Genomic DNA, 57,671 nt, shown 5'->3' with positions numbered 1-57,671 from the left:
AGAATACTGGATGATTTTGGCTATGGATCTACTGATAAAAGAGATATCATGAGCCAGCTGGCCAACGGATATGGCAATATGGTAGATGACAATTCGAAAGCCATATTAAAAGATAAATACAGAAATCATAGAGGTGAAGTACTTGATCTCCTAAGTGAAGAAAATAATGACATCACCAAAATACTGAACATCAGGACCAGAAAAACAGCAGGCTATATTGCCGACATCAGGCAACTTCAGTCTGAACAAATGGTTAAATCATTAGTGGTAAGCTATATACATATGTTTATCAACCGGATTTTTGCCTCAAAGCCCAACATATATGAGTCTATTTTATATTATTTTTTACATAAAAGCTATGACTCATTATTGAATATTAAAAAACTGACATAGAATGACCAGAATTGCTTTAATAAACTGTTATTTTGGGAAAAGCTGGCCTTCCTATTTCAGTCATTTTTTATTCAGCTGTAAATATAATCCGGATGTTGATTTTTTAATTTTCACCAATCTGGAAGCCCCTTTTCAGATTGCTAATGTCCATTTTATAAAAATCAGTAATCTTACTGAATTCAGCAAAATTGCCAGTGAAAAACTGAACTTATCAATCCATATTCTGGATGGTTACAAATTATGTGATTTCAAACCGACCTATGGACTCATTTTTCAGGATTACCTGAAAGGCTATGACTTTTGGGGCTATTGTGATATTGATATTGTTTTTGGCAATATACGGTACTTTATTACTGAGAAAATGTTGAAAAAATACGATGTCATTTCGCCTCACAAAAACTATCCCGCCGGATTCTTTACCTTATTGAAAAACAATGAGCAATGCATTAATCTTTTCAGACAGAGTAAAGACTACGCTCATATTTTACAAAACACAAGACATTTCTGCTTTGACGAATGTAACTTTGAATTTAATCTTGTTCATACCACAGATATTACCGAGATTAATACTGAAATCGAAAGCTTTACACTGGTTCTAAGAAAGCTGGAACTTCAAAAGGAAATTAAATATTATCATAAAAATATAGTACAGGAGTTTACCTATTCAAACGTAGTTCATCACTGGGTAGAAGGTAATATTTTCAATAGCATAACTGAAAAGCAGTATTTACTGATTCATCTTATCAATTTGAAAGACAATCTATATTTTTTTATTGACCCAATTGAATTTAAAACCAGTTTTTCAATTTCCCCCAAAGGCATCCATTATAACTTTAATAAGTTCTCCTATTCTTCAAAGAAATTAAAAAAGAAAATAAAGGAAAATATCCGGAATACCAGATATAGATTCTTATTTTTGAAATCAAAGCTTCTTTCTTACACCCAAAAGCAACATATTAATTTTCTGGAAGAGCAATCCTATAAAATTGGAAAAACATATCTTACTTTTTATCCACAAGACAAAAACAAGCTGATCATCATTAATGAAGCCGATCAGACGATGCACTACAACCAATTTTCTCTCTATAAACTCAAAGAAAATCAATGGATAGGAATAAGCAAAAAAATAATCAGTACTATCGATTTTCATTATAAAAATGAAGAAAATATTCCCTACAAAATAAGTATTAATAATATAAAGAAGCGCGTCAATGAAAATGCATATTATATCTATTAAAAATTCCTACCGTCTATGATTGAAAAAGATCACCATTTGATATCTTTTAATTTCCTGTTGAAGAAGTTTATACAACAGAATATAAAAGCGGGAAAAATAAAAGACTATTACATCCCTATGGAAGACTATAACTTTTTCAGCTTTTATAATATATTAAAAGATGATTTTAACATTGATGCCGCAGTGGTACGACTGGAACATGAAGATCTGGAAGAGCTTCCTTTTCCTGCCATTGCATTTTTAAAGATCAATGGAGGAATCTTTGTATTGATTAATGATTATAAAGACGGAAAAGTATATTGGGAAAATAAAGATTATGGAAAACAGGTCAATACATTCAGTCTCTTCAAAAGAATAAGTGACACCGTATTTCTTATTTCCTGATTGGCAAGATCCCTTCTGATAAAAAAACAAAGGTGAACAAATAAATGTTCACCTTTTTATATTATTGAATACTATTCAGTAATTAAAGTTCTTTTCTTAATCTTGCAACAGGAATATTAAGTTGCTCACGATATTTTGCAATCGTTCTTCTGGCAATGTTATAACCTTGTTCTTTCAAGATGATCACCAATGCATCATCCGTCAGAGGTTTTCTCTTGTTTTCTTTATTGATCACTTCCTGCAGATGAGTTTTGATCTCCTTTGTAGAAACCTCTTCTCCATCATCATTCGTCAAGCTGTCTGAGAACAGGTCTTTAAGATAAACAATACCATTTGGTGTATCCGCATATTTACTTTTTACTACTCTGGAAATGGTAGAAATATCAAATCCTGTGATATCTGCAACATCTTTTAGAATCATTGGCTTCAGTGATTTTTCATCTCCTGTAATGAAATAATCTTTCTGAAACTTAACGATCGCAGTAATGGTCTGCAATAATGTATTCTGACGCTGGTTAATAGCATCAATATACCATTTGGCAGCATCAAGCTTTTGTTTGATGAATAATGCGGCTTGCTTATGCTCTGAAGACTTTTTATCATGAGAATACGTAGATAAAATATCTTTATATTCTTCAGAAACTCTTAATGTAGGCGCATTTTTACTGTTAAGCATCGGAATTACCTGCCCGTCTTTCACCTGAATTACAAAATCCGGAATAATTTCCTGATTGATGGTAATAGTCTGGGTGTCAAAATTACCTCCTACTTTAGGAGATAGTTTTGATATTTCATCCAACGCATCTTTCAGGTCATCTTCTTCAATATCATATTTCTGGATGATTTTATTATAATGCTTGTTGGTTAATGCATCAAATTGGTGTCTCAAAATACTGGCAGCTAAAGAAACAGCTTTATCTGAGCTTACTTTCTTTTCGATCTGTAACAATAAACATTCCTGCAAACCTCTTGCTCCAACACCTGATGGGTCTAGTTTCTGAACATAATTTTCAAGGATATCCTCTACCTTTTCTCTGGTTGTATAAATTCCCTGAGAGAAAGCCAGATCATCAACAATAGATTTGATTTCTCTTCTCAAATATCCGTCTGTATCTAAATTCCCGATAAGGTATTCAGCAATCTTCAGGTCTTCTTCACTGATATTCACCAAATGGATCTGCTCCATCAGGTAATCATATAAGGACTGTCCTTCTGTTAAAAGGCTCTCGTTATCAAATTCTTCGTCATCCGGAGAGTAGTTACTGGAGGCAGTTTTATAGCTAGGTTCGTCGTCATAAAGGTATTCATTAACATCGAAGTCCGTTTCTATGCTTTCTGTACCCTCATCCTGATAAGCGTCTTCCAGAGAAGAATACTCATCTTCCTTAGAATCTTCTTTTGCAATTTCCAAAGCCGGGTTTTCTTCTAACTCTCTCTCCAACTCCTCTTCAAATTCAAGAGTATGAAGCTGAATAAGCTTCATCAACTGGATCTGCTGAGGGGCCAGCTTCTGTCCTAATTTGAGTTGTAAGTGTTGTTTAAGCATATTTATATTTGCGTTTTAACATAACATATTCTACGAATTTAATAAATTTATTTGATAAAAAATGCATTTAGCATGATTTTTGCATTACAACCTTCATCATAATAAACTATTAAATAATAAAAAAAGCCTTAAATTTTCATTAAGGCTTTTTTTATTATTCTAGAATTCAGCGCTTTTCGGCGTTCTAGGGAAAGGAATTACATCTCTGATATTCGTCATTCCCGTTACGAAAAGAACGAGTCTTTCTAATCCTAAACCGAAGCCTGCATGCGGTACAGAACCAAACTTACGGGTATCCAGGTACCACCAAAGCTCATGGGCATCAACATGCATATCTTCCATTTTTTGTTTTAAAACATCTAATCTTGCTTCTCTTTCCGATCCTCCGATGATCTCACCGATCCCAGGGAAAAGAACGTCCATAGCAGCAACTGTTTTGTTGTCATCGTTTAATTTCATGTAGAAAGCTTTGATTTCTTTCGGATAATCGAACAACACAACAGGGCTTTCAAAATGTTTTTCAACAAGATATCTTTCATGCTCAGACTGAAGATCTGTTCCCCATTCTTCAACAGGATAAGCAAATTTTCCTTTTTTGTTTTCTTTTGAATTCAATAAAATCTCAATCGCTTCTGTATAGCTTACACGCTTAAAACGTTTAGCCACTACATTCTGAAGTTTCTCAATCAGACCTTCTTTTGCTCTTTCTTTTTCCGGTTTTGTTTTCTGTTCCTCCTCGAAACGCTTGTCCAGGAATTCCAGATCATCTTTACAGTTGTCAAGAACATATTGAATGACATACTTCAGGAAATCCTCAGCAAGGTCAATGTTATCTTCAAGGTTGTTGAATGCTACTTCCGGCTCAATCATCCAGAATTCAGCAAGGTGTCTTGTCGTGTTTGAATTTTCGGCACGGAAAGTAGGGCCAAATGTATAAATTCGTCCTAATCCCATCGCCGCGGTTTCTCCTTCAAGCTGTCCTGAAACGGTAAGGTTTGTTTTCTTTCCAAAGAAATCCTGTGCGAAATCAATTTCACCTTCTTCTGTTCTTGGTATGTTGTTCAGATCAAAGTTGGTTACTCCAAACATTTCTCCTGCACCTTCTGCATCAGCCCCCGTGATAACCGGTGTATTGATATAAAAGAACTGGTTTTGGTTGAAAAATGAGTGTACAGCAAAGCTTACTGCATGACGTACTCTGAAAACAGCTCCAAACAAATTGGTTCTGAACCTTAAGTGAGCCTGCTCACGAAGTTTCTCCAGACTGTGTTTCTTCGGCTGAAGAATTGTACTTTGAAGTTCTTCAGTAAAGTTATCTCCTAAAATGATAATTTTTTTAGCGATAATTTCTACAGATTGTCCGGCTCCCTGGCTTTCAACCACTTCACCTATTACCTTAAGTGAAGAAGCGGTATTAATTTTTTTGATGATCTCTTCATCAAAATTTTCAAAATCAACAACTATTTGCAAATTATTAATCGTAGAACCATCATTAAGTGCAATAAAGCGATTAGCACGGAAGGATCTTACCCATCCGTAAACTGTAATGTCATGATGTAATACTTTCTTGTAATCCTTTAGGATTTCTTTGATCGTTTGCTTTTTCATTTGTTGATGATAAATTTTTTATATAAAAATTAATGTCTGCAAAGTTACAAAAAAACAGCGCAACTTGATGATTGCGCTGCCTTTAAAAAATCATTTAACAAGCATTAAAATTTTCAATTCAGGAAATTATCTTCTTCATGGCAGATCTTTCATCATATTTATGATTCATTTTGCCTTGATATGACCTTGAATTTCAATAAAATTCACTTTTGACCTGAACGAATATCACTATTTTTGATGTTGAGTTTTCATGGTTTAGTTTTTATCCTTATATCGAAATAGTTATTAGTTTTTTTGATGTGATATTTGTCTGGTCATTAATTCAATCTATTCCAACTTTTTTGATTCTCATATTTTTGCTGTACACAGATTGAATGATTTTGTTTTTAATTATTTTATGCTTTTAAATGATTATTTCACCACATACCAAATTTTAAATTATTTCATGAATTACTTTTGTTTTTCTCACTGTTTTTTAATGTTCTTTTTTCTCGATTAATTTTCTTTATCAGATAAACCTGATTTGTTTTTTTGCTGATCAGCAGTTTTATTTTTGTATTCAGACTGTGCACATCTAAATACAAATGTTGTGTGTTTTTACCTGGAACAAAGATGCAGTAAGAAGAACAACGACACAAGAAAATAGTCCATAGATTCATAAATTTATATACCTAAAAACATGAATCTATAGAACATAAATATTTAAAAATGAAATAATTAACATTAATTTACTTTCATTTCTTCAATTTCTTTCAAATAGACAGAAAGTGGGGTTCCCGTTCGCTTTTTGAACGCCATCGTGAAGGCTTGTTCATTATTATAACCTAATTCTTCAGCAATAAAAGGGATCTTATATGAACGGAATTTTCTGTCAGTGGCCAATCTGTTGATGGCATAATCAATGCGAAGATCATTCAGATAGGTAGCAAAATTTTTTCCCTTGTAGGTATTGATAATTTCAGACAAATACCTGGAGTTGGTTTTAATTTTTTTCGCAAGACTCCCTAATGTAATTCCTTTGCTTAAAAATTGTTCTTTGCCTTCAAAGACCCCAAGCTCCTGTAAAATAGTCTGGGTTATATCTTCCGAAATTGTTTTACCCGTCTTATCATCCGGATTTTGTCCGGAGAAAGAGACTGATTGTATCTCATCTCTTACTTCATCTTCTCTCTTCAATTTTCTATCATTCACAGACTGGATCAGATCCTGGGCAATTTTTTTGTATTTCTTTTCTGTTTTTTTATACTTAAAATAAAAATTAATGAACAATAAATGAGAAATCAACAGGAGACTAAGGACAATATAGAAGAGCTTCTTTCTCTTTTCAAGTTCATGGGTAATACTGGCTTTTTCCTGTTTTAATGTAAGGACATCATATCTTCCCGGAAGTTCTCTTGATATATACCTGAATTGGGTATTGAGTATCTGATCTATCTTAAAAAAACGTTCAACATAGTACAATTGGGTATCTTTATCTTTTATTTCTTTATAATAATTGATAAGATAAGTATAAACTTCTCTGAGCTCAGGATAAATATAGTCCGTTTTCAAAACCATAGAATCAATCTTCCTGAAACATTCTATTGCTTTTTCTTTTTGTTGAAGCCCTGCATAGGATTTTCCCAGATTTAAAAGAGTATAGTTTTCGTTTCTCTTCGTTGAATTTTCAGGTGTAAAGAAAAATTTTTCACACTCCAACAGATCATCAACCGCATTTTGATATTTTTTTGATTGCAAGTGATAATACCCAAGTAGGCCTAAGTTCTGATGATAGCCAAATACATTTCTATTTCTTTTTGAAACTTGTAAGCCTTCCTGTATCAAGGCATATGCAGAATCCATTTTGTTAATTTCTATATAGGCATCTGCCAGGTTGAGCCTGAGATTATCACGCTCCGCTTCATTCATATAGTCTGCATTATATAAATAATACCGTAAGGTTTTGGCAGTTTCACCATGTTTCCCGATATAATTATTCAGGTTAGCAATACCGATATGTGCCATGGCAATCTGCCTTTTATTTCCTTTTTCCTGTGCATATTTTAGCCCTAACAGATAATTATCCAATGCCGCATGCAGATTATTGGATTTAAAATATAAATTCCCTCTTAGTAAATACGTCCTCGCCGGATAATAATTTTCTTTGGAGTTTTTAGAAACTTTCTGTAAACTATCAAGGTACTTTAAGGCAATCGGTAAGGGCTTATCAAAGTGTAACATTACATATGCCTCACCTATTTGAGTTGAATTTTTCTCAGATTTAGCTTTCTTCAGGTAAGATTCGGCAATATTTTTTTTACCTGCATCATCAAGGGATTTACCGTTATAAAACTCGGTTTCCAATTCCTGATAGGTTCGATTTTCAGGGATATTTCTTTCAACAGCCGGTGTTTGTGCATTTAAAACATTACTTAGAATGAGTAATGGGATCAAATATTTTATTCTCATCAATATTTTCAGGGTATCTTACAAAAATATTATTATTGGGTATAAATTACAAAAAAAGACAGCTTAACCTGGTAATTATACTGTCTTTATAATGATTATCAATTATTTAATTTAAAATTTGAAGTTCACACCTGTTTCTACAGAAAATGAATTAAACCCTTTCGGCACCGTATTTTTATACCAAAGACGATAAGGCATATATGAAAATTGAATTCCCAGTCCTATATTATTTTTCCAGAATCGTACTCCTTGTCCCAGTTTTAAAGAGGCAACGCTTTCGGTATCAATAGAAATATTAATTGATCCATTATCTTTTTTTGTCGGCTCGTCATCCGGAATCCCACTTCCATTCAGGAACAGATGATGAAAAGAAAGTTCACTCACCCATTCTATTGTATGATCATGAAGAGGATATTGTTTTACCATCCGGATTCCAAGATTCACAATAACTTCTTTTGATTGTACAGGATATAACGTGTTATTTTTTCCATAATTAAATTGGTAAAGACTTGTGCTGTAATTAAAATTCCCTCCAATTTCCATATGGGTTTTGGTTTCATCAATCGGATAACGATACCAGTATCCTATATAAAATCCGGGAATCTGTTTCACTTTCATCGGCGAAAAATTTAAAAAACTTCCTGCCTCAATCAATGATCTTTTGGATCTGTTATTCATCTCCGCAGTTTGTGCAGATATCCCCAGAGAAATTAGCATGAATATATAAATTGCCGTAGTTTTCATGGTGCTAAAAATTAATAAGTGGTAAAGATCTTTTCCCGTTTTTATTCCAGAAACCAATCTGAATTCCTTTTATCCTCTCAGTTTTATTGATCACCCCTATCTGCAAACCTCTGCTCTGTTTAGCAACATTAATTCCTCCTATCTGTAATCCTTTTAAGATATCACTCTTATTATAGATCCCTAATTGAGCTCCCTTGAAACGGACTGTAGAGTTACTTAATGAGATCAACAATCCATTTCCGGTATCCGCCGAATTGTTTAAAAAGGAAACATGTACCCCATTAAGTTGACCTGAATTATTATTAAATCCATTAATGGTAATCCCATTGGTTATCTGAGCAATATGGTACATCGAGATTCCTACCCCATTTAATTGCCTGGCATCAGTAAGACCTCCTGTGGAAATATGTAATCCATTAATAGAAACTGTTGCCGATTCATCTGAAGGAATCTCTATCGGTTTAGGTATCAGAAGGTAAATAAAGGATAATGGGTTTCCCTGCAGATTAATTCCATTGATTTTTGTAGATTGATAGGTATCCATTACCCCGAGATTAATTCCGTTGGTATTCTCCGGTGTGCCTTTTGGAGTAAAGGTGATGATTTTTGATCTTATGTTTTCAGTTTTTAAACTGTCCTGAGCATTGAGCATGCTTCCCATCAAGAAGCTGATGACGAATAAAAATTGTGTTTTCATAACATGTTGTTTTAAAATTACAATTCAAAATTATCAGCAGAAGCTCAGGTTCCGAATGTGAAAAAAAATTAAAAAAAATGTTACATTTGTGAAAATCACAAAACTATGCACCAGGAAGCTTTACTAAAGGAAATCCGTAGAAAAATCGGTGACCTTTCCCTGAACGATGAGATTGCCAATATTCTCAATATCAGCTATGATGCTGCTCACAGGAGGACCTCCCTGAAAGCAAAGTTCAGTTTCGAGGAAGCGCTGGAACTTGCGAAATATTACCAGATCTCTCTGGATCAGTTTTTGGGAACCGAAAACCAATTGGTTGTCAAAAGAACTCAACCGGTAAAGACTACGGAGGATCTTTTAAACTATTTTGAAAACTCCCTTAAAATCCTTAATGTTTTTCAAAATATCAGTCATTCCAAAGTATTCTATTCTGCAAAGGATATTCCCTTTTTCTATACCATTTCAGATTCTGTTTTATCACGATTCAAGTTTTATGTCTGGATGAATTTATTGAATCAGGACAAATTTCTGAGCCCTTTTCATGAGTTTAACCTCGACTATCACTCTGCTAAAAATGAAATGCTTAAGGATTTATATGACAAACAAAACGTTACCGAAATATGGAATGACACAACAATTATGAGTGCTTTACGGCAAATCTTATTTTATTCAGAAATGGGATTGTTAAAAAAAACTGACGCAGAGCTGATTCTCAATGATCTAAAGAAACTGCTGGAAGAACTTGAAAATAAAACACTTGAAAAAACGAATTTTCAGATTTATGTGAATGATCTGGTTATTTTAAACAACAGTATTTTGTTTAAAAACGAACAGCAATGTTCCTTTTTTATTCCTTTCAGTATGTTTGGATATATGATGACCAATGATAAAATAACCTGTGAAGATTCTTTGAGCTATTTTGAACATCAGATCAAAAACTCAAGATCCTTGAACGAATCCGGAAACCGGGAAAGGAAAGTCTTTTTCAATACAATGTATAGCCAGATTGAACATCTAAAGCAAAACTTACTGTAATTAATTACCCGTCTTACATATAGAAACCTTCTGAAAATTCATTGAAATAATACTTGATAAAAAATTATCATTCACGATTTGGATACATCATTCCCCGATTCGGCTACATTTTCCCTTCTGTAACTTTCCATCTTTGTACCATCATTTAAACAAAAAAATATTTAAAAATGGAAACAAAAAAAGTATGGTTCGTGACAGGAGCTTCAAAAGGCTTAGGATTGGAACTGGTAAAAAAATTACTATCCGAAGGATTTCAGGTTGCAGCAACAAGCCGCACCGTTGAATCTCTGATCTCAACCATCGGAGAAACTTCTGAGAACTTTCTGCCGCTTAGCGTCAATATCACAGATAATAACGACATTAAATCTGCCCTTGCAAAAACTGTTGAGCATTTCGGACGAATAGACGTAGTTGTCAACAACGCAGGGTATGGACAAATTGGAACACTTGAAGAACTTACTGATGAAGAAGCAAGAGAAAATTATGCAGTAAATGTTTTCGGAACATTAAACGTCATCAGGAACGTTATGCCCTATCTTCGTGAGCAAAGGTCAGGAAACATTTTCAATATTTCTTCTGTTGGCGGATATTCAGCCAATTTTCCAGGGTGGGGAATTTATTGCTCGACAAAATTTGCTGTTGCCGGATTTACAGAAGCATTGGCTGAGGAAGTAAAAGATTTCGGAATTCATGCTACAGTTGTTTATCCGGGCTATTTTCGTACAGACTTTTTAAATAAAGATTCCGTGAGAACTCCTGCCAACCCTATTCAGGCTTATGAAGCTGCCAGACAATCAGAACAGGCCCACCTTAACGAAATCAACGGAAATCAGCCCAATGATCCTGAGAAAGCAGCTGATGTTCTGATCCAAATCAGTAAAGAAGAAAATCCGCCTGTACATTTATTATTGGGGGTAGGAACGCTGGAGTTTCTGAATAATAAGATTGATATTTTAAAGAAAGATGCTGAGAAATGGGAAAGCCTGACTGTTTCAACAGCGATCTGATTTTGTCCTGATAACCATCAATCCTTCGACTCCGCTCCACATGAAATTGACACGGTACTTAATGTTTATACAAATACATTGAGATTAAAACTCTGTAAAGCTTAATCTGATCGGAGTCGAAGACTTTCTGAAACAATACATTATACTTTCACAAAAACAATTAACTTCGCTACTATGAAACAGCCTGTTCGTTTTAATTCTATTTCAGATTTTCATACCTTCTGTAGTCTTCCGGGCCCAGAGCATCCGTTGATCAGCCTGATAGATTATAGCAAAGTACATTATATTGTGGATGATAAAGAATTGAAATGGATTCAGAATTTTTATTCAATTGGTTTGAAAAAGAATGTCAATCTAAGATTCAATTATGGGCAACAACAGTATGATTTTGATTCAGGGGTGCTGTGCTTTGTCTCGCCACAACAGTATTTGAGTCTGGAAATAAGACAGGATATCGAAGTGGAACCTACAGGCTTTTTATTACTGATTCATCCGGATTTTCTATGGAATACTGCATTAACCAGGAAAATAAAATCCTATGATTTTTTTAGCTATCAGGTCAAAGAGGCTCTTTTCCTTTCCGATAAGGAAGAGAAAATTCTGGTTGATATTTTTAAAAATATTGAACGGGAATATCAGTCAAATACTGATAAATTTACACAGGAACTGATTATTTCACAGATTGAGCTATTACTGATTTATTCTGAGCGTTTTTACGAGCGTCAGTTTTTTACCAGAAAAAAATCAAGCCATGAATTGCTACATAAGTTTGAAGATCTACTTTCGCAATATTTTGAAAATGGAAACCTTATCGAAAACGGAATTCCATCAGTAAAATGTATCGCTGATCAAATGAATATTTCACCCAATTATTTAGGAACATTGCTGCGGCTTCACACTCAGCAAAATACACAACAGCATATTCAGAATAAATTAATTGATTCGGCCAAAGAACGTTTGAGCACCACCAATTTATCTGTGAGTGAAATTGCTTATGAATTAGGATTTGAGCATCCACAGTCTTTCAGCAAGCTTTTTAAACAAAAAACGAATCAGTCACCGGGAGAATTCAGAAGATTATTTAATTAGAAAGCATTCCTGATTGGCAAGAGATCAATAATACAATAGAAATGTTAATTCTTTTCTATTTTTAACATCAAGAAGTTTGTTACTTTTGTTTAAACACTCTAAAAATGAAAGCCATCCTATTATTGATCTTTATTTCCGCATCTTATCTTTATCAGGCGCAGATTAAAAACATAATCAATCCTGAGAAAATTGAGCATCCGCTTCAAAAGAAATATTCCGGAAAAATTGTTTTCCTTACCCGGAATATTACTTTGGAAAGCTTAAAAGACTCAGATATTATTACCTCTTCCTCATTTCAGGAAAACGGAGATCTTGGCATTCATGCTTTTTTTGATAATTCACTAGTCAACCACCTTCATCAACTTGAACCCAACTGGACCATGGATGAGTTGCTCAAAAATGGAAATTATCAATTTTCATTCTATGTTGATGCAAAGCCGATCTATACAGAAAATCTCAATGCAGGAGCTGGTACCCCGGAAAATAAAAAATTTAAAACAGCATTACGCATCCCTCTTCTCAGCAGTAAAAACGAAGATTCGTGGGGAAGATATTTATGGATGCGTTTTTATATGGCTCATGATGGCATTGATGCATTGACAGCCGGAAATCACATTTTAAAAATTGAAATAAAACCCTATCTGAAAACTTCCATTATAAAAACCGGGCCTGTTATTGCAGAAGGGCAAATCAATCTTATTGTTCCTTCGCAAAATATTCCTGAGAAACAGGTGGCCATTCAATCTATCCAACCTAATAGCGGATGGAAGGCTTCTCAGGAAAAAATCAATTCCGGAATGATCAGAACTCTCAATAGGAAAATTGCTGAAAACAGATTCAAAGATATTACCAGCATTGTTATCATTAAAAACGGACAATTGCTTTTGGAAGAATATTTTAATGGTTCAGGAAGAGATTCCTTACAGGATACCCGGTCAGTAGGAAAATCTTTTGCCTCTGCTTTAACGGGAATTGCCATACAGGAAGGTTTCCTAACCAATGAAAATAAAAAATTGAAGGAGTTGTATAACTTAAAACAATTCAAAAATTATTCTTCAAAAAAAGACAGTGTTACTATAAAAAGCCTTTTAAGCATGAGCTCCGGCTTTGATGGAAATGATGAAGATTCTGATTCTCCCGGAAATGAAGAAAATATGTATCCTACGGAAAACTGGGTACAATTTACCCTGGACCTGCCCATGACAGAAAATACAATAGGAAAAAAATGGAGCTATTTCACAGCAGGCGTTGTATTGACAGGTGATATTTTAGATAAAACAGTTCCAGAAGGTTTAGAAAATTATGCTGACAAAAAACTATTTCAACCTCTTGAAATCAAAAATTATAAATGGCAGTTCACTCCACAGAAAAAACCTTCTCTTGCCGGAGGGCTACGACTGAAAGCACTGGATTTTGCCAAATTTGGTCAGCTTTATAAAAATAACGGAATGTGGAATGGGAAAACCATTATAGATAAAACATGGGTCCAAAAATCTTTTACTAATCATTTTACAGATGTCAAAGAATTTGAAGGATATGGATATCTGTTCTGGCGAAAAATATATAAGATGGGAAATAAAAACTTTGAAGCCTATCAATCCAGCGGAAATGGTGGTAATAAAATTATCATATTCAAGGATATACCCGTTGTCATGGTGATCACAGCTACAGCATACAACAAACCCTATGCTCATCATCAGGTTGATAAAATAGTACAGGAATATCTTTTACCAGCCTTAGACTGATACCAATAAGTAATAGAAATGAATATAATGAGAAATAAAAAAGTTGACGAAGAAATGAATTATTCGTCTTTTTTAGATGGCACCAAAAATACATCCATCAGACCTTCAGGCAAATGCATTTTTATGAATCTTTCTTCTCTGTTGACTTCCAGGATCCAGTCTTTGATAAGTGGAATAACAATCTCTCTACCTTCAAATCCTAAAATGAAATAATTTTGTGCAGTCTGATCATTTACTGATCGGATAACTCCACACTCATTACCATTTTCATCAAGAATCTCATAACCGATAATCTCGTGATAATAGAATTGTTTTCCGGAAAGTTTTGGCAATGTAGTAAGCGGAAGGTAAACACTCTTCCCCAATACCTGATCTACCATCGCCTCAGAAGAGTTTTTGAAAGCAAGATTCAAAGAATCTAATTTGCTCCATGATGATTTTTCAATAAAAAATGGAACCAATAATCCGTTGATTTCAACGAATATTGATTCCAATTTATTGTAAAGCTCGGGTTGATCGGTATCCAATTTAAGGATCACGTTGCCCGCAAGTCCATGTCTGCGTGTGATTTTACCTAAAAAATAGCAATCTTCTTTACGCATAACAGGGTTTGTTCTTAAGCTTCAGGGTTTTCTTCAGTTTCAGCAGCAGGAGCTTCTCCTTCTGTAGCTTCAGCAACAACTTCTTCAGCAGGAGCGTTAGCAGCTTCTTCAGCAGCTTTAGCATCAGCCTCAGCTTGTGCAGCAGCAGCAACTCTAGCTTCGTTTACTTTTACTTCAGCATCTAAAGCAGCTTTCTTAGCATCAGCCTTAGCAGTTGCTAAACCTTCTACTTTACCTTGTACTTTAGAATCTTTAGCTTCTACCCAAGCATTGAATCTTTTTTCAGCTTCAGCTTCATCAAAAGCACCTTTAGCTACACCACCTTGTAAGTGTTTTTTGTAAAGAGCACCTTTGTAAGATAAAATAGCTCTGGCAGTATCAGTAGGCTGAGCACCGTTGTTTAACCACTGTACAGCAGAATCAACGTTCAACTCGATAGTTGCCGGATTAGTAATTGGGTTATAAGTTCCTAGTTTCTCGATGAATCTACCATCTCTTCTCGCTCTAGAATCTGCAACCACGATGTGGAAAAAAGGTTTTCCTTTTTTACCGTGTCTTTGTAATCTGATTTTTACTGACATAATGTTTGAATTTTACGGGAACTCGTCCCAGTTAAATATTTAAGAGTGCAAAGATAGTTATTTTTTTCCAATTAGGTAATTTGAATTTAATATATTTTATTATTTTTTACCTAGCAGGATAAAAGAAAAAATTGTTGAAATAATCACAGAAACCAAAACAGCCAGAAATACAATGAAATTACCTCTTGTTTTTTGTGTAATCCCATAAATCACAAAATAATTTATGATATAAACAGGAACCAGTAAAAAAAATGAAAATAAACCCGTACATGCAATAATAGCCTTTAGAAAAAGAAACCCGGTAACAGACGCTATTACAACTCCTAACAAGCTTTTGTAAATTGTTTCATTATCTATTTTATCATTCTCTTTTACCTTTGAAAACTGATTAAATTTATCCCGGATAAAATTATTCAAATCATTACTTCCGATGATTTCTGAAGAAATATTTTCAATTATAAGATGTATGTCTTCCCCTATCTGTACTCTATTGTAGACTTCAAACGAAATTCTTCCTTTTTCTTTAATTAAAACTTTCCTGAATTCTGCTTCTTTTACAAATTCATCATAATTGAATTTCTGACTGATGGCTTCATGTAACTCACCATTAATTTTACCCGTGTGATCAGTCATATGAAGATAAGCAGCATGCAAATCTTCTTCATTATAATTTCTGTAAATGTTCTTCATGTTATACAGTTCCCATATAGAAAAGCCCCAGACATTTCTGGTTCTCTTCAATAGTCAGAGACTCTTTCAAAGAGTCAACAATTTTCGGAGAACTCCAATAACATCCTATATTATTGGCAGTACAGGTAAGATACATATTCTGTACTGCCATAGAAGTAGCAGCGATCTCTTCCCATTCGGGAACCATTCCGCTAAAATTAACAACGATGGAAACAACAGTATCTGCCTTATTGATTTTGAAACCTATGTCATTGTATTTTTTCTCCAGGAAAAGTTGCTCAGGCTGAGTTGCCTTATAGATCGCCTGCATTTCTGAGGCTAGCTTTGCCTTTTCTTCCCCTTTGAATATCTTAAAACGCCATGGTTTTGTACGTTTATGATTAGGAGCTAAAGTCGCTGAGTGTAAAATTTCATCAATCATTTCCTTAGAAATTTCCACATCGGTATAATCCTTTGGAAAAATACTTCTTCTTTGCTCTATGATTTCTTTTAAAACTTCTGCTTTATTCATAGAGACAAAAATACGACATGTAAGTTAATTTACAGGAGAATGGCAAAAGATTTTGATACGGGATTCGAGGTTTCGAGGTTTCGAGTGGTAAAGGTGGTATTGGTTTGGGAATAATATCAGAGTCAATAGTGAATAGTTAATTCGCTGCGTTTATCAATTTTTTGCAGACAACCTCAATTCACAATTCACTTGCGAAGCAAAATTCACGATTGACAAGTCTATAATACTTCCACAATTTTCTGGTGAATTTTATTCAATGTAAATTCTTCTCCACCTTTCATTCCCATCATTTTTTTTGCCATTGGACTTTCAGGTGAAATGGCATAAAAGCGATCTCCTTCAAAAAAGAATTCTCCCAATGAAACTGAAATATAAAAACGAGCCTTATTGGTAATCACCAAAGAACCCAATTGGACTCTGTCTGTAGCAGTATTCAGAACCTTTGCCATATTTCGCCTAAGATCATTCAGTGCGCCTAATTGTTTTTGCATCTGATAAATCTCTTCCTGCATTTCTTCCCTCATGCTATCATATTTAGGAGTTTTTTTGATATCGCGACTGGCTTCCAAAGTAAATTCAATAAAATTTTTCAGCTTTTCTATTTTCTCTGCAATAGTGGTTTTTACAAAGTCTCTGATATCACTTTTTTCAAATACAATCTTCTCCATATATCGAATCTTTATATATCTTTTATATAAAGATAATATTTTTAGAATAATAAAATATATTTTCAATACCCTATCATAATAAAGGCTGCCTCAAAATGGGAGACAGCCTTATTATCATGTTTAAAATTAATGCCAGAGGCAATTTTTCAGTACTTTTAGTTATTTATTTTCTGCAAGTTTCTTAAGGTCTCCCAATCCTTGTCCGAACATTTTATCCATATTATTATCCATCATAGGTTTCATAATTTTCATCATGGTGTTCAGTTCATTATCAATCATCCATGTTACTTTCGTTCCATTGCCGTCGGGTGTTAAGATCAGGCTGCTTTTAGCATCACCTTCAAAAGGTTTGATGAAATGAAGTTTTGTCAACATCTTTTCATTAGGTACAATTTCAGTAATTGATTGCTCTCCCTCACTGTCATCTCCTTTCCAGTGGTAAGAATCACCCATTTTATCACCTTCTCCGGAATAAGTAATGGTAATATTTTTAATTTCTTTTGAGAAAGGATCCCAGGTATTGTATGCTTTCAGAGATCCCATATGCTGCCATACTTTTTCTTTGGGAGCATTAATGACTACAGATTTTTCATAATGATAATCTTTACTGAATGCCAGCATCGCAAAGACAGCATATACAATAACCAGTAAAAGAATGATTCCGATAATTTTTAAGAGTGTTTTCATAATAGTATTATTTAAGGTTTTAATTTTCTTGTATGATTCCTTTACAATTTTGCTCAAAATTAAATATTCCCCATTCTCTTCAACTTCTCCTATGGCAAGATTATCATATGGATGCTTTTTTATAAAGTCCAAACTCGCTCAGTGTAATGCAAACCGGAGATTTTGTGATACTAAGTCTCAGTTTACCTGCGGTAAGCGGTTGATCTAATTTAATCAATTTTTTGGCACCTATACTTGTTCCTTCGTAAATTTTTTCCCACCTGTTGTTTTTAAAGACTTCAAGAGTATACCCTTCTATCCTTTGTCCTAAAGGAATAAACTCCTGTAAACTAACGATATCAAATGTTTGAGCAGAAGGCAGATTTATTTCCAGTGTCGCACTGTGAACATCATCCTGAGTGGCCCAAAAACTTTGTTTATCTCCATCCAATAATGTACTGGTTCCGTACCTTTTATCTCTGGTATTACTTGCTTTGATGGTCGCTCTCTTCGCCAGATTGTTGGCAAAAGTCTTTTGCACTATATTTCCAAAAGCCTGTAATGCAGCTACGTCATCTTCATGCAAATGGCCAGTAGTATCAGGAGCCAGCCCTAGATCTAAAGCCGCACCTCTTCCTACACTTTTAAGATAAAGATCAAACAGAGTTTCTGCTGACTTCGGCTTTTCCTCTGTATGAAAAAACCATCCTTTTCTGAGAGGAACATCACATTCTGCGGGCAGCCACAGCATTCCGTTCCGTGTACCTGTTGTAGCTTCCGGATAGTCTGGCTGCCCTGGAATTTTTTCATGTTTTCCCTTTGAAGCCCCCGGAGTATAAGTGGCCCAGCTTGTTTCTGCTGCATATCCTTCTTCATTTCCCACCCATCTTACATCTCCTAAATGGCTGAATATATTGGCCATAGGCTGCATTTTTCTAGTGATTGCAAAAGTATTTATCCAATCATAATAAGTAGAACTATCAATACGTCTGGTTTCTCTGGTTCCTCCGTAATAGCCATCACCACCATTCGCTCCGTCATGCCAGCTCATAAATAGATTTCCATAATTGCTATAAAGTTCCTTTAACTGTACCTGATAAATGGCAAGATATTTCGATGTCCCGTAATCAGGATTATTCCTATCCCATGGTGAACAATACACTCCAAACTTAAGCCCATACTTTTGAGCGGCCAGCTGTATTTCTTTTACCATATCACCTTTACCATTTCTGAAAGGGCTTTTAGAAATATTATAAGACGTAGTACTTGTGGGCCAAAGGGCAAAGCCGTCATGGTGTTTGGCAACCAATATAATTCCCCTCAATCCACCTGCTTTGGCAGCTTTTATAATTTGTTCGGCATCAAATTGAGAAGGATTAAAAATTTTCGGATCTGCATCACCATATCCCCACTCTTTATTTTCAAAAGTGGTAGGCGTAAAATGGATCAGACCGTAGACTTCAATATCATGCCAGGCTAATTGCCTTTTGGAAGGAACCGCACCATACGGCTGAATAGATTTTTGTGCATCGATAAAACTATATAGGAAAAGGCAGTAAAAGAACAGTTTTTTCATTAGTATATGGTTGTTTGAGGATTTGGAAATTAATGTTATTTCATTTAGTACAATAATCACAAAGTAGCTTGTTTATACAGACCTATCTCACTTAATGTAATACAAACCGGGGATTTTGTAATATTGACCCTCAGTTTATTGGCCGTAAGTGGCTCATCTAATTTAATTAACCTCTTAGCACCTATACTTGTTCCATCATATATTTTTTTCCAGGTATTATTCTTAAAAACTTCAATTGTATACCCTTCTATCCTTTGTCCTAAAGGAATAAACTCCTGTAAACTCATGATATCAAATGTTTGAGCAGAAGGCAGATGTATTTCCAGTGTCGCACTGTGGACATCATCTTCAGTAGCCCAAAAGCTCTTTTTATTTCCATCCAGTAGAGTCGCTGGCGAATGAGATTTATCTCTGGTATTACTGGCTTTTACTGTAGCGCTTTTAGCGAGATTATCAGCAAAGGTACGTTCCAACATTATTCCAAAAGTTTGTAAAGCTACAACGTCATCAGAATGCAGCTGACCTGTAGTATCCGGAGCCAGCCCCAGATCTAAAGCAGCACCGCGGCCTACACTTTTAAGATACAAATCAAATAAAATCTCCGGTGATTTTGGTTGTTCCTGTGTATGAAAAAACCAGCCTTTTCTGAGAGGAACATCACATTCCGCAGGCATCCAAAATCGACCATTCCTAATTCCGGAAGGACTTTGCGGATAATTAGCCTGTCCCGGAACCGCTTCATTCTTACCTACCGGACCTTTTGGTGTAAAAGTGGCCCAGCTGGTTTCTGCCGCATGTCCTTCTTCATTCCCCACCCATCTTACATCCGGACCCACATCACTGAATATATTAGCCATAGGCTGCATTTTCCGGGTAATAGCCCAGGTATTTTTCCAATCGTAGTACACTGTATTATCGATGCTTCTGGTCTCTCTGGCTCCTCCATAATAGCCATCGCCTCCATTGGCTCCGTCATGCCAGCTCATAAATAGATTTCCATAATTGCTATAAAGTTCTTTTAACTGAGCCTGATAAATGGCAAGATATTTTGATGTTCCATAGTTTGGGTTATTCCTGTCCCACGGTGAACAATATATTCCGAATTTCAATCCATATTTTTGGGCTGCCAGTTGTATTTCTTTGACCAAATCTCCCTTACCTTTTCTGAACAGGCTTTTCGAAATGTTATACGTTGTAGTCTGTGTTGGCCATAAAGCAAAGCCGTCATGGTGTTTAGCTACCAATATGATCCCTTTCAAACCACCTGCTTTAGCCGCTTTTATAATTTGCTCAGCATCAAAATGGGTGGGATTAAAGATTTTCGGATCCGCATCTCCATATCCCCATTCCTTATCCTCAAAAGTGGTAGGAGTAAAATGGATCAGTCCATAAACCTCAATATCGTGCCAGGCTAGCTGTCTTTGAGAAGGAATTGCTCCGTAAGACGGAATATTTTTTTGTGCATTGATAAAACTGCATAGAAAAAGAGAGTAAAAGAGTAATTTTTTCATTGGTGTGTTTTTCTATAATAAGGTATAACTTTTTGATCGAGATCAATCATTTCACATCATTGAATCTCTCCATGACAAGATTAACTAAGATAATGCATTTTTGTCATACTCGTGCATTCAGGCATTATTTTTGAGTTTTCAAGCTGTGATTCCCTATGAATCATTAAATTTACCTTAAATAAAAATAGAGAAATGAATATTTTAACAGAAAAATTTAACACACCATATCACTCAGCACCTTTCGGTGACATTAAAAATGAAGACTATCTTCCTGCTTTTAAGGAGCTGATTCAAAAATCAGAAGAGGAAATTAATGCTATTGTCAATAATCCTGAACCTCCTACTTTTGAAAATGTTATTGAAGCTTTGGCGTACTCGGGTGAACAACTGGATGTGGTTTCTAATATCTTTTTCAATTTAAATTCTGCAGAAACCAGTGATGAGATCCAACAGATTGCCCAGGAAGTCTCTCCGATTTTAACAGAATATTCTTCAAAAATTTCTCAAAACGAACCTCTTTTCAACAAAATCAAAATGGTTTATGATGAAAAGGGGAAATATAATCTCAATGAAGAGCAACAAATGCTTTTAAATGAAACCTACAAAGGTTTTGTAAGAAGTGGTGCTTTATTAAATGAAGAAGACAAAGAAAAATTAAAAAATATCAGCATGGATCTGTCTGTAAAATCTTTACAGTTCGGTCAAAATGTACTGGCTTCTACCAATGCTTATTTCAAACACATTACAGATAAGGAGCAATTGGCAGGGATACCGGATGCGATTATTGAGCAATATGCAGAAGAAGCTAAAGAAAGGAATCTGGAAGGATGGGTGGTTACTTTACAATATCCAAGCTATATTCCTTTCATGACATATGCTGAAAACCGTGAATTAAGAAAAGAACTGGCATTGGCCAATGGTAAAAAATCTTTCGACGGTGGTGAATTCGACAATCAGAACCTGATCAAAGAGCTTCTTGATTTAAAACAACAAAAAGCAGAACTTTTAGGATATAAGGATTATGCAGATTATGTTCTTGAAGAAAGAATGGCAAAGTCTCCAACGAAAGTTATTGACTTTTTGAATGAGCTTTTAACCAAAGCAAAACCTTATGCTGCTCAAGAAATTGAAGAATTAAAATCTTTAGCAAAGGCTGATGGCATTGAGGAAATACAAAGCTATGATCATGCTTTCTACGCTGAAAAACTTCGTAAGCAAAAATTTGACCTTAATGATGAAGAACTGAAGCCTTATTTTCCTCTGAATCAGGTTCAGGATGCTGTATTCGGATTGGCAGGAAAGCTTTTCGGACTGAGTTTTGAAGAAAGAAATGACATTCCGAAATACCACGAAGATGTCAAAATATATGAAGTAAAGGAGAACGGCGTATACAAATCACTGCTATACGTGGATTATTTCCCAAGAAAAGGGAAAAGAGCCGGAGCATGGATGACAAGCTACAAAAATCAGTACCAACAAAACGGAGAAAACTCCCGTCCACATATTTCCATTGTTTGTAATTTCAGCAAGCCTACCAAAGATACACCTAGCCTATTAACCTTCCAGGAGGTGACTACTTTGTTCCACGAATTCGGACATGCACTTCACGGGATGATGGCGAATACACAATATCCTACCCTTTCAGGAACTTCTGTAAAATGGGATTTTGTGGAGTTACCGTCACAGTTCCTTGAAAATTTCTGTTATGAACCTGAGTTCTTAAAAACTTTTGCTAAACATTATAAAACCAGAGAGGTGCTTCCTGACGAAAAAATTGAAAAAATCGAGCAATCTAAAAACTTTATGGAAGGCTACCAGACTTTGAGACAACTTGGTTTCGGACTTCTGGATATGAGCTATCACACAAAAGTGGATGAATTGAAAAATGAAAGTATAAAAGACTTTGAAGATAAATATACAAAAGCAACCAGTCTTTATCCTGTCAATGCGGAAACCGCAATGAGCCCCAGTTTCTCTCACATTTTCCAGGGAGGATATTCTGCAGGGTATTATTCTTACAAGTGGGCAGAGGTATTGGATGCAGACGCTTTCCAGTATTTTAAAGAAAACGGAATCTTTAATCCGGAAATTGCCGCTAAGTATAAAGTACTCCTTTCTTCCGGAGGTACAAAAGATCCTATGGAATTATATAAAAACTTCAGAGGAAGTGAGCCCAAAGTGGAGAGCTTGTTGAAAAGAGCGTTTGGATAATATCCTTCTGAATTATGACAGAAAAATTGAATACACTGGAAGCAGCCTTTAATGAATCATTAAAGGCTGCTCTCAACAATATTGATTCGGAAAGAATTAATGAAATTCTTGAGCTTAGAGATTCCTCAGAATTTTCTGATCTCTGGATGAAAGCTTACCAAATAATTGACGAAAAAATAACTGACGCAGAAACAGAGGATCAGGTCAGCAATATCCGAAAGGAAATTTTCATATCAACATTCAGAATGACAGGATCTTCAGACCTACCTGCTTATATTTCTGATGATTTTGGACTAATCAGTGCTTATTATATTCATCATATTGAAAATACTTGGGTGACCAATTTATTTTTTACTTATCTTAATCATCAAATTCCTCAGGGGAAACTGATGAAAACAGATAAAATGTTAGAAGAATTGATTTAAAGATATATTGACTTTAATCCCTTCAGAGAAAAGAATTTCGAGCAAATAAAAACTAATAATCATAATGGATAAAGAAACAAAAGACTTTCTCTCAACAATATTAGTGTTTGTCGTAATGTGTATACTGATTGTTGTTGGAGTATATGCTTGTAATTTAGCTGGTAATGGAATTTCAAAAGATCCTGAAAAATGGGGGCAATTTGGAGATTATTTTGGAGGAGTTTTAAATCCAATCTTAACTATTTTCAATTTGGTATTAGTAGGTTATTTAACTTTAAAAATTTCTAGTATTGAAGAGAATAGAAGCAAAAACATTATGTATGAGAATGTAAGGCCTTTAGGTTTATTCTCTTTTGAATTATCTAAAAACTCTTTGAAAATCCATCTTCATAATGTGGGGATAGGACCTTTAATCATCAATGAATTTAAAACATATAATGAAATTGAGAAAAAGGAAGTTGTTGATTTTTATGAGTTAATTAATAGTCTTTCTCTTCCTGCTGTATATGCATATTCAGGAAGAAAAAGTAGTGATCAAAATATTATTTCAAAAGATGGTTTTATGAAAATTTTAGAAATCTCCATAACAGAAGATTCTAATGGATTTGATTATAGCAAAAAACTAAAAATATTTAATGAAATTAGGGAGAAAATTGGAGGATATAAGCTTAAAGTGACTTATACAGACTTATATGGTAAATTGATTGAAACCAAAGAAGAAGATCTTAATCAAATAAACGTGGAATTTCGTTAAAGAGTGATAAATATATTAAAATCCTAATGCTCAATGTAAAACAACTTTACAGCACTTTAGACGCTCGCCTTCGTCCCGAAGATGTTGCGGAAATGATCGTTGAGTTGATGAAAAACGATTTAGAAATTCATGAGTTGGCCACTTTAAATAAAGCAGCCAATCGTTCCCTAAAAAACAGTATTTATGGCTACACCTCAATGCTGCAGACCTTTGGTACGGCAACAGGGGCAGAAAAGCAGATCAAAAAAGCTGTTGAGATCTTTAAAATTAATGAAAAAGAAAATTCAGGATATCAAACGACAGATAAAATTGAAGCATTTCTGAATGAAGTTTCACCATTGATTCATAAAGAAGTGGGACAAAATAATTTCAAAAGTGATCGACTTGATAAAGAGTTGCGAAAACTCGCTGGATTGGATATCTCCAAAAGAAGTTACAATAAGAAGTGGAGGCTTCTAAAACGGATCGAAATCAGACTTCATAAATTCATCCATGAATCGAAAAAGATTGAGCTTCAAAAAATTGCTAAGCATGGCCTCTCCCATACCATCAGTTTTGAAAATTTCAGTAGTGATTTAAATACGGCTTGTTTTATTGCTTACTTCAATGCCCGCAGTAATCTGAGAAGTGTATTTACCAATCAGAGTCAGGACAAGCCGTTCGATGAAATATGCGAAATGCTGTTCAACAGGTGTAAAAGATATGCTGAAGAGACAAATTGGCTGGCTATTTCCTATATTTATACAGACAAAGACGTTTTGCAGCATCTTGCTGATGAGCAAAAAGGTAAACTCTTAGGAAAATGGACGGTTATTCTGGAAGACATCTCAACATTTCTTGAAGAGCTCTGGAACCAAAATGATATCAACAGAAAAACAATGGCTGTAAAAAAAGGCAATGATTCTACAACCTGGAACAACACAGCCGGTGCCTGGAATAAAGCCAGAGACAACTGGATAAACCTGATGTATGCTTTAGGACTGGATTCTATTCTTGAAGATCTTTGTTTTGGAAAAGTGATGCGTTTGATGGCTGCCGATGTCATCGCATGGCATTTATCCAGCGGAGGCAAAATTGATCCCAATACAGAAGTATGGAATATAGTACCTTTACCATGGGAAGTCTTTCAGGAAAGAGTTTTTTGCAATAAGGAAATGATTGTGAATGCCTGTAAAAAAGCGGGTATTGATCCTGAAAAATCGGGTTGGATTACTCCCCGTACCCATGGAGTCAGTCAATTCAGGCCAACACCGGAGCTGGTGCATGGGGTAACGGTTTCAAACCCTTTTTTAGCTAAAATTTTGAGACAGAATAAATATTTTTCAGGAAAACTCTGAAAAGGAAAATAAAAGGATAGGTTAGCTCAGTGGTAGAGCACCCGGCTCTTCACCCGGGATGACGCAGGTTCGAGCCCTGTACCTATCCTGATTTTTGAAATTGCTCAGAATTAAATCGAAAACATACCATGCTGAATTCTTTTCAACAAAAATATTAATCAACTTCTCCTCATCTACAACCCTTGAAGATTTATTTTAAGAAAGCTAAATTTGCATATTATAATAAACGTCCATTCTGTAATTTTAATTCATGAGCACGATAACAACCCGATTAGAAAACGTAAAAAAACTCCAGGCTAAAAGATGGGAAAATGAAGATCATTGGGATACTTTAAATGATTTGCTGGTTAAGGAACTGGATGAAATTTTACACATTGAACCGGAAAACACCTCTGCTTTAATCAATATTGGTGCTATTTACTCTGACATGGGAGAAAATGAAAAGGCTTTATACTATTTAAAAAGAGCATTACACCTGGGGTCAACAGATAAAAACTTGTTTGTCAACCTTGCTGTTGTTTTAATTTATATGGAAAAACATCAGGAGGAATATTTAGAATACCTTGAAGAAGTTGAAGATAAAATTGAGGACCCGTTGACTTTTAAGGCGTATTTTGATCCTCAATCTCATTAGAAATTTATTAACAATTAAAACCTTAAACCATGTTACTAGCCATTTTACTTCCTTTCCTATCTTTTATGGTTCGTGGGAAAATTATTACAGGAATTATCTGCCTGATTTTACAGATTACGGTAATCGGATGGTTACCTGCCGCCATTTGGGCTGTTTTATCGTTGAATAATGCAAGAGCGGATAAAAGAACGGATAGGCTGATCAAAGCCATGCGCGAAAACGAAAGATAATTTATATTTTAAATCCTTTACCCGAGGATTTTTATCTTCAGAAACTCATCTAAAGAAAACGATCTCACTATTTTATCTTATGAAAGAAAATAAATATGACAATCCCTCTTTTTTCGATCAGTACGGAAAAATGTTACGCTCTCAATTGGGGCTGGAAGGCGCCGGAGAATGGCATACGTTGAAGGGAATGCTCCCGGATTTTACAGCTAAAAAAGTTCTTGATCTCGGGTGTGGGTTTGGCTGGCACTGCCGTTATGCCATTGAAAACGGTGCCACATCGGTAGTTGGAATTGATCTGTCTGAAAAAATGTTGGCCAAAGCACAAGAAATCAACAATCTGAAAGGAATTCAATATGAAAGAAAGGCTTTGGAAGATGTTGATTATCTGGCAGGAACATTTGATATTATTATAAGCTCGCTGACACTGCATTATGTGGAATCATTTGACACCATTGCTCAGAATATCTATCGTTGGATAAAATCCGGAGGACATTTTATATTTTCTGTGGAACATCCGGTTTTTACTGCTGAAGGTGGCCAGGACTGGGTATATGATAAGGATGGCCAAAAAACATGCTGGCCCGTTGACCGTTATTTTATAGAAGGAAAAAGGAACACCACTTTTTTAGGTGAAAATGTCATCAAATATCACAGAACGTTAACGACTTATCTGAGCATTCTCTTAAAACATGGTTTCAAAATCAAAGAAATAATTGAACCTCAGCCCACAGCTGATATGTTAAGAGAAATCCCTGAAATGAAAGATGAACTCCGCCGCCCCATGATGCTATTAATTTCTGCCGAAAAATAGACCTATCAAAAATTAAACATAACTCCGTTTTTGATAAACATGCTACAATTTCATAAAAACACAAATTACTATATTGCATAACATAGTAATCAAAATAAATTATATCTTTGCATAACAAAGTATAAAAAAAATGACACTTAAAAAACTAACAATCAGCATCCTATTGTCTTTATTCTTTTTTCATAAGATGGAAGCCCAGCAGCTTCCTCAAAACTATGAAAAGAAAATTGACAGTCTGATCGGGACTGAATTTGGAAATCAGAACGATCCCGGTGGTGTATTTCTGGTAGCTAAAAACGGAAAGCCTATATATCGGAAAGCTTTCGGGAAAGCTAATCTGGAACTTGCTGTCAATATGACCCCTGAAAATGTTTTTCAAATAGGATCGATGACCAAACAGTTTACTGCAGTAGCAATTTTACTATTGGAACAACAAGGAAAACTCAACGTACATGATCCGGTTTCGAAGTATATCAAAGATTATCCTGGTGGCGATAAAATTACTATTCACCACCTTTTGACCCATACTTCAGGAATAAAAGATTTTACCAGAATGAAATCTCTGTCATCCATAGCTCAAAAAGAGATGAAGCCTGAAGAAATGGTCAGTTTTTTCAAAAATGAACCGGTTGATTTTACACCGGGAGAAAAATTTGATTATAACAATTCAGGATATGTGGTGCTAGGATATATTATTGAACTCATTTCAGGTGATACTTATGAAAATTTTATTCAAAAAAATATTTTTGATCAAGCAGGAATGTCTGATTCTTATTATGCCTCCGATCGAAAAGTGATCCATAAAAGGGCTTATGGCTATCACAAAAAAGAAAAAGGATTTGTAAATAAAACGGTTATCAGCTTCAGTGTTCCTTTTTCTTCAGGTTCTCTCATGTCTACCGTTGACGATATGTTGAAATGGCAACAGGCTTTAAATCAAAATAAAATAGTAAATCCTGATGAAAGCCAAAAAGCTTTTCAGAAATATAAACTCAACAACAATGAGGAATTTACTTACGGATATGGATGGCATCTCAAAGAAATCAACGGAGTTCCTGATCGTGAGCATGGCGGAAGTGTTTTTGGATTCAAAAGTATGGGTGTTTATATTCCGAAAGAAGACATTTACGTAATAGGCTTTAGCAACTGTGATTGTCACTCTCCTACAGAAATCACCAGGAATATTGCAAAAATTACCCAGACATCATTGAAAAAATAACAGAAATCAAAATCATTGAGTACCTTAATCCATCTCAATGGTTTTATTTTTTTTAGGAAGAATATGATCAGGTACCTTAGAAATGAAAATCATCACTACGAATAAGCAAACAATACTAATAAAAGTAGCTATGGTAAATGCATCCTTATAATCTCCGGAAGTCGGTTTTTCTCCCAAAAAAAATTGAAAAACACTTCCTATGGCAACAATCCCAACAATAGCAGCGATCTGCTGGAAAGTATTGTAGACTCCCGATGCATTGCCAATCAAAGATTCTTGCATTCCTGACAGGGCAATATTGGCCAGAGAAGGAATAATAGACCCAACCCCTACTCCATGCAGAAACAACAAAATATAGAAAACAGGTAAAGAAGTCTGCGTATTGAAAAATAAAATCTGAAGGACAAGAATAATCATGATTAAACCTAAGCCTGCGAACAGAACATTCTTCCCGTGTTCCAGGATCAGTTTTGGTGAAAAAAGAGAGGCCAAAATAAAGCCCGCTCCCTGAAAAACAATGATCTCACCAGCTGCTAGCGGGCTTATTTTTAATCCGTCCTGAAAAAATAAAGATAAAATATAAAAATAGGAATCCAGCATGATAAAAAAGAAAGCTACAGCGATGATTCCCAGATTAAAATTTTTATACTGAAATAATTTAAAATCAATCAGATAAGACCTTCCATTTCTGATTTTAGTTTTCTGATTTTGGACAAAATAAATCAAAACCAAAATTGAAATAACAGCCAGAAAAATATTTTGCATATTGAAGCCGTTCTGCTCGGAAGAGGTCAGTGCATAGGTAAAAAAGAAAAGTCCGGTTGAAAGAATAAATACTCCCCGGATATCGAAAGTTTTCTTTACACGATCTTTGGATTCGTTCAACAATTTCAAACTAAAAAAAATCGCTGGAATGCATATAGGAATATTCATCAGAAAAATAAGTCGCCATGCCTCTCTTATTATGGTAAGTGATGAAAAATATCCCCCAAGAAACTGCCCCAGTATAGTCCCTATTCCAATGGTAATTCCGTACCATCCCATTGCTTTTGTACGCTCCTCATGATTCGTATATAAAATTTGTATCATCGACAGAACCTGAGGAGCCATTATGGCAGCACTTATTCCCTGAACAAATCTTGAAAAAATAAGCTGAACAGGCCCCGAAGAGATTCCACAGCCTACAGAACTCAGCATAAAAACCACCAATCCGGTGATGAATATTTTTTTCCTGCCATACAGATCTCCCATTCTTCCTCCCGTAATCAGAAAAGAAGCAAAACCAATGAGATAGGAAGCAATCATAAACTGCATTTCACCATGAGAAGCATGAATATCCCGCCGGATAGAAGGAATGGATACATTAATGATGAAAATATCCATAATAGTCAGCAACTGACCTGTAAGTACAACTAATAATATCAATTGATTACATTTCATTTTTATATAGATATATCTATTTTTTTAATTAACAAAAAATTAAGAAAGCAAGCCTTCTGTAATTTTTTTAACTTCAACGAAAACATCATCATTTTTATTGATGGTAGAAGTTACCACAGCTCCTTCTATTAAAAGAAAAATAGTTTCGGCAGCTGTCTCCGGAGCACCTTTGCATTGATCCACCAATGTTTTGATCAAGGTCTTTTGTTTCTGTTTATGACTCTTTACAAAATCAGAAATTGCCGGATTGCTGTCTCCTGTTTCACAAATGATTTTTATGAAATGACAGCCTGAAAATTTTGAGTTTTGTTGCAATTTTTTACGGTAATCAATAAGCCCCAATATTTTTTCCCTGGGCTCAGAGATCTTTGTCATACTTTTTTCAAATCCTTCGAACCAGCTCTGTTCTTCTTGTAAAAGATACGCCTGAAGAAGATCATTTTTGGATGAAAAATGATTGTAAAGGGAGCCAATAGCAATATCCGCTTCCGCAATAATCTGATTAATACCCGTAGAATTAAAGCCCTGCTTATAAAATAGATCCGAAGCGACTCTGATAATCCTGTCCCGAACTTTTTCTTTTTTCATCCTGAAAACTTTCTACAAAACTAATAAAAAAATAGATAAGTCTATCTATTTTTTTACACTGTAATAAATCTTTATTTTAGTATCCTTACTATTTTAGAATATGAAACCATCCATAATTCTTTCCTTTTTTCTGATGATAAGTGTATCTTGCCATTCATCTGATCAACAAACAACCACTGTGAAAACTATGAGAAAAACCAATCCTGTTGTCTACTTTGAAATTCCTGTTACTGATCTGAAACGTGCAGAAAAATTCTATACTGCCGTTTTCAATTTCAGCTTTGAAAAAGAAATTATTGATACCTATGAAATGGCCTTATTCCCTTTTGAAGAGAAAAGTTCAGGAATTACAGGAGCACTCGCAAAGGGAGATGTTTATAAACCAACCAAAGAAGGGATTATTATTTATTTTAAAACAGAAAGTATTGATAGTACTTTACATAAAGTGAATCAACAAGGCGGGAAAATTCTTTATCCTAAAAAAACGGATGAGAAGCACGGGTTTGCAGTAGCTGAATTTGAAGATTCAGAAGGAAACCGGATTGCGTTGCACCAAACCCTCTGATAGATAAAAAGGAAGCCGGGGACATTGACCCATTTTAAGAACAAATGAATCATATTTCTATATCTTTAAAAATAATCCTTTAAATTTCTATGTATGATATTACCATTCAATGCATACTATTTTATAAATGTTATTTTGTATCTTTAATTACCAATTCAACAAAAATTATTTGGTAGATCCCCATGGCAGAAGAACTTTATTTCATAAAAACCAACCCGAATATTGCCAAAATTAATTTGTACAATAAGCTCTGCCGTGAAGAAGAAAATATTCAAAAATTTTTGTCCGGCAATCCCCAGGCTAATCTTGAGATCATCAAAGAGAAAATAAAAGATTCTGTGGAAGAGCTTAGTAAAGAAGAGCTTTCAACTCTATTTGCCTGGTTCAGTACCCTATATCCGGCAGATCATGAAGAAGTAAAAACTCAGCTTTTTATCAATGGAATTGATCTTTTTTATGAAATTCCTTCTACAAACCATGTGCAACCTTTTTTACAGGTACTTTCAGATTACGAAAAATTTTCAAAGGAACAGCTTGACTATATTGTTGATGCTAAAAATTTTAATCAATTTCTGATCTATGGAATTTTTTTCACTGAAATTATCAACAAAGAACAAGGACGCGAAAATATCCTTTCGGATTACCTGAAATCCGATTACCAGACCCTATATCTTCTGGCTGAAAATCAATGCAGAGAACAAAATTTTAATGAAGAAAGCGGACTTATTCTTCAGCGTGATTTTGCGGAATTGTATGACCAGACTAAGTTTTATAAAGGTTCTATTATCCAACTCGACCAGCAGTAAAAAAGAGACATGCTATGTCTTTTTTAAAACTTCCGGTCTCTTCATCAGGTAATCAAGCGCTTCTTGTACCGCCTGTTCTGGTCCTATCGGATTGAATCCCAGTTCGTTTCTGGATTTGGAAATATCAAAATTCTGCTGTAGTCCTGAAAACATAGAAATATCTTTTCTCGTTAACAACGGAGCTTTCCCACGTAGCTTAGCCATAAATTCCATGAGTGCCGCTATAGAAAAAAGAATAGCTTTCGGAACTGAATTGGGAACTTTCAACTTTAGTTCAGGATAGAGTTTGCCTGCTAAAATAGTAGTATCGGTAATGGTCATACATTTCTCATTAGCTAAAATATAGCGTTCACCTGTGCGTCCTTTTTGAGCTGCAAGAAAGCAGCCTTCAGCTACATCTTTCACATCGATCCAATTCAGGGTAATCCTGGTGTCTACGGGAATTTCTTTATTCAGGATCAGTTTTAATACTCCATAGGAAACATTTAAAGGCAAGAAGGCTTCACTCCCAATCATTGCAGAAGGCATTACAGAAACTAACTCAATTCCATGTTTTTCGGCCAGTTCAAAGGCAAGTTTTTCTCCATCATTTTTAGAATTATAATACATATCTCTTCTGTCCGGATTATAGCCATTGCTTTCTTTAGCAGGCAGTTTTGTATAATCCAGTGCGGCAATCGAGCTTATATACACAATTCTTTTTACTCCGGCTTCAGCAGCAGCTTCGATGGTATTCCGGGTACCATTCATATTCACATCGTAGATTTCTTTTTTAGGATTTTTAGCCCAAAGTTTGAAAGAGGCACCTACGGCATAAAATGTTTCAACTCCCTGAAGCGCTTTTACAAATGAAGCTTTATCGGTGATATCTGCCTGCATCAGCTCACAATCCAGGCCTTCGAAAGGTTTTGCATTTTTACTATTCCGAACGGTTGCCCGCACAGGAATTCCCTGTTTTAATAAAAATCTTACCAGATTATTTCCCAAATGTCCGTTAGCTCCTGAAACCAGACTTAAATTATTCTTTGTCATTGCATTGATTTTAATGCTACAAAGTTCTGCATCCGATCTTCTGAACTACTTGACTTTTGTTAGTTAATAATTTTTCTTCTGATCCTACTCAGGCTTTCCGGTTTCATTCCCAAAAAAGAAGCAATATACTGAATGGGAACATTCTGAATAATTTCGGGATAATCTTTCATCAGTTTAAGATAACGCTGTTCTGCATTTAAAACAGATAACTCTCTTGAACGATTCTCATTATAAGTGATTGATTTTTGAAAAACAGAAATGCTGAAATCTTTCATCGCCTGGCTTTTTGCCACCAAAAGATCAAGGTTATCCTTACTAATTCTTAAAAGTTCACAATCTGTAATACATTCCACATTATCCGTAGAAACCGTTGCATTGATAAAATGAGAATAGGATGTAAAAAATCCGGGTGGACAATTGATATGAGTAGTCACTTCATTTCCGTTTTCATCTGAATAAAACAGCCGCAGATATCCGCAGATAATATAATAGAGATATCCCGGAACCTTTCCTTCATGTTCTATCAAAGTATTCCTGGAAAATTCAACAGGCTCAAAATACTGTCGCACAGCCTCCGTTTCTTCAGGGGTAAAATCATGTTCAGAGCGGATATACTGTAAAAGCTTGTCGTGCATTGAAAGTAATATTTTTCTCAATTAAATACAAAAATACTGAAAAGAGAAGACTTTAAAATACCTTTCAAAGAAAAGAATTTTCACTCCTGCATGTAATACTATGGATTAAAAAATTGTCTTGTATAAAAAAACTAAGTATGAATCGGAAAACCATTATTCTTTTAAGTCTTATCTCTACCTCATTCCTTTTTGCCCAGAGCTTCGAAGGAACGATTACAGATAAAGATAGTAAACCTGCGGGAGAAACTGAAGTTGTACTCACAAAAGATAATACCAAATTTTCTGCTATTACAGATGAGAAAGGAACATTTAAAATTCCTCTTAAAGAACATGGAAACTATGTACTCGAAATCATAAAAGACGGAGTAAAAACCAACAGTGATACCATTACAGTAAAAGGAAATGAAAAAAAGGATTTCCAAATCAAAGATACTCCTGTTCAGGAACAAAAAATTGAAGGAGTAAAACTTACGGCAAAGAAAAAATTATTCGAAAGAAAAGTTGATCGTCTGGTATTTAATGTAGAAAATTCTGTTGCATCCCAGGGTATTGATGCTATAGAAGCATTAGCCAAGACCCCCATGGTAAAGACAAGTGATGATGCGATCAGCATTGCCGGAAAAAGTAATGTTGCTGTCATGATCAATGACCGGTTATTGAATCTTAACGGCCAGGAATTGATTAATTATCTTAAAACACTTCGTTCGGATGATATTCTTAAGATCGAGGTCATCACCACTCCACCTGCAAAATACGAAGCAGAAGGAAAAAGCGGATTGATTAATATTATTCTTAAGAAAAATACTAATCTGGGCTGGAACGGTTCTATTCAGACATCAGGAAATTATTTCTGGGGGAAACCTACTGTATCCTCAAGAGGAGGAGCAACTTTCAATTATCAGGGTGAAAAATTGTCGTTGAGTACCAATTTATCTGCCGGGGATAATTACTGGCAATATGACACTTATAATTATCTGAAAAGTACAACGAATAATGATTATTGGAACAGAGACAGTGACAATCTCAATAATTATAAATACAAAAGCGGGAATGTAAAAGCGGAATATAAAATCAATGATAAAAACCTCGTAGGGATCAACTACAATTACTCTCATAGTAATCCTTTAGAAAAGGGTAAAAGTGTATCTGTGAGATCCAATCAGGATGGTATTCTGAATATCCTTTCTGATTTCAGAAACAGGAACAGCAGAGACGTTCATAACGCAACAGCATTCTATGAAGTAAAGCTGGACAGTGCTGGTGGTAAACTCAATCTTACAGCCAATATGATGATCAATAATTCTGATGCTAAAAATTTTTCCAACACCATTACTTCAGAAACTGTTTCTACTATGGCCAATCCTATCAGTAAATACAGAATTTACTCCGGGCAGGCAGATTTCGAAAAAACTTTTGCCAAAATCAAAACGGAAGCAGGTTTAAAATATACCAGAATTAAAAATGATTCGGAATTCAATTTCTTTACCATTGAAAATAACCAGTATAATTTAAATCCTGCGCGAACCAACACCTTCCTTTATAATGAGCAAAACTACGCTGCATACGTCTCAACTAATTTTAAAATCAATGAAAAATGGGATGCAAAAGCCGGACTTCGTTATGAATATACAACTCTGGAAGGTGTTTCAATGAATGACAATCTATCCAATAAGATTACCTATGGAAAATTCTTCCCTACCGCTTATTTAAGCTATAAGCCCAATGATAATCATGCGTTCTCGCTTAACTATTCACGAAGAATTTCACGACCTTATTTTGGAAACCTGAACCCTTTCAAATACTACACCTCTGAGTATGAATACAGTACGGGAAATCCTTATTTGCTACCCTCATTTTCAGATATTTTTGAATTCGGGTATGTTTTAAAAAACAGTTTCAATGTTACCTTATATTATAATTACAATAAAAATAACTGGGACAGAATTCAGATGGTGGATGGAAATGTAAAATACAGTATCGTCAAGAATTTTTATAATGAAGAACAGGCCGGGCTCAACATCAGCTACAATTATAATAAGCTGAAATGGTTAGAATCCAGTATTTTTATCAATGGATATTATACCAAATCAAAATCGTATGATCCTTTGATTCTTCCGGCTCCGGCAGGTTACAGTGCCAATTTTAATATAGACAACAGCTTTTTCCTCAATAAAGAAAAAACGGTTACATTTCTGCTAGGCTTGTGGAGCAGTCTTCCTAACAGAAACGGAAATACCTATTACTATACAAGCGCTTCCCTTTACACAGGATTGAAACTAAGTATGATGAACAAAAAGCTCCTGCTTAATGTTTACTTAAATGATATCCTGAATACCAACCGTGAAAAAGGAATAGAATACTATCCATCATACAATGTGGATTATCAATATAAAGGAATCACCAGAAACATGCATCTTTCCCTTACCTATAAGTTCGGTAATAATGATGTAAAGGGTGCTACAAAACAGATTAAATTCGAAGAATCAAACAGAGCAGGCGGTTCTGGTAATTAATAAAAAAAGGATAAAAAAATAACATCTGCCAACAGGTTTCGATCGTCAGAATCTGTTGGCTTTTTTATTTTCTTTTCTTCTAAAATTTGAGAATCCTTGTATGGTAAAAATATAATAGATCATTCCTCCCGTACAATAGGCCAGTACATCAAAAAAATCGCCTGTAAAAACATAAGATATTTGAGGACATAAAACTTCAAACAGAAAAGACAGATATACTACCGAAGTCAGCACGAATTTCAGATCAGGCTTCCATGGATAGCCCAGAAAATTCATAATCCGATCTATCAGATAACAATACATCGGAACCGTGATAAAATCCGTAAAGTGATTATTGATGACAGGAATAAAAATTCCATTTTTTCTCAGTAAAATAATAACCATCCACGCAGCAAGCCCCAGCACAAACCCATATGAAATCTGCCCCTTCATCACATATGTAAAACGGCCATAATAATTCCGATAATCACCTGCAACACCTTTGCTATAACCTCCTGTAGGTCAGATCCTTTCTTCTCATCAGTCTGGGTTACTGATTCGTAATCAAATTTTTGTTTACCTTCCATTGTAATAAGATTTGATACGGCAAAGATATAAAATTAGAACAAATGTTCTAATTTAAAAAATATGACTTTTATCCACCTTTATATTTCTTATCTTTGAAGTATGAACACAAAAGAAAAGATTTTGTATAAGGCACTGGAGCTATTTAACGAAAAAGGCTACAATGCAGTTACTACGAGACATATTGCAGCTGAACTTGGCATCAGTGCCGGTAACCTGCATTATCATTTCAAACATTCTGAAGATATCCTTACAATTCTTTTCACAGAACTCACCCTGAAAATGGATGAGATTATGAACGTCATGAAAAAGATGGAGAATAAAACTCTCAAAGATCTTTATCAGTTTACCCGCTCAAGCTGTGAAGTGTTTTATTCTTACCGCTTCATCTTCATTAATTTTGTGGATATCTTAAACGAAATTCCAGAAATAGAAGCCCAATATGAGGGAATCAACTTCAGTAGAAAAGAAGAGTTTCAGCAAATATTTTCGGGATTTCAGAAGAATAATATATTTAAGAAAGATATTCCGGGCTTTCTGATGCAAAGTTTTACGGAACAGATTTTCATCATTGCAGATAACTGGCTTACCCACAACAGACTCATTTTAAAACTCGATAAGGAAGCTGCAGTACGGCACTATACACTGCTTCAAATGAATCTTTTCTATCCTCTTTTGAATGAAAAACAACAGAAGCTATACGAACAACAATATATTGGTGACCAGTAAAACAAACAGTACAAAAATGATCATAAGAAAGGGCAATCAAAATGATCTTGCTGAAATGAAACAGCTTTTCACAGAGACTATTACTTCTGTCTGCAAAAACGATTACAATGATCAACAGCTTGAAGTATGGCGTTCCGGTGCTGAGAATAATGAACGATGGCTGAAAGTCATTCATGATCAGTTTGTTTTGGTTGCAGTGTCAGACCATAAAATTGTAGGTTTTTCTACTCTGGATAAGGGAAGCTATATTGACCTTTTCTTTGTTCATAAAAATTACCAGCATCAGGGTATTGCTTCAAAATTATATCTCCAAATTGAAGATGAAGCCAGAAAACAAGAAGGAAAAAATCTCACGGCTGATGTGAGTAAAACAGCCCTGACCTTTTTTGAAAAAATGGGTTTTCATGTTTTGAAGGAGCAAATGGTCAACGCCAAAGGAATTATGCTTACCAATTATAAAATGGAAAAAAAACTTTAATATTCATTTATATGAAAGAGCCACAACCAAAATATAATGAGTGTAGAATTCCTGTACCGCAGGAATTTGAAAATGTATTTACTCACTTTTATTTTGCCGAAAACAGCTCTGAAAATTCTGTCACCAAAACTCTGCTTCCCACCTATCAGACCATTTTACTCTTTTCTTTTGGAAGTCAGGTCTCTATGTTAACAAGAGAGAAAACAGAAATCACCATACAGCAATGTATTGTTTTTGGGCCGGTTAGACAGTCCTTCGAATATACCCTTCCTTCAAAAACATCAATCCTTGTAGCTAATTTTAAAGAAGATGCCTTCTTTCGGTTTTTTGGTCTGGGAGCTGTAGACGCTCGTCTGATGCAACATCCGGACGGTCTTTTGAATGACAATTGCTTTACAGATTTATGGGGTCAACTGTCAGATATTCCGAACCCCAAAGAGAAAGTAGATTATATTTTAAACTTCTGCCAACCTTATCTCCGGGATCAGGATCAAACCAGCCGGCTTCTGACCAATTTTGAGAATGAACATCTGAATCCTATTAAAACCATAGCAGAGCAAACTCATCAAACAGAAAGAAATATCCAGCATAAGCAAAAAAAACAATTCGGATATTCTCTGAAAGAAATCAACCGGTACAACCGTTTCCTGAAAGCTATCCGGTTAATAGAAGAAGAAAGTGGTAAACCAACTAAAATCAGCTGGTTCACTATTATTGATCAGTGCGGGTACTATGATCAAAGCCAGCTCATTCATGATTTCAAGCATTTTTTACATATTTCTCCGGCTCAGTATGTCAAGTTTCAACGGGACATCTGTAATCCGAAACTTAAATAATACATTTCGTTTTCTTACAATTTTTCAAATATCCATTGCTCTAATTTTGTCTTACACTTTTAAAACAACAGAGCAATGAAACACTTAATCATTTATGTACATCCTAATGAAAACAGTTTAAATAATAACCTGTTACAACATGTCACCGAAATTCTAAAAACAGAAAATCACGAGGTAAGAATCAGAGATTTGTATGCTCTTAATTTTGACCCAATTCTTTCTATGCAAGACATGCAGGGGTGGCATGCAGGACAAGTTTCAGATGATGTAAAAACGGAACAGGAACATATTTCATGGGCAGAGCAGATTACATTTATTTATCCTATCTGGTGGACGGGTTTACCGGCTGTAATGAAAGGTTACATCGATCGGGTTTTCAGCTATGGTTTTGCCTACCGGTATGACCTAGGAATCCAAAAAGGTTTACTGAAAGGAAAAAAAGCAGTCATTATCAATACCCATGGGAAATCTCACGAGGAATATCAACAATCAGGTATGGATAAAGCCTTGTCTCTGACTTCTGATCTTGGGATTTTTACTTACTCCGGTTTAGAGATTATCCGCCATTTCTTTTTTGATAAAGCCGATAAAGCTTCTTCTGAAAATATGGCGCAATGGAAAGAACAAATTACCAATACTTATCAACCGGTCACTTTGAATGTTAAATAATTGATTTTTAATAAAAAAAATATTTTAACATCTCAATTTTAAATCGTTTTGCCGCATAGTGCGGAAAATAATAAACGTATGGTTTTATATCATGTTTTTTATTTTGTTAACAAACCTTTTATGGCATAGAATTAGCTTCAAAGATCGTAAGTAAAATTGTTTTGAACCATTATTTTAAACCATTAAGATTCGTAAATGGTTAAGTTTTTTAAACTAATCTTGTTATAACCTTTACAAAATATCTTAATGGTTTAAATATTGGAATTCTTCAAAAAAAAGCTACATTTGTATTATTAATGAAACATTTAAACAGCATATTGCGTCTTCCTTTTTTCAGTGAATATTACAACCCGTTCTATCGTTCGGGAAGATCTTATATAGCTGTAATTTAAAAAAATAATCTAACATTATATAGAAAGCCCGGACAAATATTGTCCGGGCTTTTTCATTTTAAAATAATTCAACATGATCAATACATTACAAGAAAATGTGGCCATTATCCTACCTGAAAACGGATTGCAGGAAAAATTAGCCCAAGCCCAGAAGGAAAACAGAAAATTATCGATCAAGCTTGGCTTTGATCCTACAGCTCCTGATTTGCATCTGGGTCATGCAGTGGTGCTTAAAAAGCTTAAACAATTCCAGGATCTGGGACATCAGATCATTATTGTTGTAGGGAGTTTTACGGCAAGAATCGGAGATCCCACAGGGAAAAACAAGGCAAGAAAGCCTTTAAGCCCGGAAGATGTACAACATAATGCCCAGACTTACATTAACCAGCTTTCCAAAGTTATTGATGTGGAAAAAACAAAAATTGTATTCAACTTTGACTGGTTGGATGCTCTTGATTTTTCGGATGTTATTCAGCTTTTATCCAAAGTGACTGTAGCTCAACTGATGCATCGCAATGATTTTAATAAAAGATTTACGGAAAACACCCCGATTGCCATGCATGAACTGGTGTACCCAATTCTTCAGGGTTTTGACTCTGTAAAAATCGAATGTGATATTGAAATGGGCGGCACCGATCAATTGTTCAACTGCACAATGGGAAGACAGCTTCAGGAGGTTCATCAGATGCCAGCTCAGATTGTTATCTGCATGCCTTTACTGAGAGGTCTTGACGGCAAAGAAAAAATGAGCAAATCACTCAATAATATTATTGGACTGACCGATGAGCCTAACGAAATGTTTGGCAAAACAATGTCTATTCCGGATGACCTGATTGATGAATTCATCGATCTTACTACGGATTTTTCTATGGTGGAAAGAACCAGTTTAAAATCAAAAATTAAAAATGGTGAAAATCCGATGAACATCAAAAAACTGATCGCTAAAAACATTATCCGTCAATACCACGATGAAACCTCAGCAGAAAACGCTGAACAATTCTTCAGCAATCAATTTCAGAATAAAAACTTTGAAGATAAAGTCTATGAAGCCATTTCAATCCACACTTTATCTCATAACGGAAATAAAATGAATGCTACAAACCTTTGCCATCAGTTAAAAAGTGACCTCAGTAAATCTGCCGTGAGACGATTAATTGAAAGTGGGGGAATTCAGATCAATAAAAGTAAAATAACTGATCCGAATAAAGAAATAGACCTTCTTCCACAAACGAAAATAAAAATCGGGAAAAGAGCGTTTTTTGAACTTGTGTAAAGAGGATGGAAATCGGAAGCATGAGGGGGCTTTCGTTACCTTTAACTTTAATATCATAAGCTGCATTGTTATTTGTACCTTGCCAACAAAGGATTTTCATTGATAATATGGCCTGAAATTGGATTAAAAAAAATATGGATATTCAACTTACCTATAAAAAAGCGACAGAGAACGATATTGATTATCTTCTTGATCTTAGAACAAAAACGATGGTTCCACATTATGCTGAATCTGATCTTCCTACTGACCGTGAGACTACGCTTCAGAGAATTCTGTATGAGTTTGATAAAGCCTGCATTATTTTCTTACATCATCAACGCATCGGATTATTAAAGGTCAACGAAACTGCCGGGAAAACAGAAATTCTACAACTTCAGATAGATCCTGAATTTCAAGGTCTTGGGTTGGGCGGGAAAATTTTAAAGAATATCCTCGCTGGTGCTGCTGAAAAAGGTAACGCAGTATGGCTAAGTGTTTTAAAAACAAATAAAGCACAACACCTTTACACCAGCCTTGGCTTTAAGATTATTGGAGAAGATGAATATTCCTACTTCATGGAAGTTGAAAACAAATGACTAAAATTGAAAATGGAAAGTTGAAAGTTGAAAATAAAAAACACCTGTTAAGAATTGAGAATGTATCAAGTTCTATCACTCTATTACTCTCACACCCTAAAACCCTCTCATCCATTTGCCAAGGTCACATAAATCAGCCTCCCTCCTTCTTCGGCAGACAGCAGGATTTTTTTCCCACCGGTAAGTTCAACCATGGATCCGGGAGGTATTTCTTTCTGTTCTGTAATATCCTTCATTCCTTCCAGGCTTTGATTAACCAATACCCATTTCCCCTGGTGAAATGTGAAATATCCGACAGGCATTTTATCCTGCATCGTCAGATTTTCGTTTCGGATCACCTTTCTGGAAACATGCCATTTGAATAAATACTGGTTGTGGTAAACCATCAGTCTGTGATTTTCCGGTTTCCATACCTCATCATCAAATTTAAAATAGAGATCCAGTACCGGAAGTGTTCCCTGATGTGAAGTTCCGCAAAAAGGACATTTAGGATTAGCAGTATTATCAAAAACATACCATTTTTCTGTACAAGTGGAGTTCTGACAAGGTTGTATAAGATCTACGGTTTTCAGCAAAGCAGTTTCCCATTCATTTGCTGTAGGACGCCTGATAGGATCATGTAAACCGTCTACAAATGCTTTTTTGAATAATTCAGAAATATAGGGTCCTGTAATCGTATGAGGAATCTTTTCAGGATCTCCCCAGAATGCATCCCATTTTCTCAGGTGATCAGCTTTTACCTGGTTGGTATTATTTTCAGGATTTTCTATAAACAAAGCATTTTCACCCATAGACAAAAGTTCATCTTTTTCAGAATCCAGATCCCAGATTTTACCGCCACGCAGAGGGTGTCGCCTCAGCAGGTACATATAGATCAGTACAGCGAGAGCATGCAGATCGGTTTTTTGATTGGGAAGATGCCTTTGGGGATCCTGAAGTCCCAGATGTTTTGTTTTTAAAACCTCAGGAGCAATAAAATCGGCTGTACCAATCACTTCAGGTGGGAATAATTTTGGAACAACAAGACCATCAATATCGATAATACAGGCAGATTTACTCACCGGATCGACTAAGATGTTATTATACGACAGATCAGAATGTGCCAGTCCCATTTGATGGAGTTTTTTAACACCGCGGCTGATATTGACCGAAATCTGAAAATAACTGAGCCAGTCTCCCAATTCAGACTGATCGAGCCTCAACGGATATTGCTGATTTCGGAACATTGGAGCTGTAAACCACTTTCCTACTTTATCTTGCCCCTGAATATTATCCGAACCAACGTATCCTTTAGCAAAGAAAAACTTCTGATGGTAAACAGGAACAACAATCCCTGTCAACTTATTTTTTTCAACAATGTCATAGGGCCATCTGAAAATTTCATTCAGAAAGTATCCGGATGCATTTCCGTTTTGTATGCTTTGCAGATAGGTGGAAACAATTCTCCTGATTCGTTCTTTCTGCCCCACATCCAACGGGCTTCGGTAAAAGGCAATTACATAATCCTTCTCCGGAGAAAAATAGACATCCTTCACCCCTCCCTGAATTGGGTTGTCATCTACATATTCATATGATTGGGTTGCATCCAGAATAGAAGCAACTCTGATGGTCTTTTTCATGTTTCTAATAAATTATAGCCAATGTACGGTCGTCATGATTTCCTTTGCTCCAGAATTCACCCCAGTTAAGAAGTTGCTGATCGATTTCTCTATCGTTGATAAAGTCAACTTTCAGGCTGTCATCATTACTTCCATTCAAATCATTAAAAAACATTTTCCAGCTTTCCAGATCTTCCAGTTTATTTTCTGTGGCAAATTTTGGATCATAAATACCGTCTGTCATCAACACAAGATGTGAGAAATCATCTACACAGGTCATTCCAAAACGGGAAACGATCTGATCATTAAAAATTTCTTTCGTGGTGATAAAACGCGTGCCTCCACCGAATTCACCCACATCCATTTGGTTTAAAAGTTGTACCTCAGAGAAATCAGAGCTGATCAGATTTATCGGACAATCTCCCACTCCGAAGCTCAGAATTACATAACCAAAATTGAATTTTTTAACCAAAGTAAAAATGAGGGTAGCGTTCAGGTCATGCAAAGAAAGGTTATGTTCTCCCGCAGTCTGCTCTAAAGTGTTGTAGCTATACAAAACACTTTCATACAAAAGCCTGATAATATTGTGTTGCGCTTCAGATGTTGTTTCTGAAGAATAGTAAATCCTGATATTTTTTTCAATTTTCTCCAAAATTGTACCTGAATCAAAAAACTGACTTATTGATGCTGTTGCTATTCTGGAACCTTCTCTTGCCAGTTTTGCAGAGCCTGCACCATCTGAGACCGCAATAATACTCCAGTCAGCAGGAAGGTTTCTCACTGAAAAATCATCCTCACGAAATTTGCCTTCATGCGCATGAGAACGACCTCTTTTAGAAGCAATTACAATTTTTTTATCCACGAATTTTCCTTTGTACGAATCTTCGTCCGGTTTGTAGAATGTATCATCGATATCGGAAGGAATATTTTTCCATAAATCCTTAGGATTAGCATTGATGAGCAGTTGTACTTTTTTTATTTCAACGGTATGGGTATCCCCGGTATGGATAAATTCAATATCAAGGTTATAAACATTTGCTACACCTGGAATTCCTGATAGTTTATTATTCTCAAAAACGAGTCCTGTTTCTTCAAGTTTCCCAATATTTTTAATCTCTATATTCGGAAAATCTTCCATATTGAAACTGAATTCATAAAACTGTTTTGAATTCGCATTCTTTAAGACCCAATACACGTCTTTAAACTCTTCTTTTTCTTTATAAATAAGAGCTTTTTCCATAGATTTTGATTGAATTTTAGAAATCAGCTGCTGAAATTTTCCCACGATTATCCCAATGTCCTGTTAATATCAAATCCTTCACTCGAAAAACCATAGTAATCTGAGGTTCCACACCAGGGACATTTATTATACCCTTCGCCCCTCAGACAATGAATTCCCCCGCAGGAACAGGTTGCCAATGCAACAGGATTGGCACAATGAGGACATGAAGTACCTCCCTGTAATTCCTCAATGGAAATTTTTAAATGAGTTCTTTGTGAAGAAGAAAGTCTGTAGTAGGCTTTCTCATCAATTTTATAGGCTCCGTCCAAGCGATAATATCTTGTGGACATTCCCGGAATACCTGACTCTGCAAATGTTTTTTTAAACTTCATCAGGTAAAGCTTCTCCGTTTCTGAACATTTACCGTTCAGGACCACAAAATTATTATCCGGAAACCTCTGCTCCATTTCCGGATCTACTTTTTCCAGAATAAGAGAATCTATCTTAGACAAATTGATTCCTTCTTTTTTTGCTTCGCTAACACTCTGGCTGGTTGTCTTAATAGAGTCTGTTACCCATTTGAAAAATTCTTTGTATGAATTTTCATCAGAGTTATTAAACAATAAAACATTATCCGCCAGGGAACCCAGCAGTTTATAATTGGTATTTTCACCAATAGATACTGCTATGGTATTCGATTTCCCGGCATATTTATTATTCCATCTTTCAATCGCTTTGGTGGCATCATCGGTAGGAACCCCGTCAGTAAAGAGAAAAACAATAGGCTTCCAGTCTCCTTTTCTTTCGTAAGTGGTTTTAACAATGTCTCTGTCTATGCAGTCCATCATCTTGATCAAGCCCTGAGACAATGAAGTTCCGCTTCCAATAGGAATTTTCGGAGGATAGAAACTTATAATATCCTGTAGTGGGGTAATGACCTCAGCTTCTCCGGCAAAACCGACAATAGAAATATAAACCGTTTCCAAAGAATACGGATCTTTTTTTAATTCCCTGATGATATTCGCAATACCTTCCTGTACCTGCTCAATAGGATCTCCAACCATCGATTCGGAGATGTCGACTAAAAAATAAATAGGCAATCTTCTCATAGCTGCAATATCCTTTTTTAAATAATAATGTTAAGTTCTGACGGTGGTGGCGGTAAAGTGACATTTTCTCCCGCTCCCTGCGATTTTCCTCCTTGTGTAATGGATGAGCTTACCCATTTGAAAAAGGAAGAAAGGGTAATCGCATCCGTCGTATCCAGTTTTACCACATGATCCGTCAGCTCCTTCAAAAACTGTTCATCTGCTTTAGGGCCGGCAGCACAACCTACAATAGCCCCAAAGTCAAGTCCTCTGAGAGTAGGAATCATCTGCCTGTACTTCTGAATATCTGAGGGTTTCCCGTCAGTAAATATAAAAAGTAAAGGTTGCCAGTCTCCCTTCTCATCGGAAGAGCCTTTCACATGCTCTTTCTGTACAAGTTCTGCCACCATTTCCAAAGCAGCTCCGGTATGCGTAGGTCCACTATCCGGACAGGTAATCTCCATGGGATAAAAACTGGCAAGATCGATCAGGGGAACGATATTTTTAACATCTCTATCGAAAGTAATGACACTCAGATGAAGACTGTCCATTGCCTGCGGATCCGCCCGAAGCATGCTGACAAGCCCGTTGAATCCATTATTCAGGGCCTGAATAGGCTCTCCGTTCATAGAGCCTGAAGTATCTAATAAAAAATATGCTAATAATCTTCTGGTCATTGTAAGACAAGTATTAATTCTGAAGCCGGCGGAGAAAGTCGAAGACTTTCAAGCCGGCTTTGAAATATGTTAAATAGAAATCTAAGACTTAGTTTGAATACGCGTACTGCTGTCTTAAAACATCAATAAAATTATCCGTATGATGTGGCTCTCCAACGGCACGGAACTTCCAGTCTCCATTGTGACGGTATGCTTCCGCAAAAACCATGGCACACATTCCGTTCATACTTGAATCTCCGGAAAGACTGTATTTGGTAATTTCTTTTCCGGTAGCATCTACTGCACGGATAAAGGCATTTTCAATCATTCCGAAATGCTGATTATTGGTTCTTCCCTGGTAAATCGTAACAAGAAATACAATTTTCTGATAGCTCTGGTCCAACTGATCCAATTTAACGATAATTTGCTCATCATCACCATCTCCTGCGCCTGTCCGGTTATCTCCGGTCAACCATACATTTCCACTCGGGTGTTGCATAGAATTGAAAAAGATTACATCACCCTGATAAAGTCCCATTTGTCTCCCGTCATTGGTCTGAACTGTTTTCCCTAAATTGGCTACTTTTCCGTTTCCATCCAAAAGAAATGCAACAGCGTCAAGATCATATTCAGCTTCTTTACTGAACAGTTTTCCAAAGAAACCTCCGCCCTGCTTTCTTACATCCCATCCTAAACCGATCGTGACCTTCGAAAGGTCATAAACACTTTCTCCACGGTCATTTTTTCTTAAATCAATCGTCTGACCTTTCTGTAAATTAATTGCCATAGTTATCGTTTTTGTGTATTTGGTTATATTATCTGATGATTTGTCCTTTATAATATTTTTCAAGGAAGAAGCCTAAATCAGCTCTGTATCCGATTCCCGAAGCTTCAAATTTCCAACCTCCATTTCTCTTATACAGTCTCCCGAATTCAACACCGGTTTCAATAGAGAAATCTTCATCCAGTTCATACTTCGCAATTTCCTGATTTGAATGGTTGTCTACAACCCTGATGTATGAATTTCTTACCTGTCCGAAATTCTGTTTTCTTCTTTCAAAATCTTCGATGGTTACCACAAAAAGGATTTCCTCTACTCTTGAATCTACCTTATCAAGATCAATAATGATTGCTTCGTCATCATCTCCATCACTGTTTTTCCCATTAGGATCATCTCCCGTATGCGTTAAGGCACCGTCCGGAGAGATCAGATTATTATAAAAAACAAAATATTCCTCGCTTACTAATTTTCTGTCAGAATCAATCATGATGGCTGAAGCATCAAGATCGAAATCATAGCCTGTCCCTTCATTAGGATCCCAACCAAGTCCGATCGTCATTTTCGTCAACCCTATCTCGATTTTCTGTCCTTTCTGTAGATTAATTGCCATAGTATTTTATGTTATGAATTATTTTTTGCATTAAGATAAATTTGATTTATGACCTGACCAAATTTATTGAGAAAAATAATGGTTTCACTACACCTTTGGGTAGTTGTATTCCATAAAAAAAGTCCAATTTTTCAATTGGACTTTGTCTGTATAGTATATTATTGAATTTTACAAATCCTTATCTGAAACAGCAGCATTTCTTGCCTTTGCAAGCATGGGAATGGAGATAAGCCCCATGACCAGCATAATAACAATCTGCAATGGTAATGAAATAAAGGAATAGGTAAGCCCCATTTCACCCCCAAATTCAGCATTTTTACCCATTGAAATAAACAAAGCCATAAACCCAAACTTCATCGCAAGGTTATAAGCCCCAATTCCACCACTGGCAGGAATAATCATTCCCAATGTACCCACCACGATAATGAAAAAACCGTCTGCCAGGCTAAATCCTGAGGTTTCAGGAAGAGCAAAACATACAAGATACGCCGCAAAATAATAGCAAATCCAGATACCTAATGTATAAAGGATGAATTTTCCTTTTTCTTTTAATTTGAAAATGGTAGTTAATCCCTGAAAAATCCCATCAATAAAATTTACAATTTTGCCTAAAAACGGAACCCCGGAAAGTTTCTTTTTAAATACAAAAAATAAAATAGTACCCACAATCAAAATCAGAAGAACCAGTAAAATTTTGTTTGGGTTAATCTGTACTCCTGAATTCTTATAGAAAGACAAAATTGCATCATATTTAAACAACAATGTCAATCCCAGAAATCCCATCATACATATGAGGTCTACCACTCTTTCCAGAATAATGGTACCGAAAGACTTGTCTACAGGAACTTTTTCTACTCCATATAATGCAGTGGCTCTTGCCAGCTCTCCACTTCTCGGGATCGTAAGATTCATCAGATACCCGAATGATATCGACCAAAGTGAGTTTGAGTTTGAGATTCTGTGCCCCATGGGTTCCAGCATCAGGTTCCAGCGAATCGCTCTGAACCAATAGGCCAACAGTCCAAATACAGATGCAAGCAGAACCCAAAGATAATTTGCCTTAACCAACGATTTTTGAATGACTTTAAAATCAAGCCCTCTTAAGGCCAGCCATAAAAAAAAGCCTGCAAAAGCAAGCGATATTACTATTGTAAGTATGGATTTTAAAGGCTTTTTTGATGTTTTCTCCATGAATTACGTAAGAAGGTTTGTTTTTTCATCAGGGAAGACGATTTTCGGCTGGAAATCTTTTGCCTCTTCAGGGGTCATCTGCGCATAAGCGATGATGATAATGATATCATCTTTTTGTACTTTTCTTGCAGCAGGCCCATTTAAACATACTTCTCCGGATTTTCTTTTCCCTTTGATAACATAGGTATCAAAACGTTCTCCGTTGTTCACATTCACGATATAGACTCTTTCTCCTACCACTAATCCGGCAGCTTCTATAAGATCTTCATCGATCGTTATACTTCCTATATAATTAAGGTCAGAGGCTGTTACTCTTACCCTATGGATCTTAGACTTAAAAACTTCTATTAACATACTGCAAATTTATTAATAAAAATTAATAAAACAGGTCTTCTTAATCATTTTAAAACTACCACTAACACAGGTATTTAATTTCAAAAAACACAATAAATTCAAACTTTGATTATAGAATCATCAAGCATATGATCAAAAACATTAACAGTTTGTACCCAATTTAGGATTTAATAAATATAGGAAATAATTTAACCTTTTTGCTAAAGTCAATACACATAAGCATTTGGCATGATTTTAGTAACCCGTAACGTAGATTTTTCGTGAAAAACCGAATTATCATATTTTAACTGTTTTCACTGAAAAGTAAAAAAATTGTATAACTTTTAATAAAAAAATTGCACAATTAGAAAATAGTATTATATTTGCTATAATTACGAACTAACTTTAATATTAAAAATTATGAACAAGTCTGAATTAATCGACGCAATCGCAAAAGATGCAGGTATCACTAAAGTTGCAGCTAAAGCTGCTTTAGAATCATTTATTTCTAACGTGACTACTACTTTAAAGAAAAAAGACGGAAAAGTTTCTTTAGTAGGTTTCGGTACTTTCTCAGTAGCTGAGAGAGCAGCTAGACAAGGTATCAACCCTGCAACTAAAAAACCGATCAAAATTGCTGCTAAAAAAGTAGCTAAATTTAAAGCTGGTGCTGATTTATCAAATGCAGTATCTGGTGCTAAGAAAAAATAATCATTCAGATTACAAAAATCAAGGGCTGTTTCTAAGAAGCAGCCTTTTTTTATGGGTGATAGTCAACAATACGGGAGCTACCCTGGAAAGGTAGTATATAGAATAGAACAGATCAGATCTAATAAGTTTCTATCAAAACCTTATATATTTAAAAAATAAGCGGACAAAAGCCCGCTACTGATAGTCTATATCATCTTGAAATTTATATTTGAAAGCTGATTAAATATCTTCAAATGATATCCAACTTTACATATTCAACTTCCCATTAAGGTGCAAGCCTTGAAATCTTCCAGTCCAGATCTTCCAATTGATACATAATCCGGTCATGCAGACGGTTAGGTCTTCCTTGCCAGAATTCGATTTCATAAGGTTTTGCAATATATCCACCCCAATTTGCAGGTCTTGGAACTTCAGTATTTTCGTATTGTTTCTCAAGCTCTTTCAATTTCTTTTCCAAAAATTCTTTATTGGGGATAATCTGGCTTTGTGGAGATACCACTGCCCCAAGCTGACTTCCTTTTGGTCTTGAATGAAAATAACCATCACTTAAGTTTTCAGCTACTTTCTCAAGATTTGCTTTTATAATAATCTGCCTTTCCAGATTAGGCCAGAAAAAATGGAGACATGCTTTGTGGTTATTTTCTATAGCTTTCCCTTTTCTGCTATTATAATTGGTATAAAAAATAAACCCTTCATGAGTATATGCTTTAAGTAATACCATTCTTGTTCTAGGACAGCCGTCCTCTTCTACCGTAGAAACCGCCATGGCATTAGCTTCAGAGATTACAGAACTCTCACTTGCCTCTAAAAACCAATCCCTGAATTGCTCAATCGGATTTTGTTTTATCTCACTTTCAATAAGTTGGGATTTCTCATACACTTTTCTTTTGTCATGCAGGTTTTCCATAAATATTTTTTATTAAATTTGAGTATGAATCACTCATACAAAGGTAAAATATTAATCTCGACCCCTGACATTTCCGGCGATCTTTTTTCAAGGTCTGTGGTGTTGGTCATTGAACATAATGAAAGTGGAGCATTTGGTTTGATATTAAATAAAAAGAACAGCCAGATGAGTACTAAATTCAACGATTTTTTTGATTTTAAAATCGAAGTATATGACGGTGGTCCTGTGGAGAATGACAAAGTTTTTTTTATCGTAAAAAGTAATACTAAAGTCACCGAAATTTATACTGAAATCACTGATGAATATTATCTTACAGAAGATATTGAACGTATCATAAGTGCTGTTTTAAATAAAGAACTGGATATTCAAAATGTCAAGATATTTTCCGGTTACTCAGGTTGGTCCCCCAATCAACTGGATACAGAGGTACAAAGGAAAATGTGGACGGTAGTAGATGTATATAATCTAGATTACACCCTTCCCAATGATCAGACCCTTTGGAAATCTATCATGCAAAATCTGGGAGGTGAATTTTTGCTTTGGGCCAATTCCCCGGAAGACATATCACTGAATTAACAACAGACTATTAAACCCTTTGAAAATAATTAACAAATTTTAAGATTATGTTAACCAATTTTTAAAAAAGTTTTCACGTTATTTGAAAAATCAAAATCACTGAAAATGAAAGGTATTAATTTGTTTGCTATATCCATCTTTTCTACTGCATTTTTATCATTTACTCCTCTTAACAAAAAATATATTGTCATCGATGCCGGTCATGGCGGAAGTGATAAAGGAGCGGTATATGGCGATTTTTCTGAGAAAGATATCTCACTCAACATTGCCCGGGAAATACAGAAACTTAATGGTGATCAAAGCAGATATGAAGTGATTTTAACGAGGGATTCCGATAGCCATCCCAGCCTTTCTGAAAGAACAGCTCAAATCAATAAACTAGATCCCGAAATGGTCATTTCACTTCATGTAAATGCTGCCCCTCAGGAAGAAACACCTAAACATGGTGTTGAAGTATTTGTACAGAATTCTGAGGAATCAAAGAAACTGGCAGGAAAAATCTATAAAAAATTCAATGTACGTAAAATTGAAGAAACAAATCTTCATATGTTAAGAGAGACCAAAGCCCCGGCTGTATTGGTGGAACTTGGATTTATTAATAATTCTTCCGACAGAGCTTACATTACCGATGAAAAAGGACAAAAGGAAATTGCACAGAAATTCGTTGAGATCATCAACGGCATTAAATAAAGAATAAACAATTTCTGATTTAATCAGAATAAAACCCGGTAAAGGACTAATATCATGTTGTTTACCGGGTTTGTCAATTTATAAGCTAAAACTCTTTTTCCAACTTTCTACCAGTTCCTGGAAACGGGAAGTTTCAAAAGTCTTATTCCTGATTTTACCCACCGAGAATACACCTTTCTCATCAGAGATCATTAAAATTTCCTCAGCTTTCTGAGATTCAAATGCAATAATCTCATGCTCCTGAATATCTGCAAGTTTATTTTTATGTAGAAAAGTAACAAAATTTTCCAGTAAAGGAGAAATGTAAGCTCCTTCTGTTTGTTTCGGAACTTTAATAACATCTCCTTCTAAAAAGAGAAGATTTCCTGAAGTTGTACGTGCAATTCTTTTATTAGGATTTAAAAGAATCACATCATCCAGGTCATTTTCCTGTGCATAAATTTCACCGTAAATATTTTCCGGACAATGCACCCTGATATTACTCAAGAGATTGTTATTAACATTAATTTCTTTAATCAGATCCAGCTCCAATGCTCTTTCATATACAGCCAAGACGTCGTTCATCTGCTGTACTTCGTAGAAATAGGAAATTGAAGATTTTGATAAAGTTAATCCATCATTATTTCTGAACACCTGAAAGTTGATAATTCCATTTTGTACTCCAGTATCCTGAATAATTTCTTTCTGAAAAAGAGATTGGAAAAACTCCAGGGTATAGGTCAAAGGGATATTCATCCTCATCTTTCTCATGGAAGCCATCAGGAAGAAATAACATTCTTCATCCATGATCAATTCACCGTTTCTCAAAAAGAAAGAAACCTTTACTGCATCGCCTAAAAGAAAGGCTCTGTTTTTTACATTTATTACTTCTGAAGTAAAATATTGATTTTCCAATTTTTGATGTGATTTATTTACAAAAAAATAATGAACGATAAATCGTTCATCAGTTTTATCATTTAATACAGCCCGACATTATGCTGCACCTAATTTTATTCTAAGGTTTTCAATAAGATTTTCCCAATACATTGCGTTTTCGTCTTCATCACCTTCCTCACAGAAATCTGTAATATTCAGTGCTAAATCTTCTGTAATATCATCTATTATGATAGTCATTTCAAAGAAGTTCTTAGTTCCTTCATCTTCTTCCCATCTAAAACGCACGAAACCTTCAGGCTTATATCTGATCAAAGTGGCCTTTTCTGCAGGTCCTCCGCCCCAACTAAAAAAGAAGTCATCGCCTTTCTCTGTTACCTCATCCGCAAACCATTCAGACAATCCTTCTGCAGTTGCCAGATATTCATATAAAATCTCTGATAAACAATGCATTGGAAATTCGTAATGGACTTTATGTTTAGCCATATAATCTTTGTTTTTATCGTCCCGCAATATATAAATTAATTTTTTTATTACACAAAAAAGCAATTACTTTTTTAAAGAATCTTCATGATATTTATCACGGATTATGAAGATCTATTATGTTAAATAAGAACATTTTAAACTCCCATGTAAAGCATAAAAAAATCTCTCCGTTTGGGAGAGACTTTTTTTATTTAATTTTCGTTTAATATATCTAATATGATTTGGCAACCTTCTGTAATTTCCTCCTTTGAAATTGTCAACGGTGGAGAGATTCTCAGGTATTCATTTCTATAAAGCTGCCAGAAAACAATAAGGCCTCTTTCCATGCATTTTTTAGCAACTTCCAAAGTGTATTCCGGTGTTCCTAAATTGACGGCCAGCATTAAGCCCATCCCATTAATATTTTTAATTTTAGGATGAACCAGCAGTTCACGATATAGTTTTTCTTTCTCTTCTACTTCATTCATCAAACCACTATCCACTACTTCTTTTAAGGTCGCATAGCTGGCTGCAGCAATCAAAGGATTTCCCCCAAAAGTGGTAATGTGGCCTAATTTCGGAGAGTGTGATAATGTTTCCATCACCTCCTTAGAACTCATGAAAGCTCCTACAGGAACTCCTCCCCCCATTCCTTTTCCCATGACAAGGATATCAGGAACAATTCCAAAATGTTCAAAAGAAAATAATTTTCCGGTTCTTCCGAACCCCGGTTGAATTTCATCAAGAATCAAAAGAGCACCTACTTCTTCACACCTCTTCTTCAGGTTGATCAGATAATGAGTATCAGGAACCAAAAACCCTGCTGCTCCCTGGATGGTTTCCAGAATTACACAGGCTGTTTTCTCAGTAATTTTATCAAAGTCAGCTTCATTGTTGAATTCAATAAAGGTAACCATTGGCAGCAATGGGCGGAATTCTCTTTTATGATTTTCATTTCCCGAAACACTTAAAGCTCCGTAAGTATTTCCATGATATGAATCTTTAAAAGAAACAATTTCTTCCCTTCCGGTATATCGTTTTGCCAGTTTTAAACTTCCGTCAATTGCTTCTGCTCCGCTGTTGACCAGATATGTTACCTCTAAAGGATCTGGAGTAGCTTCTGCAAGCAGTTTACATAACGCAATGGGTTTTTCTTGTGCATATTCTCCATACACCATTACATGGAGGTATTTATCGGTCTGTTCTTTGATTGCATTAACAACTTTAGGATGTGAATGTCCTAATGTATTGGCAGAGACTCCTGCTACAAAGTCGAGATACTTTCTACCATCTGTACCATAGATATAACTTCCTTCTGCTTTTTCAACTTCAAAACCTGCGGCAAACTTTGTTGTCTGTGCCTGATATATAAAAAAATCTTTTTGCATTTCCATGACTATGAAAAATTTCAGCAAAGCTATAAAAGATTACCCAAATGCCGAAATTATTCACTACAATAAAAAATCATTCTTACCTCATGGATAAGGATGATTCTTTAAATAAACTTTTATTCTATAATACCTTTTCTACAGTCACATAACTATCATTGGTAATGGTATAGTCAGTAGTTCCGCTTACTTCTGAGATAGATTCCAGTGTGATATATTGTCCCTGAACTGCATATACTGAAATGTCCAGGTTAATCTTTCGGTTCGTTCCGTCAAAATTGACCGTGTCTTCCAGTAATTGAAATCTTTTACTATCATTCACATATAAGCTAGCTCCTAATCTGTTACTAAATGAGCCTGCAGGACCCGTAAAGTTAAGACTAAGATTGACTCTGTATAGCCCCGTTTGTCTGATATACAATCTATTGGCATTGACACCAGCTGTAGAAACATTTGTTTTGAGTTTTAGCGGATCAGCAAGAAAATTCACTTTATCAATAACGTTACTTATCGGTAAGAAAGCGGTACCTCCAGTTGTTGAAACTGTATTTAACCGAAATCTTGAGATATTATCAGATTCGATCTCAAATGCCTTACTCCATACCAATCCGTCAAAGACCATTACTTGGCCTGTACTTTTAACAAACAAAAGCATTCCTCTCAGTTCTTCTATTCTTGTTGCGGGAGCATTTACTCCAGTATAGGGAAGATCAGTTTCTGTATTTACCGAAGAAAGTCCAAAACCTTTTACACCTGTAGCCTCATTAGTATTGGTAATATACATCATTACCTGGTCATTACCGTTAGCATTAGAGTCCGGGTTAGGAATATTGGTAAAATTCACCTGCGCACTGTAGATATTGATTGCCAATAAAGACAGTCCAAATAAATATTTTTTCATCTTAAAAAGCTTTAATTAAACGTGCTGCGATGTAGGAATTGATTGAATTTGAGTCTGTACCATAGGCAGACAGCGACCCGCCAGACCCGCCAATGGTTCTGATAGAAGGAATAACCCTTAATTCAGCTCCTACCGGTAATGAAATGGTCTGGGCAAAACTACAGGTTTTATTTCCTTGAGTATCTACAATAAATATGAGCGAGTAATTTGATTTGGTAACAATGGTTTCCCATGCTCCGTTGGAAGTGTATCTAACCTGTAAAGTCAGTTTAAATTCCGTCACTCCGATCTGAGCTCCAAGAGATCCTCCGGTAAAGCCTAAAGCAGCCCCAATATCATAGACACCAGCTTGTTTTATCGTTACTGAACTCGCATTCTTTAATCCAAGATTATCCACAAGTACTTCACTTTTATCATCAGGCGCTAAATAAACGGCTGAACCTGTTGAAAGGCATAAGCCCAGACCAAATGCTATACAGGGAATTGAAATTCCTGAAGATATTCCCAACCTTGAACCTTTAGGCTGATATATTCCCTGAATTTGTCTTGCAGGGTTCCAGGCATATCCATCATATTTGTAATATTGATCATCACTTTTATTATAAATAAGCCCTCCGATAAGATTAGGATAATCATTAAAAACATCTGTCACTGCAGCGTTATACTTAGGAAATGAAGTAAAGCTATTGGAATAAGGAAGGATTATTCCTTTAGGCCCATCTAAGACCTTAACGATATTTTTAGCACTATAAATATTTCCTCCTAGACCGATCTGAGCCTGTAAAAAGTATTGCAGACAAAGTGCTGTAATTAATATAATTTTTTTCATCTTATTGCATATTAATTTTTTCAACAATAATTTCTGATATAGAATTTCCCGTGGTATTCATTGCAAAGTACATATTGGTCCCAACACATCCTCCAACATTCATCGTTTGATTACCAAAAAATCTCAATCTCACCCTGTCATTCGCATTGAATACCCCTACATAAGTAAATGCTAATGATTGCCCTACGTCTACTGATCCAACAGGGATAGAACCCAATGCCAGCAACCCTCCTGTTGTATTGCTTACGGTATTATTGACAGGTTTCCATGTAGATCCATTATCTGTGCTAAGCTCCAGATTCAATCTTGAATATAGGTTAGTAGTGGCTCCCACACAGGTAGCTTCTCCTACATCAATAGCTCCACTTTTAAAGGAGAGCTTATATAGACCTCTTGTTTTAAAAGTGATCATATTACTGGGAGTACTGACCAATGCTACATCATTGGAAATTTCGTTTAAAGCGGGTGTGGCCGTGGTAAAAGGCACATCTACTGCGGCACATTGCCTATCAGATCCGATAAAACATGTAGGAGGAAAAAGCGTACATGGCTGACAGGTTGTTGTAACGACAGTATTTCTTACAAAACGAGCCATCTTATTATTCTTCATGGTAGTGACAATCGGATCTGAGATTTTCCAGCTTGTACCATCGTTTTGAACAATACTTCCGGTCTCACGATTAAAAATTATAGAGCCCTGCGTTCCGTCTCCTGTAGTGCCAGATAATGAGACAGGTAATACTGAGGTGGTATTAGCTCTGGGCATTCTTGCTGCATAATCGTCCTGTTTTACATGCAATTGAGCTCTGCTGTCCGGTTGAAAAATCAAACTTTTTGATATCCCTACCTGAGCAAAAATCTCTATACTATATAGTATAAAGATTATCAAACTAAATTTTGTTTTCATATTGTTAATTTTTTGTAGGCTTGATGTATTAAATGTATAAAATTTTACAATCCAATAAATATGTATTGATAAAAAAAATAATAAGTCTAAAAAATGATAATAATAAAAACTTCACAAAACCTATACTGATGAGCTATTTGCTACATTTAAGTCAATAAAATAATATTTTCGATTTTATATATTATAAGGTTAATTTTTCACAGTTTTAACCTATTTTATTTTACAATTAATCGCTATTAATTCACGAAAAAAGGATATAAAGAACTATTTTCCTTGAAAAAAAATTTAAAAATAACTGTTATGGTTAATTTCTTTAAGCAATCTATGTTTTCAAAAAGAAAGGAAAATTTTAATCGTAAATGAATGATAATTGAATCAGACAAAAGGAATTCCAAAAAAAACTGCTCAATTGCTTTCCTACAATTTCTTACATAGGATTTATAGAGCAAAAAAATATACCTAAAACAATACTCTCTACACTGTGAGTAAAG

At 35.3% G+C, this 57,671-nt stretch carries 61 protein-coding genes and 1 tRNA gene (1 of these 62 running past the window's edge); 28 read left to right on the top strand and 34 right to left on the bottom strand.

Annotation, left to right across the window (positions count from 1 at the left end; translation table 11 throughout):
* The 3 genes in view from C1631_RS10200 to C1631_RS10190 are tightly spaced (at most 15 nt apart) and all read left to right on the top strand, a layout consistent with a single transcriptional unit that may run on beyond the window.
* Positions 1-393, top strand: the end of a protein-coding gene (locus tag C1631_RS10200; RefSeq protein WP_109711975.1) for a lantibiotic dehydratase. Its footprint begins 2,661 nt before the window's first position; only the last 393 of its 3,054 coding nucleotides appear in the window; its start codon lies off the left edge, out of view; the stop codon is at positions 391-393.
* Between the two features lies 1 nt (position 394).
* Entirely contained in the window at positions 395-1,630 is a 1,236-nt protein-coding gene (locus C1631_RS10195; RefSeq protein ID WP_103247297.1) for a DUF6625 family protein, read from the top strand.
* 15 nt (positions 1,631-1,645) lie between these two features.
* Positions 1,646-2,014, top strand: a complete 369-nt coding sequence (locus C1631_RS10190; protein WP_109711973.1) for a cysteine peptidase family C39 domain-containing protein — start codon at positions 1,646-1,648, stop codon at positions 2,012-2,014.
* Between the two features lie 82 nt (positions 2,015-2,096).
* On the opposite strand, the gene rpoN is transcribed toward C1631_RS10190, so the two are convergent.
* The 5 genes from rpoN to C1631_RS10165 all read right to left on the bottom strand — a co-directional run bounded on the left by rpoN (position 2,097) and on the right by C1631_RS10165 (position 9,057).
* Positions 2,097-3,560, bottom strand: a complete 1,464-nt coding sequence (rpoN, locus tag C1631_RS10185; RefSeq protein WP_103247295.1) for an RNA polymerase factor sigma-54 — start codon at positions 3,558-3,560, stop codon at positions 2,097-2,099.
* 159 nt (positions 3,561-3,719) lie between these two features.
* Positions 3,720-5,168: an asparagine--tRNA ligase gene (asnS, locus tag C1631_RS10180; RefSeq protein ID WP_109711971.1), complete on the bottom strand. Its 1,449-nt coding sequence runs from the start codon at positions 5,166-5,168 to the stop codon at positions 3,720-3,722.
* Positions 5,169-5,891: 723 nt separating this feature from the next.
* A complete protein-coding gene (locus C1631_RS10175; protein WP_109711969.1) occupies positions 5,892-7,616 on the bottom strand; it encodes a helix-turn-helix domain-containing protein in 1,725 nt (574 codons plus the stop codon).
* A gap of 111 nt (positions 7,617-7,727) precedes the next feature.
* Complete coding sequence (locus tag C1631_RS10170; RefSeq protein ID WP_103248452.1) at positions 7,728-8,360, bottom strand: hypothetical protein; 633 nt, start codon at positions 8,358-8,360, stop codon at positions 7,728-7,730.
* Positions 8,361-8,364: 4 nt separating this feature from the next.
* Positions 8,365-9,057, bottom strand: a complete 693-nt coding sequence (locus C1631_RS10165) for an LA_2272 family surface repeat-containing protein (RefSeq protein ID WP_123966642.1) — start codon at positions 9,055-9,057, stop codon at positions 8,365-8,367.
* Between the two features lie 105 nt (positions 9,058-9,162).
* Between C1631_RS10165 and C1631_RS10160 the strand changes: the two genes are divergently transcribed.
* The 4 genes from C1631_RS10160 to C1631_RS10145 all read left to right on the top strand — a co-directional run bounded on the left by C1631_RS10160 (position 9,163) and on the right by C1631_RS10145 (position 13,933).
* On the top strand, positions 9,163-10,092 hold the full coding sequence (locus C1631_RS10160) for a helix-turn-helix domain-containing protein (RefSeq protein WP_109711967.1): 930 nt from the start codon (positions 9,163-9,165) through the stop codon (positions 10,090-10,092).
* Between the two features lie 167 nt (positions 10,093-10,259).
* Positions 10,260-11,099 (top strand): SDR family NAD(P)-dependent oxidoreductase, encoded by an 840-nt coding sequence (locus tag C1631_RS10155; protein ID WP_103247757.1) that lies wholly within the window; start codon positions 10,260-10,262, stop codon positions 11,097-11,099.
* Between the two features lie 174 nt (positions 11,100-11,273).
* Positions 11,274-12,188: a helix-turn-helix domain-containing protein gene (locus C1631_RS10150; RefSeq protein WP_103247758.1), complete on the top strand. Its 915-nt coding sequence runs from the start codon at positions 11,274-11,276 to the stop codon at positions 12,186-12,188.
* 104 nt (positions 12,189-12,292) lie between these two features.
* On the top strand, positions 12,293-13,933 hold the full coding sequence (locus tag C1631_RS10145; protein WP_109711965.1) for a serine hydrolase domain-containing protein: 1,641 nt from the start codon (positions 12,293-12,295) through the stop codon (positions 13,931-13,933).
* 59 nt (positions 13,934-13,992) lie between these two features.
* Here the strand turns inward: C1631_RS10145 and rimM are convergent, their stop codons facing one another.
* The 8 genes from rimM to C1631_RS10105 all read right to left on the bottom strand — a co-directional run bounded on the left by rimM (position 13,993) and on the right by C1631_RS10105 (position 20,738).
* Positions 13,993-14,535 carry a ribosome maturation factor RimM gene (gene rimM / locus C1631_RS10140; RefSeq protein WP_103247760.1) on the bottom strand — a complete coding sequence of 181 codons (543 nt, stop codon included), beginning with the start codon at positions 14,533-14,535 and terminating at the stop codon, positions 13,993-13,995.
* A 14-nt stretch (positions 14,536-14,549) separates the two neighbouring features.
* Complete coding sequence (locus C1631_RS10135; protein WP_109711964.1) at positions 14,550-15,116, bottom strand: 30S ribosomal protein S16; 567 nt, start codon at positions 15,114-15,116, stop codon at positions 14,550-14,552.
* Positions 15,117-15,215: 99 nt separating this feature from the next.
* Positions 15,216-15,806, bottom strand: a complete 591-nt coding sequence (locus C1631_RS10130; RefSeq protein ID WP_103246615.1) for a hypothetical protein — start codon at positions 15,804-15,806, stop codon at positions 15,216-15,218.
* A 1-nt stretch (position 15,807) separates the two neighbouring features.
* Complete coding sequence (locus tag C1631_RS10125; RefSeq protein ID WP_103246614.1) at positions 15,808-16,317, bottom strand: nitroreductase family protein; 510 nt, start codon at positions 16,315-16,317, stop codon at positions 15,808-15,810.
* A 218-nt stretch (positions 16,318-16,535) separates the two neighbouring features.
* On the bottom strand, positions 16,536-16,985 hold the full coding sequence (locus tag C1631_RS10120; protein ID WP_103246613.1) for a hypothetical protein: 450 nt from the start codon (positions 16,983-16,985) through the stop codon (positions 16,536-16,538).
* A gap of 159 nt (positions 16,986-17,144) precedes the next feature.
* A complete protein-coding gene (locus C1631_RS10115; RefSeq protein ID WP_103246622.1) occupies positions 17,145-17,672 on the bottom strand; it encodes an SRPBCC family protein in 528 nt (175 codons plus the stop codon).
* A gap of 103 nt (positions 17,673-17,775) precedes the next feature.
* Positions 17,776-19,227: an alpha-L-fucosidase gene (locus C1631_RS10110; protein ID WP_109711962.1), complete on the bottom strand. Its 1,452-nt coding sequence runs from the start codon at positions 19,225-19,227 to the stop codon at positions 17,776-17,778.
* A gap of 56 nt (positions 19,228-19,283) precedes the next feature.
* A complete protein-coding gene (locus C1631_RS10105; RefSeq protein WP_103246611.1) occupies positions 19,284-20,738 on the bottom strand; it encodes an alpha-L-fucosidase in 1,455 nt (484 codons plus the stop codon).
* A 192-nt stretch (positions 20,739-20,930) separates the two neighbouring features.
* Between C1631_RS10105 and C1631_RS10100 the strand changes: the two genes are divergently transcribed.
* The 9 genes from C1631_RS10100 to C1631_RS10060 all read left to right on the top strand — a co-directional run bounded on the left by C1631_RS10100 (position 20,931) and on the right by C1631_RS10060 (position 28,359).
* The gene (locus C1631_RS10100; RefSeq protein WP_109711960.1) at positions 20,931-22,949 is read left to right on the top strand and encodes a M3 family metallopeptidase; all 2,019 of its coding nucleotides are present in this window, start codon (positions 20,931-20,933) and stop codon (positions 22,947-22,949) included.
* 14 nt (positions 22,950-22,963) lie between these two features.
* Complete coding sequence (locus C1631_RS10095) at positions 22,964-23,374, top strand: immunity protein PIM1 family protein (protein ID WP_103246609.1); 411 nt, start codon at positions 22,964-22,966, stop codon at positions 23,372-23,374.
* A gap of 64 nt (positions 23,375-23,438) precedes the next feature.
* Positions 23,439-24,128 (top strand): hypothetical protein, encoded by a 690-nt coding sequence (locus C1631_RS10090; protein ID WP_103246608.1) that lies wholly within the window; start codon positions 23,439-23,441, stop codon positions 24,126-24,128.
* 26 nt (positions 24,129-24,154) lie between these two features.
* Positions 24,155-25,465 carry a hypothetical protein gene (locus C1631_RS10085; RefSeq protein ID WP_103246607.1) on the top strand — a complete coding sequence of 437 codons (1,311 nt, stop codon included), beginning with the start codon at positions 24,155-24,157 and terminating at the stop codon, positions 25,463-25,465.
* A 14-nt stretch (positions 25,466-25,479) separates the two neighbouring features.
* A tRNA-Lys gene (locus C1631_RS10080) sits at positions 25,480-25,554 on the top strand.
* Between the two features lie 161 nt (positions 25,555-25,715).
* A complete protein-coding gene (locus C1631_RS10075; protein WP_109711956.1) occupies positions 25,716-26,099 on the top strand; it encodes a tetratricopeptide repeat protein in 384 nt (127 codons plus the stop codon).
* A gap of 29 nt (positions 26,100-26,128) precedes the next feature.
* Complete coding sequence (locus tag C1631_RS10070; RefSeq protein WP_103246605.1) at positions 26,129-26,329, top strand: YqaE/Pmp3 family membrane protein; 201 nt, start codon at positions 26,129-26,131, stop codon at positions 26,327-26,329.
* A gap of 79 nt (positions 26,330-26,408) precedes the next feature.
* Positions 26,409-27,140 (top strand): class I SAM-dependent methyltransferase, encoded by a 732-nt coding sequence (locus C1631_RS10065; protein ID WP_103246604.1) that lies wholly within the window; start codon positions 26,409-26,411, stop codon positions 27,138-27,140.
* A 130-nt stretch (positions 27,141-27,270) separates the two neighbouring features.
* A complete protein-coding gene (locus C1631_RS10060) occupies positions 27,271-28,359 on the top strand; it encodes a serine hydrolase domain-containing protein (RefSeq protein WP_185144661.1) in 1,089 nt (362 codons plus the stop codon).
* Between the two features lie 24 nt (positions 28,360-28,383).
* On the opposite strand, the gene C1631_RS10055 is transcribed toward C1631_RS10060, so the two are convergent.
* Together C1631_RS10055 and C1631_RS10050 are read right to left on the bottom strand one after the other, a co-directional pair.
* On the bottom strand, positions 28,384-29,799 hold the full coding sequence (locus C1631_RS10055; RefSeq protein WP_109711954.1) for an MFS transporter: 1,416 nt from the start codon (positions 29,797-29,799) through the stop codon (positions 28,384-28,386).
* Positions 29,800-29,838: 39 nt separating this feature from the next.
* Complete coding sequence (locus C1631_RS10050; RefSeq protein WP_109711952.1) at positions 29,839-30,387, bottom strand: TetR/AcrR family transcriptional regulator; 549 nt, start codon at positions 30,385-30,387, stop codon at positions 29,839-29,841.
* Positions 30,388-30,574: 187 nt separating this feature from the next.
* Here C1631_RS10050 and C1631_RS10045 point away from each other — a divergent pair, with 187 nt between their 5' ends.
* Both C1631_RS10045 and C1631_RS10040 read left to right on the top strand, forming a co-directional pair.
* Entirely contained in the window at positions 30,575-30,952 is a 378-nt protein-coding gene (locus tag C1631_RS10045; RefSeq protein WP_103247728.1) for a VOC family protein, read from the top strand.
* A 182-nt stretch (positions 30,953-31,134) separates the two neighbouring features.
* Complete coding sequence (locus C1631_RS10040; RefSeq protein ID WP_103247715.1) at positions 31,135-31,758, top strand: hypothetical protein; 624 nt, start codon at positions 31,135-31,137, stop codon at positions 31,756-31,758.
* A gap of 12 nt (positions 31,759-31,770) precedes the next feature.
* Here the strand turns inward: C1631_RS10040 and C1631_RS10035 are convergent, their stop codons facing one another.
* The gene (locus C1631_RS10035; RefSeq protein ID WP_103247716.1) at positions 31,771-32,790 is read right to left on the bottom strand and encodes an NAD-dependent epimerase/dehydratase family protein; all 1,020 of its coding nucleotides are present in this window, start codon (positions 32,788-32,790) and stop codon (positions 31,771-31,773) included.
* Positions 32,791-32,849: 59 nt separating this feature from the next.
* Entirely contained in the window at positions 32,850-33,425 is a 576-nt protein-coding gene (locus C1631_RS10030; RefSeq protein ID WP_103247717.1) for a Crp/Fnr family transcriptional regulator, read from the bottom strand.
* A gap of 137 nt (positions 33,426-33,562) precedes the next feature.
* Between C1631_RS10030 and C1631_RS10025 the strand changes: the two genes are divergently transcribed.
* The gene (locus C1631_RS10025; protein ID WP_109711950.1) at positions 33,563-35,938 is read left to right on the top strand and encodes a TonB-dependent receptor domain-containing protein; all 2,376 of its coding nucleotides are present in this window, start codon (positions 33,563-33,565) and stop codon (positions 35,936-35,938) included.
* A 45-nt stretch (positions 35,939-35,983) separates the two neighbouring features.
* Here C1631_RS10025 and C1631_RS10020 read toward each other — a convergent pair whose 3' ends face one another.
* Together C1631_RS10020 and C1631_RS24515 are read right to left on the bottom strand one after the other, a co-directional pair.
* A complete protein-coding gene (locus C1631_RS10020; RefSeq protein WP_103247719.1) occupies positions 35,984-36,370 on the bottom strand; it encodes a hypothetical protein in 387 nt (128 codons plus the stop codon).
* A complete protein-coding gene (locus C1631_RS24515; protein ID WP_262510203.1) occupies positions 36,370-36,504 on the bottom strand; it encodes a hypothetical protein in 135 nt (44 codons plus the stop codon). Before C1631_RS24515 ends, C1631_RS10020 begins: the two co-directional genes overlap by 1 nt.
* Positions 36,505-36,604: 100 nt before the next feature.
* On the opposite strand from C1631_RS24515, the gene C1631_RS10015 reads away from it, so the two are divergent.
* The 6 genes from C1631_RS10015 (at position 36,605) to C1631_RS09990 (ending at position 41,454) form a co-directional block, all read left to right on the top strand.
* Positions 36,605-37,231, top strand: a complete 627-nt coding sequence (locus C1631_RS10015) for a TetR/AcrR family transcriptional regulator (RefSeq protein WP_103247720.1) — start codon at positions 36,605-36,607, stop codon at positions 37,229-37,231.
* Between the two features lie 16 nt (positions 37,232-37,247).
* Positions 37,248-37,709 (top strand): GNAT family N-acetyltransferase, encoded by a 462-nt coding sequence (locus C1631_RS10010; RefSeq protein ID WP_103247729.1) that lies wholly within the window; start codon positions 37,248-37,250, stop codon positions 37,707-37,709.
* A gap of 11 nt (positions 37,710-37,720) precedes the next feature.
* Positions 37,721-38,545 (top strand): helix-turn-helix domain-containing protein, encoded by an 825-nt coding sequence (locus C1631_RS10005; protein WP_109711948.1) that lies wholly within the window; start codon positions 37,721-37,723, stop codon positions 38,543-38,545.
* Positions 38,546-38,620: 75 nt separating this feature from the next.
* Positions 38,621-39,214 (top strand): NAD(P)H-dependent oxidoreductase, encoded by a 594-nt coding sequence (locus tag C1631_RS10000; RefSeq protein WP_109711946.1) that lies wholly within the window; start codon positions 38,621-38,623, stop codon positions 39,212-39,214.
* Positions 39,215-39,679: 465 nt separating this feature from the next.
* Positions 39,680-40,879 (top strand): tyrosine--tRNA ligase, encoded by a 1,200-nt coding sequence (gene tyrS, locus C1631_RS09995; protein ID WP_103247723.1) that lies wholly within the window; start codon positions 39,680-39,682, stop codon positions 40,877-40,879.
* 134 nt (positions 40,880-41,013) lie between these two features.
* On the top strand, positions 41,014-41,454 hold the full coding sequence (locus tag C1631_RS09990; RefSeq protein WP_103247724.1) for a GNAT family N-acetyltransferase: 441 nt from the start codon (positions 41,014-41,016) through the stop codon (positions 41,452-41,454).
* Between the two features lie 107 nt (positions 41,455-41,561).
* Here C1631_RS09990 and C1631_RS09985 read toward each other — a convergent pair whose 3' ends face one another.
* From C1631_RS09985 to panD, 8 genes are all read right to left on the bottom strand, one after another.
* Positions 41,562-43,073, bottom strand: coding sequence for a helix-hairpin-helix domain-containing protein (locus C1631_RS09985; protein WP_109711944.1), 1,512 nt, complete (start codon positions 43,071-43,073; stop codon positions 41,562-41,564).
* A gap of 4 nt (positions 43,074-43,077) precedes the next feature.
* The gene (locus C1631_RS09980; RefSeq protein ID WP_123966637.1) at positions 43,078-44,292 is read right to left on the bottom strand and encodes a PP2C family serine/threonine-protein phosphatase; all 1,215 of its coding nucleotides are present in this window, start codon (positions 44,290-44,292) and stop codon (positions 43,078-43,080) included.
* A gap of 47 nt (positions 44,293-44,339) precedes the next feature.
* Complete coding sequence (locus C1631_RS09975; RefSeq protein WP_109711940.1) at positions 44,340-45,383, bottom strand: TerY-C metal binding domain-containing protein; 1,044 nt, start codon at positions 45,381-45,383, stop codon at positions 44,340-44,342.
* A gap of 17 nt (positions 45,384-45,400) precedes the next feature.
* Positions 45,401-46,039: a vWA domain-containing protein gene (locus C1631_RS09970; RefSeq protein ID WP_103247847.1), complete on the bottom strand. Its 639-nt coding sequence runs from the start codon at positions 46,037-46,039 to the stop codon at positions 45,401-45,403.
* A gap of 88 nt (positions 46,040-46,127) precedes the next feature.
* Positions 46,128-46,805 (bottom strand): TerD family protein, encoded by a 678-nt coding sequence (locus C1631_RS09965; protein ID WP_103247857.1) that lies wholly within the window; start codon positions 46,803-46,805, stop codon positions 46,128-46,130.
* 28 nt (positions 46,806-46,833) lie between these two features.
* Positions 46,834-47,409 (bottom strand): TerD family protein, encoded by a 576-nt coding sequence (locus tag C1631_RS09960; protein ID WP_103247848.1) that lies wholly within the window; start codon positions 47,407-47,409, stop codon positions 46,834-46,836.
* Positions 47,410-47,577: 168 nt separating this feature from the next.
* A complete protein-coding gene (locus tag C1631_RS09955) occupies positions 47,578-48,600 on the bottom strand; it encodes a lysylphosphatidylglycerol synthase transmembrane domain-containing protein (protein WP_109711938.1) in 1,023 nt (340 codons plus the stop codon).
* A 3-nt stretch (positions 48,601-48,603) separates the two neighbouring features.
* Complete coding sequence (gene panD, locus C1631_RS09950; protein WP_002976902.1) at positions 48,604-48,954, bottom strand: aspartate 1-decarboxylase; 351 nt, start codon at positions 48,952-48,954, stop codon at positions 48,604-48,606.
* 399 nt (positions 48,955-49,353) lie between these two features.
* On the opposite strand from panD, the gene C1631_RS09945 reads away from it, so the two are divergent.
* Positions 49,354-49,644, top strand: a complete 291-nt coding sequence (locus tag C1631_RS09945) for an HU family DNA-binding protein (protein ID WP_062702846.1) — start codon at positions 49,354-49,356, stop codon at positions 49,642-49,644.
* A 265-nt stretch (positions 49,645-49,909) separates the two neighbouring features.
* On the opposite strand, the gene pdxH is transcribed toward C1631_RS09945, so the two are convergent.
* Entirely contained in the window at positions 49,910-50,551 is a 642-nt protein-coding gene (gene pdxH / locus C1631_RS09940; protein ID WP_103247850.1) for a pyridoxamine 5'-phosphate oxidase, read from the bottom strand.
* Positions 50,552-50,575: 24 nt separating this feature from the next.
* Here pdxH and C1631_RS09935 point away from each other — a divergent pair, with 24 nt between their 5' ends.
* Both C1631_RS09935 and C1631_RS09930 read left to right on the top strand, forming a co-directional pair.
* Positions 50,576-51,127, top strand: a complete 552-nt coding sequence (locus tag C1631_RS09935; RefSeq protein WP_109711936.1) for a YqgE/AlgH family protein — start codon at positions 50,576-50,578, stop codon at positions 51,125-51,127.
* Positions 51,128-51,232: 105 nt separating this feature from the next.
* A complete protein-coding gene (locus C1631_RS09930) occupies positions 51,233-51,817 on the top strand; it encodes an N-acetylmuramoyl-L-alanine amidase family protein (protein WP_103247851.1) in 585 nt (194 codons plus the stop codon).
* Between the two features lie 78 nt (positions 51,818-51,895).
* On the opposite strand, the gene C1631_RS09925 is transcribed toward C1631_RS09930, so the two are convergent.
* The 6 genes from C1631_RS09925 to C1631_RS09900 all read right to left on the bottom strand — a co-directional run bounded on the left by C1631_RS09925 (position 51,896) and on the right by C1631_RS09900 (position 57,180).
* On the bottom strand, positions 51,896-52,711 hold the full coding sequence (locus tag C1631_RS09925; RefSeq protein ID WP_109711934.1) for an aminotransferase class IV: 816 nt from the start codon (positions 52,709-52,711) through the stop codon (positions 51,896-51,898).
* Positions 52,712-52,789: 78 nt separating this feature from the next.
* Entirely contained in the window at positions 52,790-53,176 is a 387-nt protein-coding gene (locus C1631_RS09920; RefSeq protein WP_109711932.1) for an START-like domain-containing protein, read from the bottom strand.
* Positions 53,177-53,367: 191 nt separating this feature from the next.
* Positions 53,368-54,543, bottom strand: coding sequence for an aspartate aminotransferase family protein (locus C1631_RS09915; protein WP_103247859.1), 1,176 nt, complete (start codon positions 54,541-54,543; stop codon positions 53,368-53,370).
* Positions 54,544-54,667: 124 nt separating this feature from the next.
* On the bottom strand, positions 54,668-55,444 hold the full coding sequence (locus C1631_RS09910; protein ID WP_103247853.1) for a hypothetical protein: 777 nt from the start codon (positions 55,442-55,444) through the stop codon (positions 54,668-54,670).
* Position 55,445: 1 nt separating this feature from the next.
* Complete coding sequence (locus tag C1631_RS09905; protein WP_103247854.1) at positions 55,446-56,273, bottom strand: hypothetical protein; 828 nt, start codon at positions 56,271-56,273, stop codon at positions 55,446-55,448.
* 1 nt (position 56,274) lies between these two features.
* The gene (locus C1631_RS09900; RefSeq protein WP_123966635.1) at positions 56,275-57,180 is read right to left on the bottom strand and encodes a hypothetical protein; all 906 of its coding nucleotides are present in this window, start codon (positions 57,178-57,180) and stop codon (positions 56,275-56,277) included.
* Positions 57,181-57,671 lie beyond the last annotated feature (491 nt).

The organism is Chryseobacterium phosphatilyticum, from assembly GCF_002899825.2.
GTDB classification, from domain to species: domain Bacteria; phylum Bacteroidota; class Bacteroidia; order Flavobacteriales; family Weeksellaceae; genus Chryseobacterium; species Chryseobacterium phosphatilyticum.
This window is presented reverse-complemented; position numbering and strand designations above follow the sequence as displayed.

Excerpts from the sequence above, each read along its gene's own strand:
- C1631_RS10195 (WP_103247297.1), top strand. The coding sequence starts at position 395 with ATGACCAGAATTGCTTTAATAAACTGTTATTTTGGGAAAAGCTGGCCT.
- C1631_RS10190 (WP_109711973.1), top strand. The coding sequence starts at position 1,646 with ATGATTGAAAAAGATCACCATTTGATATCTTTTAATTTCCTGTTGAAG.
- rpoN (WP_103247295.1), bottom strand. The coding sequence starts at position 3,560 with ATGCTTAAACAACACTTACAACTCAAATTAGGACAGAAGCTGGCCCCT.
- asnS (WP_109711971.1), bottom strand. The coding sequence starts at position 5,168 with ATGAAAAAGCAAACGATCAAAGAAATCCTAAAGGATTACAAGAAAGTA.
- C1631_RS10175 (WP_109711969.1), bottom strand. The coding sequence starts at position 7,616 with ATGAGAATAAAATATTTGATCCCATTACTCATTCTAAGTAATGTTTTA.
- C1631_RS10170 (WP_103248452.1), bottom strand. The coding sequence starts at position 8,360 with ATGAAAACTACGGCAATTTATATATTCATGCTAATTTCTCTGGGGATA.
- C1631_RS10165 (WP_123966642.1), bottom strand. The coding sequence starts at position 9,057 with ATGAAAACACAATTTTTATTCGTCATCAGCTTCTTGATGGGAAGCATG.
- C1631_RS10160 (WP_109711967.1), top strand. The coding sequence starts at position 9,163 with ATGCACCAGGAAGCTTTACTAAAGGAAATCCGTAGAAAAATCGGTGAC.
- C1631_RS10155 (WP_103247757.1), top strand. The coding sequence starts at position 10,260 with ATGGAAACAAAAAAAGTATGGTTCGTGACAGGAGCTTCAAAAGGCTTA.
- C1631_RS10150 (WP_103247758.1), top strand. The coding sequence starts at position 11,274 with ATGAAACAGCCTGTTCGTTTTAATTCTATTTCAGATTTTCATACCTTC.
- C1631_RS10145 (WP_109711965.1), top strand. The coding sequence starts at position 12,293 with ATGAAAGCCATCCTATTATTGATCTTTATTTCCGCATCTTATCTTTAT.
- rimM (WP_103247760.1), bottom strand. The coding sequence starts at position 14,535 with ATGCGTAAAGAAGATTGCTATTTTTTAGGTAAAATCACACGCAGACAT.
- C1631_RS10135 (WP_109711964.1), bottom strand. The coding sequence starts at position 15,116 with ATGTCAGTAAAAATCAGATTACAAAGACACGGTAAAAAAGGAAAACCT.
- C1631_RS10130 (WP_103246615.1), bottom strand. The coding sequence starts at position 15,806 with ATGAAGAACATTTACAGAAATTATAATGAAGAAGATTTGCATGCTGCT.
- C1631_RS10125 (WP_103246614.1), bottom strand. The coding sequence starts at position 16,317 with ATGAATAAAGCAGAAGTTTTAAAAGAAATCATAGAGCAAAGAAGAAGT.
- C1631_RS10120 (WP_103246613.1), bottom strand. The coding sequence starts at position 16,985 with ATGGAGAAGATTGTATTTGAAAAAAGTGATATCAGAGACTTTGTAAAA.
- C1631_RS10115 (WP_103246622.1), bottom strand. The coding sequence starts at position 17,672 with ATGAAAACACTCTTAAAAATTATCGGAATCATTCTTTTACTGGTTATT.
- C1631_RS10110 (WP_109711962.1), bottom strand. The coding sequence starts at position 19,227 with ATGAAAAAACTGTTCTTTTACTGCCTTTTCCTATATAGTTTTATCGAT.
- C1631_RS10105 (WP_103246611.1), bottom strand. The coding sequence starts at position 20,738 with ATGAAAAAATTACTCTTTTACTCTCTTTTTCTATGCAGTTTTATCAAT.
- C1631_RS10100 (WP_109711960.1), top strand. The coding sequence starts at position 20,931 with ATGAATATTTTAACAGAAAAATTTAACACACCATATCACTCAGCACCT.
- C1631_RS10095 (WP_103246609.1), top strand. The coding sequence starts at position 22,964 with ATGACAGAAAAATTGAATACACTGGAAGCAGCCTTTAATGAATCATTA.
- C1631_RS10090 (WP_103246608.1), top strand. The coding sequence starts at position 23,439 with ATGGATAAAGAAACAAAAGACTTTCTCTCAACAATATTAGTGTTTGTC.
- C1631_RS10085 (WP_103246607.1), top strand. The coding sequence starts at position 24,155 with ATGCTCAATGTAAAACAACTTTACAGCACTTTAGACGCTCGCCTTCGT.
- C1631_RS10075 (WP_109711956.1), top strand. The coding sequence starts at position 25,716 with ATGAGCACGATAACAACCCGATTAGAAAACGTAAAAAAACTCCAGGCT.
- C1631_RS10070 (WP_103246605.1), top strand. The coding sequence starts at position 26,129 with ATGTTACTAGCCATTTTACTTCCTTTCCTATCTTTTATGGTTCGTGGG.
- C1631_RS10065 (WP_103246604.1), top strand. The coding sequence starts at position 26,409 with ATGAAAGAAAATAAATATGACAATCCCTCTTTTTTCGATCAGTACGGA.
- C1631_RS10060 (WP_185144661.1), top strand. The coding sequence starts at position 27,271 with ATGACACTTAAAAAACTAACAATCAGCATCCTATTGTCTTTATTCTTT.
- C1631_RS10055 (WP_109711954.1), bottom strand. The coding sequence starts at position 29,799 with ATGAAATGTAATCAATTGATATTATTAGTTGTACTTACAGGTCAGTTG.
- C1631_RS10050 (WP_109711952.1), bottom strand. The coding sequence starts at position 30,387 with ATGAAAAAAGAAAAAGTTCGGGACAGGATTATCAGAGTCGCTTCGGAT.
- C1631_RS10045 (WP_103247728.1), top strand. The coding sequence starts at position 30,575 with ATGAGAAAAACCAATCCTGTTGTCTACTTTGAAATTCCTGTTACTGAT.
- C1631_RS10040 (WP_103247715.1), top strand. The coding sequence starts at position 31,135 with ATGGCAGAAGAACTTTATTTCATAAAAACCAACCCGAATATTGCCAAA.
- C1631_RS10035 (WP_103247716.1), bottom strand. The coding sequence starts at position 32,790 with ATGACAAAGAATAATTTAAGTCTGGTTTCAGGAGCTAACGGACATTTG.
- C1631_RS10030 (WP_103247717.1), bottom strand. The coding sequence starts at position 33,425 with ATGCACGACAAGCTTTTACAGTATATCCGCTCTGAACATGATTTTACC.
- C1631_RS10025 (WP_109711950.1), top strand. The coding sequence starts at position 33,563 with ATGAATCGGAAAACCATTATTCTTTTAAGTCTTATCTCTACCTCATTC.
- C1631_RS10020 (WP_103247719.1), bottom strand. The coding sequence starts at position 36,370 with ATGAAGGGGCAGATTTCATATGGGTTTGTGCTGGGGCTTGCTGCGTGG.
- C1631_RS24515 (WP_262510203.1), bottom strand. The coding sequence starts at position 36,504 with ATGGAAGGTAAACAAAAATTTGATTACGAATCAGTAACCCAGACTGAT.
- C1631_RS10015 (WP_103247720.1), top strand. The coding sequence starts at position 36,605 with ATGAACACAAAAGAAAAGATTTTGTATAAGGCACTGGAGCTATTTAAC.
- C1631_RS10010 (WP_103247729.1), top strand. The coding sequence starts at position 37,248 with ATGATCATAAGAAAGGGCAATCAAAATGATCTTGCTGAAATGAAACAG.
- C1631_RS10005 (WP_109711948.1), top strand. The coding sequence starts at position 37,721 with ATGAAAGAGCCACAACCAAAATATAATGAGTGTAGAATTCCTGTACCG.
- C1631_RS10000 (WP_109711946.1), top strand. The coding sequence starts at position 38,621 with ATGAAACACTTAATCATTTATGTACATCCTAATGAAAACAGTTTAAAT.
- tyrS (WP_103247723.1), top strand. The coding sequence starts at position 39,680 with ATGATCAATACATTACAAGAAAATGTGGCCATTATCCTACCTGAAAAC.
- C1631_RS09990 (WP_103247724.1), top strand. The coding sequence starts at position 41,014 with ATGGATATTCAACTTACCTATAAAAAAGCGACAGAGAACGATATTGAT.
- C1631_RS09985 (WP_109711944.1), bottom strand. The coding sequence starts at position 43,073 with ATGAAAAAGACCATCAGAGTTGCTTCTATTCTGGATGCAACCCAATCA.
- C1631_RS09980 (WP_123966637.1), bottom strand. The coding sequence starts at position 44,292 with ATGGAAAAAGCTCTTATTTATAAAGAAAAAGAAGAGTTTAAAGACGTG.
- C1631_RS09975 (WP_109711940.1), bottom strand. The coding sequence starts at position 45,383 with ATGAGAAGATTGCCTATTTATTTTTTAGTCGACATCTCCGAATCGATG.
- C1631_RS09970 (WP_103247847.1), bottom strand. The coding sequence starts at position 46,039 with ATGACCAGAAGATTATTAGCATATTTTTTATTAGATACTTCAGGCTCT.
- C1631_RS09965 (WP_103247857.1), bottom strand. The coding sequence starts at position 46,805 with ATGGCAATTAATTTACAGAAAGGTCAGACGATTGATTTAAGAAAAAAT.
- C1631_RS09960 (WP_103247848.1), bottom strand. The coding sequence starts at position 47,409 with ATGGCAATTAATCTACAGAAAGGACAGAAAATCGAGATAGGGTTGACG.
- C1631_RS09955 (WP_109711938.1), bottom strand. The coding sequence starts at position 48,600 with ATGGAGAAAACATCAAAAAAGCCTTTAAAATCCATACTTACAATAGTA.
- panD (WP_002976902.1), bottom strand. The coding sequence starts at position 48,954 with ATGTTAATAGAAGTTTTTAAGTCTAAGATCCATAGGGTAAGAGTAACA.
- C1631_RS09945 (WP_062702846.1), top strand. The coding sequence starts at position 49,354 with ATGAACAAGTCTGAATTAATCGACGCAATCGCAAAAGATGCAGGTATC.
- pdxH (WP_103247850.1), bottom strand. The coding sequence starts at position 50,551 with ATGGAAAACCTGCATGACAAAAGAAAAGTGTATGAGAAATCCCAACTT.
- C1631_RS09935 (WP_109711936.1), top strand. The coding sequence starts at position 50,576 with ATGAATCACTCATACAAAGGTAAAATATTAATCTCGACCCCTGACATT.
- C1631_RS09930 (WP_103247851.1), top strand. The coding sequence starts at position 51,233 with ATGAAAGGTATTAATTTGTTTGCTATATCCATCTTTTCTACTGCATTT.
- C1631_RS09920 (WP_109711932.1), bottom strand. The coding sequence starts at position 53,176 with ATGGCTAAACATAAAGTCCATTACGAATTTCCAATGCATTGTTTATCA.
- C1631_RS09915 (WP_103247859.1), bottom strand. The coding sequence starts at position 54,543 with ATGCAAAAAGATTTTTTTATATATCAGGCACAGACAACAAAGTTTGCC.
- C1631_RS09910 (WP_103247853.1), bottom strand. The coding sequence starts at position 55,444 with ATGAAAAAATATTTATTTGGACTGTCTTTATTGGCAATCAATATCTAC.
- C1631_RS09905 (WP_103247854.1), bottom strand. The coding sequence starts at position 56,273 with ATGAAAAAAATTATATTAATTACAGCACTTTGTCTGCAATACTTTTTA.
- C1631_RS09900 (WP_123966635.1), bottom strand. The coding sequence starts at position 57,180 with ATGAAAACAAAATTTAGTTTGATAATCTTTATACTATATAGTATAGAG.